This window comes from Streptomyces inhibens (assembly GCF_003389455.1).
In the GTDB taxonomy this organism is placed as follows: Bacteria; Actinomycetota; Actinomycetes; order Streptomycetales; family Streptomycetaceae; genus Streptomyces; species Streptomyces inhibens.
The window spans coordinates 1-56155 of the sequence record NZ_QUAC01000055.1; the positions used below are offsets into that span (position 1 = coordinate 1).

Here is a 56155-nt window from a genome sequence, read left to right on the forward strand (position 1 = left end):
AGCGGACCTCGGTCTGACGGGATGGTCCGGCGGTCTGGGGCCGGTCTCGGCCCCGGACCGCCGGCGGTAGTACCGGGAGTTCTTCTCACACACGCCTGTGACCGGCAATCGCACCAGCTCTACGCGGCGGGCGTGGGCGATGCGTAGGCGCAGGCGCCGGCGATGGCCTCGGTGTCCCAGTAGAAGGGACGGACCTCGGCGATCCGTCCGCCGGTGACCGTGATCGCCTGGAGGATCGGGAAGGTGAGTTCGCGACCGGTGGCCCGAGCGCGAGCACGGACCTGGGTGAGCACCACCGCGGTCTCCCCGGTGGCGAGGAACTCCTGCTCCAGCATGTCGAACGATTCCCATGCCCGGCTCATCGCGAGGAAGAACCGCTCCATGCCCTCGTGCCCACGCCAGGTTCCGCCGTAGGGCAGGGCATCGGCTTGATGCAGGACGACATCAGGCGCGAAGAAGGGCGCCAGCATGCCGAACGGAGCCGCGCCCGGGCCTCCGGCCGCCAAGTACCCCGCCTCGGCTGCGTACATGCCGGTGAGGACGGTCATCGAGTCTGTCGTGAGGGGGTTCGTCATGTCGCCAGCCTGATCAGCTGAACGGGATCACGCTGGCGGCAATCAGACATCGAGGTGGCTCTGCGCTTTCACGGCAAGCCCTGGCTCCTTACAACCGGGGCGGTCCTTGTGCGCGTTGGTGTTCACTCCTCCTCGTCCTCGTCCTCGTCGTCCGAGTCATCCGGGGCGGCCGCTACGGGCAGTCGCCCGCCCCTGCTGTCCGCGATGCGCACCACGTCGACGAGTGCCCGGGTGGTCTGCTTGAGCGTCACCCGGAGCGTGAGCGGCCCTGCCGTCGGTTCGTTCAACACGTCCTCCGCGTCCGCGATTACAGCGGCGGCGTCGCGCATCTGCTCCGCCTCCATCTCGTCGGCCTTCCGTGAGAGGTAGCCGCCGCTGTTGTCCGTGCTCAGGAAGCACGGGTGCCCAGAGGGGGTCTCCCACGGCAGCAGACGCAGCGGGGACCCGGGAAGCCGGGGGTGGTCCGGGTCGTAGGTCATCGCACGACCACCAGGGTCCGGCGGCGGGCGTGCTGCGCGCGTCGCTCTCGCGGAGCGATGGCCGCGCGGTGGCGGCCGCGGGCGGGGAGCAGCAGCCGCAGGAGCGCCTCGAAGATGGGAGCGATATGTTTGCTCACGTCGTCAACCTCCAGGGGGTTGGTGGCCATGCCCCCGGGCCGTGTCAGCGGTCGCGGGGGTCTTTGCGTACAGCCCCTAGCGTCGGGTGACAGCGAGTAGCCTCGCTAGTACACAGAGTGTGACGGTGTATTCGTCACTAGGGGGTTGGCGAAATGAGCAGTAGGTACGGTGATTGGCTCCGTGAGCAGCGAGAAGCGGCAGGGCTGACACAACAGCGGTTGGCCGACGCGGCGGTGATGACCCGTTCACACATCGCGCATATCGAGGCGGGGCGGCGGATTCCTTCCAAGGAGGATGCGCTGAGGCTGGACAGGGCGCTGAACACAGGGAATGTGTTGAGTAGCTTTCTGCCGCAGGACGACTCGGCGGTTGCCGACTACTTCGAGGCGGCGCGGCACCTTGAGCAACAGGCCACGGAGATCCGTGAGTTCGCGTTGTCGCAGGTGCCTGGCATCCTCCAGACGAGAAAGTACGCGCATGCCGTGATGCGTACCGTCTTCCCTCCGTGGAGTGAAGAGGAAGGTGACCGGTACGTCGTCACACGCCTTGAGCGTTCAAGGATCCTTGCCGACCCGGTGAAGCCTGTGGTGTGGGCGCTCCTGGACGAGTCGGTGTTGCGTCGCCCGGTCGGCGGCCCAGAGGTCATGGCGGAGCAGATCATGCACATTGCCGGCCTGGTTGAGGACGGGCGTGTGCGTGTGCATGTGATGCCGCTGGGACTGGGGGCGTACCACCTCTTGCAGGGGATGCTGTCGCTGATGTGGTTCGAGGACCAGCCCCCGGTGGCCTATTCCGAGGGGCTGGCCGTCGGCAAGGTGCATGACTCCCCGGCCATAGTCCATCGGCTCCAAGGCGCCTACGATCTCGCATTGGGGGACGCACTGCCGCTGAAGGAGTCACTCGCCCTCATGAGGGCGACAGCTAAGGGATATGGACACCATGACTGAGCACACCATTCCGGATGCCGCGACACTCAGCGGCTGGCGTAAGTCGTCGTACAGCGGGGCCGAGGGGGGCAGTTGCATCGAGGTCCTGGACCACTACCCCTTCGGCGTACCCGTCCGTGACAGCAAGAACCCGCACGGCCCCGCGCTCGTCTTCCGGGCAGCCGCGTGGTCATCGTTCGTTGCCGCAGTCAGGGACGAGGAGTTCGGAAGCCGTGATTGAGCACATCATCCTGAACGCGGCCACGCTGACCGGCTGGCGCAAGTCCTCGTACAGCGACGCCAACGGCGGCAGCTGCATAGAGGTTTTGGACAACCACCCCTCCGGCATCCCGGTCCGCGACTCCAAGAACCCGCACGGCCCGGCGCTTCTCTTCCCGGCCGAGGTCTGGGCGTCGTTCGTCGCTGCCGTCAAGGCTGTGGACTGACGGCCGTGGCCTTGAAGAACGTGTAGTGGAAGGTCCCGCCGTCGTCGGCTGCGCGCCGTAGATCGGCGATGCCGCGGTTCCAGTCGGCCGCAGTCGTCAGGCCGGCGGCCATCGCATCGTCGCGTACGGACTCGATCATGGCGATAAAGGTCTTGCGGGTGAAGCCGTCCACCAGCGCGGGGCGGGTCCGGTCGGCGTAGACCGTGCGCGGCCGGACGGCGACGTCGGTGAAGCCTGCGTCGGTGAGCAGCGGCTCCAACTCCCGTCCGAGCAGGGCGTTTCCGCCGGCCGCGGACTGTAGGTGGATCTGGTGGCCGATCACCTCATGGGCGTGGTGGCTGTCCGGGTGGAAGACCACCGACCCGTGGTCGCCCTCGATCACGGTGAGGGTGCCGCCGGGGCGCAGAACGCGGCGCAGTTCGGCCAGTGCCCGGCCGGGGTCCCGTAGGTGTTCCAGTACGAAGCAGGTGAAGATGTGGTCGAACTCTGCGTCCGTAAAGGGGAGTTGGAAGAGGTCGGCGGGGTGCCAGGTCACGTCGGCGGCCGGGGCCTGTTCCGTGACGTATGCGCGGGCCTGGGTCAGGGACTCCTCGGAGCGGTCGACGGCGACGATCCGCGCCCCCGGGCTGCTCCTGGCCAGGTGCACGGTCTGGGCGCCCACTCCGCAGCCGACCTCCAGGACCCGGCTGCCGGGCGGGTACGCCGTACCGGCGTGCAGCAAGGCGGCCAGGGTGTCCGCCTGGTCGCCGAGACGGCGGGCTTCCTGTGGTGAATAGCCGTGTACGTAGGCCGTGTGGGGCGTCGGGGTTGTCGGGGTCGTCGGCGTCGTCGTAGTCATGGGTTCCACCGTGGCGCGACAATGGTCCGGTGCACAGGTCCAAAGGGGAGCCGCCCAACCGGTCCATAAGCTCTTCCGTGTCCGCCGGGTCTTCCGACTTCTTGCAGCTGGACATCGGGGACGCGCCCGCCGGTGGACGGTCCGACTGGCTGGCGCGGGAGTTGCGGCGGGCCATCGCGGACGGCCGGCTGCCGGTCGGGAGCCGGCTGCCCGCGACCCGGGTGCTCGCCGCTGACCTGCGGGTTTCGCGTGGTGTGGTCACCGAGGCGTATCAGCGGCTGAGCGAGGACGGGCAGCTGGCCGGGCGGGGGAGGGGCGGCACGGTCGTGGTCGCCGCGCCCGTGACGACGAAGGCGGCGGCGGCGAAGACCACGGGCTCGACCCCGTACGCACACCGGACCGCCGCTCCCTTCGGCGCGCCGCCCGGCCCGGACGTCTTCGACGCGCTGCGTGCCGCGCCCGCCCGGATCGATCTCTCGCCCGGCGTGCCCGACCTGGCCGCCTTCCCGCGGGCGGCCTGGCTGCGTGCCGAACGCGCGGTGCTCGCGGACCTCCCGGCCGCCCACTTCGGATACGGGGACCCGCGCGGCGCCCCCGCCCTACGGACGGCCGTCGCCAACTGGCTGGCCCGTAACCGCGGGATCCGGGCGGACCCGGACGAGGTGCTGATCGTCGCCGGTACCGCGCAGGCGCTCGGCCTGATCGCCCAGGTGCTGCACAGGGACGGCGTGCGCGAGATCGCGGTGGAGGACCCCGGTTCGCTCGGTGCCCGGCAGCATCTGGTCCATTGGGGAGTGGGGACGCCGCCGGTAGAGGTCGATGAGGAAGGGGTACGGGTTGACGCGCTGCGGGCGAGCGGCGCCCGGGCCGTACTGCTCACCCCGGCGCATCAGTTCCCGACCGGGGTGGTGCTCGGCGGCGGCCGGCGCCGTGAGCTGATGCGCTGGGCGGCCGACGGCGGCCTGATCATCGAGGACGACTACGACGCCGAGCACCGTTACGACCGCGCGCCGGTCCCGGCCCTTCGTTCCCTCCTCCCCGAGCAGGTCTGTTACGCGGGCAGCGTCTCCAAACTGCTGGCGCCCGCGCTGCGGGTGGGCTGGCTGCTCGCGCCGCCGAAGTACCGGGAGGCGTTCGTCGAGGCCAAGCGGTTCGCCGACCTCGGCAACGCCGTACTGCCGCAGCTGGTGCTGGCCCGGCTGATGGAGTCGGGTGAACTGGAGCGCGGGCTACGGCTGGTGCGCCGGCGCCATCGCCGCCGCCGGGACGCCATGATCGCGGCGATCGGCGACGGTCTGCCGGGCGCGAGGGTGCATGGCGCCGCGGCGGGTCTGCATCTGACGATCACCTTCGACCCGGGGGCCCTCGACGCCTCCGATATGGACCTGGCCGCGGCCGCCCTCGCCCGCGGCGTCAAGGTTCACCCCCTGTCCTGGCACAGCCAACGCCCGGCCCCGCCGGGCCTGGTCCTCGGCTACGCGGCCCGCACACCGGGCGAGATCGCGGAGGGCGTGGCCGCCGTCGGCGAGGCGCTGACCGGCGGCGGGGCGGGGACCGGGGACCGGGCGGGGGCCGGGGACCGGGCGGGGATCAGGGTTCGATGACTTCTGCGTGGGCGCTGGACGGGGACAGGATGGCTGACGGGGTGATCGCGCCGGCGAAGCTGACGTCATATCCGCCGTTGAGGAGGATGAGCGTCAGGGTGAGTGTCTCGTTCACCTGGGCGACGCCTTGGGCGTTGGTGTTGGCGATGCCCAGGACGTTGGTGCCGGCTTTGAAGGTGATGGGCTGGTTGGGCACCGGAAGGCCGGTGACCTGGTCGGTCAGTGTGGCGGTCAGGAACGGGAAGTACACGTGCGGCGGGAACAGCTTCGCCAGCGCCGGGGTCGCGGTCAGCGAGGTGGCGTGGACGGGGACGAAGTAGGTGAAGCCGTTCACCAGAGTGGCGCTGCCGCCAGGGGTGGTGACGGTGACGTTCGCGGGGCCGGCCACCCCGGGCGGAGTGGTCGCGGTGAGCTGCGTACCGGTGGCGTTGACGGTCACGCCGGTGGCGGGGTTACCACCGATGTCGACACTCGCCCCGGTCAGGTTGGTGCCGGTGATCGTCACCACCGTGCCGCCCGTGATGGGCCCCTGGTTGGGGGTGATGGTGTTGATCATCGGGGGGAACTGGATGACGCTGACATTGGCCGAGGCGATGTTGCTGACATAGACCTTGTTGTTGGGGGCGACCACCAGGGCGATCGGCTGGCTGCCGACGGGAATCGGGGCGCCGATGACGGTGTTGGTGGTGGTGTCGATCACCGACACGTCGTTCGAGCCGCGGTTGGCTGTGTAGGCGTTGCCGTCGGGGCCGACCGTGATGCCCCACGGGTTGGTGCCGACGGGGATCGTGGCCACGATCATGTCCGTGTTCGTGCTGATCACGGAGACGTTGTTCGACCCGATGTTGGCGACGTAGGCATCCCCGCTGGGGCCGATCGCCACAAAGTTCGGCTGGCTGAGGCCGAGAATCGTGGTGATGACGGTGGCGGTGGCGGTGTCGATCACCGTCACGCTGTTCGCGTTCCGGTTGGCGACATAGGCCTTGCCGTTGGGGGCGACGGCGATCCCGACCGGGCCGCTGCCGGTGGGGATCGCGGGGCCGATGGTGGTGTTGGTGGCGGTGGAGATCTCCTGCACGCTGTTCGCCCCGAAGCGGCTGACGTAGACGTTGCCGCTGGGGATGACCGCCGCCGCGGCGGGGCCGCCGCTGAGGGGGATCGTGGTGAGGACGGTGCTGGTAGCGGTGTCGATCACCGTCACGTTGTTGGAGATGTTGTTGGGGACGTAGGCGTTGCCGTTGGGGGCGACGGTCAGCCAGGCCGGCGTGGTGCCGGTGGGGATCGGTGCGCCGATGACGGTGTCCGTGGCGGTGTCGATGGTCGACACATTGCTCGATCCGGAGTTGGCGACGTAGAGGTCGCCGTTGGGGATGAACGCCAGCCCGACCGGGTTGGTGCCGACGGGGATCGGCGCGATCGCCATGAGGGCGGCTGCCGGCGCAGCCACCAGGCTCACCTGCCTCGCCTCGGCAGCCGACGACACCTGACCGGGGAGGGAGGCTGTCAGCAGCAGTTCCTGCAACGGTGACTGAAGATTCGTACTCATGTGGACCCCTTCTGCGGGGGCCACCCCTCCTGACAAGCCGTCACGCGGGCTACAGCGCAGGCCCGGAGACCCGCTGCGGGGCACCACAACCAGAGGCCACACGTCGCAAAAAACGCGACAAGGCTGCGCATCCCCGAGGAGGGATGGGCAGCCCATTGGTTCGGTCGTTAACTTTCGTTCCCGCACGGCAGGGAAGCGAAACTTCCGCACGTGCCTGCTGCCCGCCCAGTGCGTTCACCACTGTCGGCGGTCAGCCGGGTCGTCCGATACGGGCAGTTCCCCGACGCCGGCCGATCAGTGAAACGGAAGCGGGCGGCCCCGCTCCTCGTCCGGCCGCGGGCCGAAGATCCGCCGCTCCGCCTCCGTGATCGCGACATCGTGGATACCGGCCTCGCGGCGGCGCATCAGCCCCTCCTCGTCGAACTCCCACAGCTCGTTGCCGTAGCTGCGCCACCACTGGCCGTCCGCGTCATGGGACTCGTACTGGAAGCGCACCGCGATCCGGTTGCCGCTGTACGACCAGAGCTCCTTGCGCAGTGAGTAGTCGAGCTCGCGGGCCCACTTCTGGCGGAGAAAGGCGACGATCTCGTCGCGGCCGGTGACGAAGGTGTCGCGGTTCCGCCAGACCGAGTCCTCGGTGTAGGCGAGGGCGACCCGCTCGGGGTCGCGGGTGTTCCAGGCGTCCTCGGCCGCCTGCACCTTGCGGAGCGCGCTCTGCTCGTCGAAGGGCGGGAAGGGTGGGCGTGGTGCCATGACGGGCTCCCTCTCTCGGCACAGGGGAGAACGATCGTTCTCCTCTCGTCGGCTAGTGTAGAGAACGACCGTTCTCCTGGAAAGCCCCGGAAGTGCCATGGACCTCGACGAAGCCCGTACGCGGATACTCGACGCCGCGGAGAAGCTGTTCTACGACCGCGGGATCCAGTCCGTCGGCATGGACGAACTCCGTACCACCGCCGGAGTGTCGCTCAAGCGCCTCTACCAGTGCTTTCCCGCCAAGCACGATCTTGTCGAGGCGTATCTGCGCCGTCGCGACACCCGCTGGCGCGCCGCGCTCGCGGAGTACGTGGCCGAGCGTGCCGACGGGCCCGAAACCCGTCCGCTCGCAGTCTTCGACTGGCTGCACACCTGGTTCTCGGAGCCCGATTTCCGCGGCTGCGCCTTCATCAACTCCTTCGGGGAGCTGGGGGCCACCTCGGACGGTGTCGGGCGCGTCGCCCGGGAGCACAAGCGCGCGCTGCTCTCGTATCTGACCGGCCTCGTCCGGGCCGTACCGATTGCCGAACCCGGGGAACTCGCCGTGCAGTTGGCGCTGCTCATCGACGGTGCGATCAGCTCCGCCGCGATCTCGGGCGACCCCGCCGCCGCCCGGCATGCCCGTACCGCCGCCGAGAGGCTCATGGCGGCGGCACGGGCGGGAACGGAGCCGGGGACGGAGCCGGGAACGGCGGGCGCGTCCCGGAAGTGACCGGCCAGGGGGGCGTGGTCGTCGCGTCCAAGGGCGCGGCGGGCGTCACGGACACAGGCTCCCGACGTCACTCAAGAACGTTGGAGCAGACAGGGGAGATCTCCTGCACGTCCTTGATCTCTTCATGTAGCGCTTTGCCTGCGATGAGGGCGGCTACGACGTCGGGGTGGATGTCGGGATCGTCGCCCTCGCGCTCTTTGGCGTCGGCCACGCTGTTCCGCTCGTTCGCCCGGGACTGGAGCGCGGACTTCACCTTGGCATCGGTCGCCTTTGCGGCCGCGGCATTCAGTCCGGATGCCACTTGCCTGGACCGCGCGACAAAGTCTTTCGTCGCGCGCATCTCTGTCGGCTGAGACTTGGCGACAATGATCTGTTTGGCCTCGTCGCAACCGGCGGGCACACCGCTCCCGCTCGCCACCACCACGACGGTCGTGGCGGCTGCGACCACCACGGCGGCGGTTCCCGCCGTGGCGGCAGTGTTGGCGGTGGCGAGTTTCGCGAGGTAACTGAACAGGCTGCCGATCTTCGCCGTCGGGACGACAGGCGCGGCGACGAGCGCCAAGGCTGCGGCCACGGCGAGCTTGTCGCCCTTCAGCAGGTTGCTGATCTGCTCCTCGGCGCTGACGTAGTACTTGAGGTCCTTGGTCATTCCGCCGTGCGTCGCGGCGACCTTGCCCAGGACGTAGAGCCGCAGCGCGATCTGCCCGCGGCCGGCTGCCAGCGCGGTCGGCGCGGCGGTCTTGACCAGGCGTGAGACCAGCACCCACTGCTGCGTCTCACTCAGGGCGCGCGCGACGATCAGCAGCAGATACGGGTCCGGTCCCGGCGGCCCGGCCTTCGCGGCGAGCGCCGCCGTCAGGCCTTCAGCGGCGGTGGCCGCTGCGGTGGGGGCCCAGTTCTGGTTGCGGACCGCGGCGGCGGCGTCCTCGGTGATCTGGTAGGTGCCGGCGCTGTAGGTGACCAGGCGCCGGTCGTAGAGTTCCGGCCCGGCGTCCGCGGCCCGTGGATCTCCGGTGACCGGTGCGAACCAGGCAGCGGGCAGCGGCACGCCGAACGTCGCCAGCGCGACCAGCACGCTTCGGGCCGGTTCGCTCAGGGCGACGGCCAGGGCCTCGGCCTGATGCCGCGGGCTCAGCCGGTCCGGGTCGACCGGCGGCGGCTGGTCGTGAGGCTCCCTGGCCGCCCTGGCACGCCATTGGTCGGAGCCCTTGATGAACTCCGCGTACTGGCGCAGGCGTTGAGGCTTGTCATCGGCCATCCGGTAGGCGTGGTCGAACTGCAGGTTCTGCAGACCGACCGGGCCCAGCGCAAGCCCGAGTTCGGAGCTGAGCAGCTCGATCGCGGCGGCCCGGGCCAGGGGTTGGACCTGGTGCGCCGCCGCCGTGTCCGGCAATGTCGGGTACGGGGACGTGAAGAGGAATGTGCAGCCGGGGAAGGTGTGCAGCACCCGGGCCACGTCCTCCCGGCCCAGTTCGCAGTCGAAGACGGTGACGTGTACGTCGGAGACGTCGGCGACGGCTTCGTGCAGCATGGTCTCGTCGACCCCGCGCAGGAAGGACTTGCCGAAGAACGCCTCGGCCAGCCGCTGGTACAGGATCTCCAGCGTGCCGGTCTCCCCGGCCCGGGGCGACAGGACGTGGCCACGCTGCCCTTGCGCCGCCAGCTTCCGGTGCACCGCCTCGGCGATCGCCTTCTTCCCGATGTCCGCGGGCCCGTACAGCTGGACACTGGTGCCCTCGGTCAGCTGCCTGAAGGCCTGCTCCACGATCTCGTCGCGGCCGAACAGGTCGGCCTGGGCAGGAGCCCGCAGCGGAGGGGTCTCGCGCAGCGGCAGTTCCAGCACGCTCTCGGTCTCGACGAACTTTCCGTCGGCGTAGATGACGTTGAGGGTGTAGTCACCCGTGCTCACATTGCCCTGGACGTCGCCGTGGACCACGATCGATCGCTCGGCGCCGGAGCGGGCCGGATCCTGGGACATCTGTGCCGCAGGCCCGTCGAGCGGCCCGGCCTCGCCGCTCACCGGCGCTGGATGTTGATCGCGGCGTCCCCGGTCGACACGATCCCGGGGACGTTCCCGGTCACGGCCACCCCCCGGGTACCGTCGGCCCGTGCCGCCGGCTGCTCGGGAAGCAGTGCCGCCAACTCCGTGACCAGCGACGGGTCGGCCGCCAGAACTCCCCTGATCTGAAGGCGCAGTGCAGCCAGCGCGTCCGGATCGCCGTCTGTTGTCGCCAGGGTGGTCACCGCCGCCTCGATCGGCGCGCGGTCCGGAGTGCGGCGCAGGATCCGGTCGAGCAGCCGCTGGCCCAGCCGTACCGTCGCATCGGCCGCCTGGTCCTCGGCCCGGCTCAGCACATTGACGCCGTAGGCGCCCACTGCCGCACCGACCGCCGGCACGATCTCGCCGACCAGAGAATTGATGTCAGACACTGTTGTCCCCCGTTGTTGTCTCAACGAACAGCAGTCAGATGCGCAATGGCGCTCCGCAATGGCGGCTCTTCCCGAACGGCCTCCAGACTGACCGCAGTACGTCTGCCCCGGGACACCGCCGGTTACTCCAGTACACCCCCGTCACTTCGCACTCGGCAACCCTGCGGCTTGTCGCGCAACGGCCGGAATCGGCCATCCCTCGGTGCCGCCACCGTCGGCGCCGAGGGACAGGCCGAAGACGTCAGGGACTAGCCCAGCGCCCGTTCCAAGCTCCCCAGCGCCGACGCCAGTTCCGCCTCGGTGATGGTCAGCGGCGGGGCGAGCCGGATCGTCGAGCCGTGGGTGTCCTTGACCAGGATTCCTTCCTTCAGAAGGCGTTCGCTGATCTCCCGGCCGGTGCCGAGGGCGGGGTCGATGTCGACGCCGGCCCACAGGCCGCGGGCGCGGAAGCCGGTCACGCCCTTGCCGGTCAGCGCGGCCAGGCCGGTGCGCAGCTGGTCGCCGAGTTCGGCGGCGCGGCGCTGGAACTCTCCGGTGGCGAGCAGCTCGATGACGGCCGAACCGACGGCCGCCGCCAGCGGGTTGCCGCCGAAGGTCGAGCCGTGCTGGCCGGGGCCCAGCACACCGAGCACCTCGCGGCGGGCGACGACCGCGGAGACCGGGACGATACCGCCGCCGAGCGCCTTGCCGAGGAGGAGTACGTCGGGGACGACGGATTCATGGTCGACGGCCAGGGTGGTTCCGGTGCGGCCCAGGCCTGACTGGATCTCGTCGGCGATGAACAGGCAGCCGGCCCGCCGGGTCAGTTCGCGTACGCCGGTGAGATAGCCCGCGTCGGGGATGACGACGCCGGCCTCGCCCTGGATGGGCTCGATCAGCACGGCGGCGGTGGTCTCGTCCACGGCGGCTTCGAGGGCGGCGAGGTCGTTGTACGGGACGACGCGGAAGCCGGGCGTGAAGGGGCCGAAGCCGGCGCGGGCGGTCTCGTCGTTGGAGAAGCCGATGATCGTGGTCGTACGGCCGTGGAAGTTGTCGGCGGCCACGACGATCGTCGCCCGGTCCGCCGGGACGCCCTTGACGTCGTACGCCCACTTACGGGCGACCTTGATGCCGCTCTCCACCGCCTCGGCGCCGGTGTTCATCGGCAGCACCATGTCCAGGCCGGTCAGCTCGGCGAGGCCCTCGGCGAAACCGGCCAGGCGGTCGTTGTGGAAGGCGCGGGAGGTGAGGGTGAGCTGATCGAGCTGGCGGTGCGCGGCCTCGATCAGGGCCGGGTGCCGATGGCCGAAGTTGAGCGCCGAGTAGCCGGCCAGCATGTCGAGATAGCGCCGCCCCTCGACGTCCTCGACCCAGACACCCTCGGCGCGCGCGACGACCACGGGCAGCGGGTGGTAGTTGTGCGCGAGGACCGGGCCCTCGGCCTGGATCAGCTCCGCGGACGAACGGGGCGCGCGGACGGCGGCGGTACGGGTGGGAGCGGTCATGAGCGGATCTCCTGGGTGCAGCACTTGATGCCGCCGCCGGCCTTGCGGAACTCCGACAGGTCGACGGGGACGGGGACATAGCCACGTGCGGTGAGCTGGTCGATGAGGCCGGTCGCCTGCGGGGCGATGAAGACCTGGCGGCCGTCGGAGACGGAGTTGAGGCCGAAGGCCATGGCGTCGTCCCGGGTGGCGATCACCGCCTGCGGGAACAGCCGCCGCAGCACCTCGCGGCTGCCGGACGAGAACGCCTCGGGGTAGTAGGCGACGTTCGCCTCGCCGGTCTCCGCGTCCTCCTCCAGGACGAAGAGCGCGGTGTCCAGGTGGTAGAAGTACGGGTCCACCAGCTGGAGCCCGATCGTCGGTACGCCGAAGAACTCCTGCACCTCGTCATGGGCGGCGCGGGCGGTACGAAAGCCGGTGCCCGCCAGGATGTAGCGGCCGGCCGGTACGAGATCGCCCTCGCCCTCGCAGAGCGACTCCGGCCGGTAGACGTCGTATCCGGCCGTCTTGAACCAGGTCTCGTACTCCGTGGACTCCGGCCGCCGCTGCGGCGCGTGGAAGGACGAGCCGAAGACCCGGCCGCCCACGACGAGCGCCGAGTTCGCCGCGAACACCATGTCCGGCAGACCGGCGACCGGCGGCACATGCTCCACCGTGTGTCCGTGCGCGCGGTAGGCGCGCATCAGCGTCTCCCACTGCTGCCCCGCCAGCGCGGCGTCGACCGGCGCCTCCGCACGCATCCAGGGGTTGATCGCGTAACGCACTTCGAAGTGTCTGGGCTCGCAGACCAGATAGCGCCGGGGGCGCGACTCACGACTCGTCGGCACAGAAATATCCCTCCGCTTCCTGCACTTCCTGTCATGACAGACCGTTATGGGTAGTCACCAGGGGTGCTTCCACGGTAGGGAGCGTGGGATTCCGGCCACAAGAAATAAATGCTGCTTATCGGCGCAGGAATGCTGCGTATGGGCGGCTGTTGCTGCAGGTTTCCTGCGTCATTCCGGGGCGGAAGACTGCCGGGCGCCCGCCTCCGGGCTCTCCGGCAGCAGATGCGACAGCACCATGTAACTGATCGTCTTGCGGATGAACGGCTCGGCCCTGATGCGTTCGAGCACCTCCTCGAAGTGCTCGACATCGGTCGCCCGTACGTGCAGCAGCGCATCGGCGCCCCCGGTGACGGTCATCGCCGCCGCGATCTCCGGATGGTTGCGCACGACCTCCGCGAGCCGCCGGGGCGGGGCGGCGCTGTCGCAGTACACCTCGACATACGCCTCGGTGAGCCAGCCCAGCGCGGCCGGACGCACGGTCGCGGTGAACCCCGTGATCACGTTGTTCTCCCGCATCCGGTCCACCCGCCGCTTGACCGCGGTGGACGACAGCCCGACGGCCGCGCCGATCTCCGCGAAGCTCGCCCGGCCGTTGTCGATCAGCGCCGCAACGATCTTGCGGTCGAGGTCGTCGAAGGGCGCGGCCTTGTTGGTCACTGAACCTCCCGATCCATCCCGGTTCCTCGCCATCGAGGTCGCCTCACGGTAGCGATACCGTGCCCGCCGGTGGCGCATCCCCCCGGCCTGGCCGGCAAACCCCCAGCTCAGGCATCTTTGCAGGTCACACGGGGTGGCGTAACCTCGCGGCAGCACCGCTCGCCTGGCGTCGGTGACCCGCTGGGTAAGCGAGGAGGGCCGGGCCGTGCACGAACCGAGGGAGCGCGGTGGTGGGTCCGGTGCGGCGCCGACCCGGGCGGACCGGGCGCGGCGGGTGGCGCATGTGCTGCGGGGACAGGTGCTGCGCGGAGCCTTTCCCGACGGGGTGCTGCCCGATGAGCGGGCGCTGGTGGCCGAGTTCGACACCTCGCGCAACACCGTGCGCGAGGCGCTGGGGCTGCTGCGTGACGAGGGGCTGGTGGCCCGGCGCCAGGGCGTGGGCACGGTGGTGGTCGGGCGCGCGTACCAGCATCCGCTGGGGGAGCTGTCCGGTCTGGCGGAGGTGCTCCAGCGGCACGGCGTGGTCGTCAACGAGGTGCGCGAGGCGCGCAGCGTACGGCCGCCGCGCACGGTCGCCCGGCGGCTGGGGCTGGCCGAGGGCGGCCCGGCCGTCTACCTGGAGCGGCTGCGCCGGGTCGACGGCACCCCGCTGTCGCTGGACTGCACCTATCTGATCCCCGAGGTGGGCGAGCCGCTGCTGGCGCGCGGCCGGGACACCCTGGAGAAGCACGATGTCTTCGATCTGATCGAGACCGCCGCGGGTACGCCGCTCGGCACGGCCGAGGTGTCCGTACAGGCCGTGGTCGCGGACCCGGCGACCTGCGCGGTGCTGGCGATGCCCGCGGGCGGCGCGGTCCTGGCCGTCGAGCGCCTCACCCGGCTCGCCGACGGTCGCCCCGCCGACCTGGAGTTCATTCATCTGCGCGGTGACCGGCTGACCTTGCACGCCACGCTCGACCGGGCGAGGGGCGGCCCGGGCGCCGCCCACCGTCAGCCGTAGGAGGCGGGGTTGGCGGCCGCCCGGGCCCAGTGCACGCCCGGTGGCCTATACCGGCTCCACCCGCTGCAACTTGGCCCGGCGTACGACCTCCGGGCCGAGCTGCGCCGCCCGTGCCACCAGCGCGTGGCCGTCCCAGTCCGGCGGCCAGCCGTGCCACAGGCGCAGCGTGCCGTCGACGACGACCGCGGCGATCTGGTCGCGGTTCGCCAGGCGAACAAGTTCCCACCGCAGGTCGTAGGAGGGCGTGAGCTCGGGGACATCGAGGTTGACGACGAGGAAGTCGGCGGCCTTGCCGGCCGCGATCTCGCCGGTCACCTTGCCCAGCCCGAGCGCATCGGCGCTGCTCGCGGTCGCATGCGTCAGCCACGTCCGCCCGGCCCCGCACACCGAGTCGCCCGAGGCCATGCCGTACGCCAGCCGCTGCGCCGTCTCCCCGGCGTCGACCAGCCGGAAGCCGTCACCGCGGGTGCCGTCGGTGCCCATGCCGAACCGCACGCCCATCGCCGCCAGCATGGTCGCGTGCGCCACGCCATTGCCCTTCCAGGCGCTGGCCACCGGGTTGTAGCTGATCGCCGCACCGGAGTCGGCGAGCAGCCGCATCTCCGAAGGGGTGAGGAGGGTGGCGTGCGCGCCCAGGGTGTGCGGTCCGAGCGCGCCGACGTGGTGCAGATGTTCGAGCGGGCGCCGGCCGACGCTCTTCAACGAGCGCTCCACGGAGGCGAGGTGCTCGTTCACATGGATCTGCAGCACCGCGCCGGCTTCGGCGCACATGTCGGCGGTCTTCTTGATGACCTCGCCGGGCGCGTCCTCGGGGACGGCGATCGCCAGCGAGGGATGGATCAGCGGATGGCCCTCCCACCGCGCCAGATGCGCCGGGCCGCCCGTACCGGTCGAGACGATCTTGGACAGTACGCACCGGATACCGGCTTCCTCCGTGCCCTTGGCCACCGCCCCGACATCGACGGGGGCCCGGGTCCCGGCATCGGCGACGGTGGTGAAGCCGCCCCGCAGCGCCTCCAGCGCGGCCAGTTTCGCCGAGAGATAGGCGCTCTCCTCGTCCAGTGCATGCTCCAGCGGCTCCCAGACCGTCTTGAAGATCTCCGAGGGCTGCCCGAAGGACTGGGCCTTGCCGAAGCTCTGGGTCAGATGATGGTGCGCGTCGACGAACCCGGGCATCAGCAAGTGGCCGTCCAGGCGCACCGGTTGAAGGTCCCGGTGTGCGGCGATGAGCTGTTCGGCCGGCCCGATGGCGCGGAACTTCCCGCCGTCGACGAGCACGGCCTGCCCGCGCACCGGCCCGTCCGGCAGGAGCAGCAGCTCGGGCACCAGCAGCTGCCGGGTGCCGTGAAAGTGCGCCGGCCGCAGGTCGTTGTCCGTGCCGTTCTTCGTCCGGGCGTCGTGCGGGGCGGCGGCGTCCGCCGTGCCCGGAGCGCCGGTTCCCGATGTGCCGATGACTCCGCCCACGCCGGCCAGAAACCCACGCCGGCCGAAGCCGCTGTGCTGCTCGTTCGCCAACCCGCTCGCCTGCTTCCGTACTTCGGTAGTTGCGTACACCTCGTCGATCCGTCCCCGGGGGGCCCGACCCTAGGAGCACCCGGGAAGCGGAACAAGGGTTCCGGCATACGGGATTTGCTAGGTGGGAGGGTGGGTGGCGCAACCTTCGCCGGGGCCCGGCAACGTCCTGGTCAGGGCGTACGGAAGTGACGCGAGGGGTGGCGTAACGTCGCCGAAATATCAGCCGGTGCCGGGCGCGCGGGCCGCAGGGCCCCGCGGATTCCCGCGTGGGATCCTGGTGCGTCATGGATCTGCCGGACGGACGGTGGACGTGCGGCGATGACGAGGGTGCCCCGATGAGACTCTGCTTCCTGGTGGAGGAGCAGTACCGCTACGACGGCATGCCGCTGGACGTGATCCGCCAACTCGGCGCCTGGGGCCACCAGGTGGACGTGCTGTGGCCCGGCCGCTCACTGATCTCCATATCCGAGGCGATCCAGGCGGGCAGCCATGACGCCTGGGTCCTCAAGACCGTCTCCGGCGGACCGGGCCTGACCCTTTTGGAAGCCGCCGCGTGCGTCGGACTGACGACGGTGAACGACGTACGGGCGATCAGGGGCGTCCGCGACAAGGCGCTCGCCGCAGTGATCGCCCGCAGTAGCGGGCTGCCCGTCCCCGTGACGTATGCGGCGGCCCGTGCCGAGGAGTTCGCGCAGATACCCGGGGCGCAGTACCCCCTCGTGGTGAAGCCCGCGGACGGCAGCTCGGGACGCGCGGTGCGGCTGGTCGAGTCGCCGGAGCAGCTGCTGGACCAGGCGCTTTCCGCGGAACCCGGGGAAGGGGGCGGGGCGGCCGGCGGGCTGCTGATCGCCCAGCCGTATGTCCCCAACTCCGGTACGGATCTGAAGGTGTACTGCGTCGCCGGTGAGCTGTACGCCACCGAGCGGTGCTCCCCGCTGCACCTGGGGCGCGCCGTGCGCGAGCGCCAGGTCCCGCTCACACCGGAAGTCGCCCGGATCGCCGCCGAGATAGGCGCGGTCTTCGGCCTCGATCTGTACGGGGTGGACGTCCTGCTCGGGCCGGACGGCCCGGTGGTCGTCGACATCAACGACTTCCCCAGCTTCCGCCAGGTGCCGGACGCGGTCGCCCGGGTGTCCGCCGCCGTGCTGCACCTCGCCCGTAAGGGACCCCGGCAGCCGGTCGTGGACCTGGCCTCCCCGGCGACGGCCCCGCTGGCCGCGATCGGCGGTGACCGATGAGGGTCGGTCTGATCACCGCGGACCCCGCTCACCCGGTGCTGGCCGCGGTCACCGGGCTGCTGACCCCACATCACCGGGTGGAGCACCTGGACCCGGGCGGTGACGCCCAGGACCTCGACCGCGGCGATCTGGCCGATGTCTACCTCCTCAAGGCCCGTACGCCCCGGGCGCTGGCCCTCGCCGCCCGGCTGGAGGGGTACGGCGCCCCGGTCATCAACTCCGCGGCGGCCACCGCGCGGTGCCAGGACCGGGTGGAGATGGCGGCGCTGGCCCGCGCGGCCGGGCTGCCGTTCGCGCAAACCGCCCTCGTGGACGGGCTGGGGGAGCTGGCCGCGGCCGGGGAACCGGCCACCCCGCTGGTGATCAAGAGCCGCTACAGCCGGCGCCATGACCTGGTGACCCGGGCCGACAGCGCCGCACGGCTGCGCGAGCTGGCCGCCGCCTGGCCCGATGAGCCGGTGGTCGTCCAGGAGTTCACCGCGAACAGCGGCTGGGACCACAAGCTGTGGGTGGTCGACGGGCAGCTCTTCGCCGGGCTGCGCCGCTCGGAACTGGCGCCGGACGGCCGGGGGCCCACCCTGCCGCTGCCGGTCGACGAGCTGCCGGCGGGCTGGACCGGCGCCGCGCTGCGGGTGGGCGAGGTCTTCGGGCTGGAGGTCTACGGCGTGGACATCCTGGACGCCGGCGGCGGCGCGCCGCTGATCGTGGACATCAATGCCTTCCCCGGCATCCGCGGCCAGGCCGGTGCCCCCGAGGCGCTGGCGGACCTCGCGCTGCGTACCGCGGCACAAGCCGAAATAACGGCGTCAGAAGCAAGCCTGAAATGATCACCTCCCGGAGCTGACCGGTCCCAAGACGCCAGGAGGCGGAACCTCCTCCTCCATAAGGCCTAGTGCGCCGAGGGGCGGGGTAGCGCTGCCCCCGTCCGGGAGGCGTGGTTCAGCGCGCCTTCCTTCCGCACGTATGGGGAAGAGGCCAGCAACGGTGACGCAGCCATTTGAATTGCCGAACTTCTATACGCCCTATCCGGCGCGGTTGAACCCGCATCTGGAGACGGCGCGGACGCACTCCAAGAAGTGGGCCCGCGACATGGAGATGCTGGAAGGCTCGGGCATCTGGGAGGAGAAGGACCTCGACGCCCACGATTACGCCCTGCTGTGCTCCTACACCCACCCCGACTGCGACGCGGACGCGCTCTCACTGGTGACCGACTGGTACGTCTGGGTCTTCTTCTTCGACGACCACTTCCTGGAGAAGTTCAAGCGGACGCTGGACCGGGAGGGCGGCAAGGAGTACCTCGACCGGCTGCCCGCCTTCATGCCGATGGATCTGACCGCACCCGTACCCGAGCCGACCAACCCCGTCGAGGCGGGACTTGCCGATCTGTGGGCGCGCACCGTGCCGCACATGTCCCTGGACTGGCGGAGAAGGTTCGCCGAGAGCACCGAGCATCTGCTCAATGAATCGCTGTGGGAACTGTCCAACATCAATATCCACCGGGTGCCCAACCCCGTCGAGTACATCGAGATGCGCCGCAAGGTGGGCGGCGCCCCCTGGTCCGCCGGCCTGGTGGAGTACGCGACCGGCGCCGAGGTCCCCGCGGCCGTCGCCGGCTCCCGGGCGCTGCGGGTGCTGCGGGACACCTTCGCCGACGGCGTACATCTGCGCAACGACCTGTTCTCCTACCAGCGGGAGACGGAGGAGGAAGGCGAGCTGAGCAATGGCGTCCTGGTGCTGGAGACCTTTTTGAACTGCACCACCCAGGAGGCCGCCGATGCCGTCAACGACCTGATCACCTCACGGTTGCAGCAGTTCGAGAACACCGTGGTCGCCGAACTCCCGCCGCTCTTCGTGGAGAAGGGCCTGGACCCGAAGTCCTGCGCGGAGGTGCTGGCGTACGCCAAGGGGCTCCAGGACTGGCAGTCCGGCGGCCATGAATGGCATATGCGCTCCAGCCGCTATATGAACGGCGGCGGGTCAGCGGCCGGTACCTCGCCGCCCTGGTCGCCCTTCTCCGTCGGCGGACCGGGCACCTCGGCGGCCGACCTCAAACAGGCCCTGGCCACGGCCGGTGCGCTCCGCTTCCGCAGCTCCACCCACGTCCCGCACCAAACGGTCGGCGCCTCCCAAATCCCCGACATCCATATGCCGTTCACCACCACGCTCAGCCCGCACCTGGAGGGCGCCCGCCGCCGGGTCATCGCCTGGGCGCACCGGATGGGCATCCTTTGCCCGCAGCCCGGCGTACCGCTGTCCGACGTCTGGGACGAGCCCGCGATGGTCCGGCACGACCTGGCGCTGTGCGCGGCCGGTATCCACCCGGACGCCACCGCGGAGCAACTGGACCTGAGTTCGGCGTGGCTGGCCTGGGGCACCTACGCGGACGACTACTACCCACAGGTCTTCGGCCGGACCCGGGACATCGCCGCCGCCAAGGTGTGCACCGAGCGGCTGTCCGCGTTCATGCCGCTCGAACCGTCGGCCGGCACACCCGAACCGGTCAACGCCCTCGAACGCGGGCTGGCCGACCTGTGGACCCGTACGGCGGGACCGATGACCCTCGAAGCGCGCCGGATGTTCCGCGAGACCATCGACAAGATGACGGCCAGCTGGCTCTGGGAGATCGACAACCAGATCCAGAACCGCGTCCCCGACCCGGTCGACTACATCGAGATGCGCCGGGCCACCTTCGGCTCCGACCTCACCATGAGCCTGTGCCGCATCGGCCACGGCCGGCAGGTCCCGCCGGAGATCTACCGCACCGGCACCCTGCGCTCACTGGAGAACGCCGCCGCCGACTTCGCCTGCCTGATGAACGATGTCTTCTCCTACCAGAAGGAGATCGAGTACGAGGGCGAGGTCCACAACGGCATCCTGGTCGTCCAGACCTTCTTCGGCTGCGACTACCCGACCGCGCTGAACATCATCAATGACCTGATGACCTCCCGCATGCACGAGTTCCAGCACGTCGCCGCCCATGAACTCCCCGTCGTCTACGACGACTTCGACCTCTCACCGGAGGCCCGCAAGGCGCTCGACGGGTACGTCCACGAGCTGGAGAACTGGATGGCCGGCATCCTCATCTGGCACCGGGGCTGCCTGCGCTACATCGAGCCCGAACTGCGCCACCCGCCGGGCTCGCCGGGGTGGCTGGGCGCGCCGACCGGGCTGGGCACCTCGGCGGCGAGGATCCTCCGGCGGGCGGTCGCGGGCGTCGGGTAGCCCGCAGCCCGTAGCGCTGGGCCGCAGCTCCCGTGTCCAGGCCCGTTTTTGTCGGCCCCCGAGGCGACAAGGACGGGCCGCGCGCTTCCCCGCAGCATGCGCCCGTGCCCCTCCCGTGCGCGCTACCACGTCATGTGCCACCGACCTATGGTTCATGACCCCGTGGACGCGGGGGCGAGCGGCAAGGGGGCGAGCGATGGCGGCAGGGAGCCCGATGGGCAGGTCGGCCGGCAGTTCGGCATCTCGGCGGGCGCAGGAAGCCCGTAGGCAGGAGCGGCTGTTACGCGAACAGTGGCAGGCGGCCAGGAGGCAGGCCGAGCGGTGGGAGGCGGCGAGCGAGGGGGAGCGGCGGGTCGCCGCCCAGCTGCTGATGCTCACCGAGCGCGGCTGGCGGCTGCTGGTGGACCGGCGCTGGCCGGGCACCCGCGCCGCCAACGTGGACATGCTGCTGATCGGCCCGGGCGGCGTCTTCGTCATCGACGTCAAGAACTGGCGGGCCGCGCCCGAGGCCTCGGCCGGCCGGCTGCGCGCCGGCGGATTCTCCCGCGACGAGCACCGGCGCAAACTGCTCGCGGTCACCAAGACCGCCGAGAGCGCGGTGGCCTCCTTGGGGATGTCCCCGGTGGCGGTGCGCCCGCTGATGGCCTTCGCGGGGCAGCGCGTCGACACCGAGCTGGGCCGGGTACGCCTGCTGGGCGAGCACGAGATCGGCCCGGCGCTGCTGTCGGAGCGCACCCGGCTGTCCGCCCAGTCGGTCCGCGCCCTCGCCGAACACCTGGAGCGGGTCTTCCCCGAGTACGAGGCCCCGCCCGCCGCCCGGCCCCCGGCCGCCGGTGCCCGCCCACCGGACGCCGCGTCCGACGGCCTCTTCGACCTCGACGGACTGCGGGAAGCCGCGCTCGACGAAGCGCGCCGGGCTCCCATCGAGCAGTGGATGACCTTCCTCGACCCCGACCAGCTCACACTCGTACGACGCAACTGGGCCGGCCCCGCCCGGATCAGCGGCCCGGCCGGCACCGGCAAGACCGTCGTCGCCCTGCACCGCGCCGCCTATCTGGCCCAGCGCACCAACGGCCGCATCCTGTACGTCACCTTCGCCAACAACCTGCCGCGGGTCCAGGCCACCTTCCTCAAGACCATGGCCCCGGCGGTGGCGGACCGGATCGACTTCCGCAGCCTGCACTCCTGGGCGCAGGAGTACGTCAGCGGCCGTGGCGTCCCCGTCCGTCTGCACCGGAAGAAGGCGGAGACCGCCTTCAGCCTCGCCTGGAAGCACGTGGGCCGGGGCAGCTGCCTCGCCGAGATCGATCCGCTGCCCCACTACTGGCAGGAGGAGATCAACTACGTCATCAAGGGCCGCGGTATCACCTCCTTCGAGGAGTACGCCGCGCTGGTCCGCCGGCGCCGCCGCGCCAGTCTGCGCCGCCCGCACCGGCAGGCCGTCTGGGCCCTCTACGAGGCGTACGAATCCGAGCGCACCGAGCGCGCGGTGCACGACTTCAACGACGTCCTCTCGCTCGCCCTGGCGGAGGCGGCCGGCCGCACCGGCCACTGTGCCTATACGGCCGTCATCGTGGACGAGGTCCAGGACCTGACCCTGGTCGGGGTGCGTCTGCTGCATGCCCTGGTCGGCGACAGCCCCAACGGACTGCTGCTGGTGGGGGACGGCCAACAGGCCGTCTACCCCGGCGGGTTCCGGCTCTCGGACGCCGGTATCGACATCCGCGGCGACCGCGGGCAGGTGCTGCGCGCCAACTACCGCAACAGCAAGGAGATCGTGGACACCGCGCTCTCCGTGGTCGCCGAGGACTCCTTCGAGGACCTCGACGGGCTGCCCACCCCGGGCCGCCGGGACGTCGACCTGACCTACCACGACGGCCGGGTGCACCGCGCCGGGCTGCCGACCTCGGCCGCGCACGACGAGGCCCTGCTGGCCGCGCTGCGCGCCCTGACACCCCAGCAGCTGGCCGACTCCGCCGTACTCTGCCCCACCCAGCGCGCCATCGAGCGCTACCAGCGCCTCCTCACCCGGGCGGGCATCCCGGTCTGCCCGCTGGACAGGTACGACGGGCACCCGGTCGCGGCCGTGAAACTCGGCAGCTACCGACGCGCCAAGGGCCTGGAGTTCAAGCGCGTATACCTCCCCCGGTACGACGCCGGCCTGCCGGCCGACGCCCAGCACGGGACCGCGTCCGAAACCGCCCGCGAACGCGGCGAACTCGCCCGCAGTCAGCTCTTCGTCGCCATGACCCGGGCCCGCGACATGCTGTGGCTGGGCAGCGTCCGGCCACAGCGGGAACGGTGACCCGGCGGAGCTGCACTCCTCGATCGTCGGGTGAATGTGTCATAAGTACGGAATATTCCGATTCGGCATCGGGAACCCCCCATGGCGAAGTCCCGCAACGATCCCGACCGAGGGCGCCGGACCGCCGCCCTGGCCGACAAGGAGTTCCGTAGATGCGACGCAAGACCGCTTTCCTCGGCGCGGCGGCCCTCACCGCGGTGTTCGCCGTGCTCTGCCCGCTCGGCGCCCATGCCGCCACCGGCGTCATCACCTTCCACACCCGGCCGGGGAACAAGCCGCACGAGATCCTTGATCCCGGCGACGACCACTGCTACGGCCTGGGGGACGCCTACGGCGAGGTGGACAACGACACCGGCGTCGACCTCGTCCTGTGGAGCTCCCGCGACTGCACCGGGCGCGCCCTGGCCACCGTGCCGGCCGGCAGGGCGGTCACGATGGGGCGGTACGGCAGCCTGCAGCTCGCCGAGGTGGAGCCGTCGGACGAGTCCGACTCCCAGGACCCTTCCGACTACCGCGATTCCTCCGATTCCCAGGATCCCTCCGATTCCCGGGATCCCTCCGATTCCCGGGATCCCTCCGACTCCGGGGATCCCTCCGACACCCGGGACCCTTCCGACTCCAGGGACCCCTCCGACTACCAGGACCCTTCCGACTCTCCGGCCGATGCCGAGTCGCCTGTCCGGTCGAACTCCTCGGCCGCCCCCGGCCATCCGGCCGTATCCAGCTCCCCGGCTGCCTCCAGCTCGCCGGCCCGCTTCCGTAAGCCGACCAGGCCGGGCGCCCGCGCCCATGTGCTCACCCCCTCCGCGAGCGACTCGCCCGCCGAGTAGAAACGCACCGTGCCGGCCCCGGCGGCACGCCACACCTGTAGCGGCCGCCCGCGCGCCGGCTCGTCGGTGACCGGCGATGGCGCCGGCGTACGGGCGGCCTCACCAGGCCTGTTGGTCCGCGAACGCCCGGAAACTGCGGGGCGGTTGGCCGGTGAGGCGCTCGACGGTGTCGGTGACGCGGTCCTCGGTGCCCTCGGCGATGGCCCGGTCCAGGCGGGCCAGCAGCGCGGCGAACTCCTCGGGTATCTCGGCGGCCAGCCGGTCGCGCTGCTGCTCGTAGGTGAGCGGTCGGTGGCGTACCGGCCGGCCCGTGACCGCGGTGAGGGTGGCGGCGATCTCGTCGTAACTCAGGGCCTGGGGGCCGGTGATCACCAGGTCGGGGCCGGGCGGCGCCGGTTCGTCGACGAGGGCGTGCACGGCGACGGCGGCGATGTCGTCCGCGTCGACGAACGCGACACGGCCCGTGCCCGTCGCGGTCAGGATGGTGCCGTCGGTGCGGATGCTCCGGGCGTGCAGATGGCTGCCGGTGAAGTTCTGCATGAACCAGGAGGGCCGCAGCACCGCCCACTCGTCGAACAGGTCCGGGAGCGCCGCATGCACCTGGCCCACTCCCGGGCCACCGGCGGGCAGGGCCGAGGAGCTGAGGAGCACCACACGGCGCACACCGGCCGTACGGGCCCGCTCCAGGAAGGGCAGCATGACGGCGGCCGGGTCGGGTGCGGCGACCGGCGGTACGAGGTAGAGCCGGGCCGCTCCGTCCAGGGCGCGGTGGTGGGTGGCGGGATCGTGCCAGTCGAATCGGATGGGCCGGGCGCCGGCCTGTTGGGTGGGACGCCGGCCGGCGGCCCTGACGGGGAATCCGCGCGCGGTGAGCCGGGGTACGAGGCGGCTGCCGGTGGTTCCGGTGGCGCCGGTGACCAGGATGGGTTCGCGGTCGGTCATGACGACGTCGCCCATGACGACTTTTCCCATGACGACTTCGCCTCGGCCATGGAGGCCGGGACGGCCAGGGGGTTCCAGTAGTCGCGGTAGTGCGTGATGCGACCGTTCTTGACCGTCACCACGGCGATGTAGGCCATCTCGTACGGCGCACCGGTGGCCACGATCCGCCCGGTGGCGCGCATTTCGACGACGATGGTGTCCGGGGCGTCGGTCCGGTGGATCTCCAGGTGGGGGATGTCCTGGAGGTCGACGTGAGCGGGATAGTCCCGCATGTACGCGGCGATCGCCGGCCTGCCGTCGAGCCGCTCGGGGAAGCCGTCCGGGGCGAAGGGGAACTCGAAGACGGCGTGGTCGTCGCACAGGGCCACCCAGCCGTCGATGTCCTTGTCGAGGAGCAGGCGTAGGCCGTGGCGGTAGAGGTCTGTCGGTGTGGGTGGTGCGGTCGGTGCGGGATTGTCGGTGCTCATGGGAGTGCCTCCTCGCCCCTACACTGGGGCGCTATGTGGACCGTTGGTCCGCTTGACTTCGACTATACGGACCGACGGTCCGCTTCGTAAAGGGGAGGGCTGATCATGGCCGAACGCAAGGCGCGTGCGGACGCGCTCCGTAACCGCGAGACCGTTCTGGCGGCGGCCGACGAGCTCTTCGCCCGCAGCGAGAGCCCCCGCAGCGTGTCGATGGACGAGATCGCGGCGGCGGCGGGCGTCGGCAAGGGCACGCTCTTCCGGCGGTTCGGCGACCGCACGGGTCTGATCCGCGCGGTGTTCGAAGCCCGGATCGAGCCGCTGCGGCATGCCGTGGAGGCGGGCCCGGCCCCGTTGGGGCCCTCGGCCCCGCCGCGTGAGCGCGTACCGGCGCTGCTCGACGCCGTCCTGTGCTTCAAGCTCGACAACCGGCATCTCTCCCTCGCCCTGGAGGAGGCCGGCAGCGGCAGCCCGTATCAGGCGGCGCATTACGCGTGGTGGCACGGCATCCTGCGGGATCTGCTGGAGCGGATGCGCGACGCGGCGGACGGCACCGCGGATGGCCCTGCGGACGGCACTGCGGCCGGTCCGGCTCCGGAGAGCGACTTCACGGCGCACGCCCTGCTGGCCGCCACCCGCGCCGATCTGGTCGAACACCTCGCTGCCCAGGAGGGGATGGACCGCGAGCGGATCAGGGCCCAACTGGCGGCCTTCGTCGGCACGGTCCTGGGGCAGGGATAGGGATCACGGATAGCGACCATGGACAGGGACCATGGACAGGGAAATGGACTGCGCGATCAGGGGCGTGTGGTGCCCCCGCTGTCTGCCCGAACAGCCGCACCAGCCCGCGTGCGTCAGGCCGCCTCTCCCGCTTCCGCCTCTCCGGCTTCTCCCGTCTCTTCCTCCCTGCACCACGCCAGGTAATCCGCAACCACCTCGGGCGGGTTGGCCGCCTCGGTGAGGGTCTCCTCGTACCCCGCGCGGTACATGTCGAAGAGCACGATCGGGACGGGGCGGCCGAGGATCTCCGTGATCCGGCCGCTGGAGTGCAGATGCCGTGCCAGGTCGATGCAGGCCTCGTCGAAGTGCAACTCCAGCAACTCGTTCCGGACGCTCACCTCGTCGTCATCGTCATCGTCATCGTCGTCCTCGTACCAGAGCCCGAGCTCCTTCACCTCGGCGGTGTGCAGGGCGGCTCCGGTCGGGTCGGCCGGATCGTGGCCGATGACCCCGGCGATCTCGTCCAGCGGCCAGCACGCGTAGTTCCAACGGGCCTCACCCGGGTCCGGGTCCCGCTGCCCCGCCAGCACCCGTCGCAGCTCGTCCTCGGTGTTGTAGCCGATCGCGAGATACGGATGGCGGTCGTCGAACGAGTCATTCCGCCAGATCCGGAACGAGACCACGTAGATCTGCGGCCTGAGCGCCTCCGGAAACGCCTCCAGCGCCCGCGCGCCCATGCGTCGCATGTGGTCCTGGAACGTCATATCCCCTCCCCCTATGACAAGCGCGGATACGTCTGGGACAAGCCGTGGCTGTAGCGGCTCAGGACATCCCGAAGCCTGTACTTCTCTCCCCGCCGCAGCAGCACGCGGAGTTCGTCGGGCGGAGAGCTGATGACGGAAACCCCGTCGTCGTCCTCGTCGTCCTCGTCGTCCTCGTAGTCCTCGTAGTCCTCGTCGTCCTCAACCGCGTCCGCGTCCGCGCCCTCGCCCTCGCCCTTGACCAGGAACGGATCGTTGGGAAGGTCCTCTTCGGCTTCCGGACGGCACTGCCATACCGCTCCGTAGAGCCTGACCTGGACCTCTCCGTAGTACCAGGCCGCGCCGACAAGGAACGGTTCGTCCTCCCGGGCGCTCATGTCCTTATAGGTGCTGAACATCTCCCGCACCAGTGCTTCGAGCCGGTCCAGCGACTCCGCGGAGAAGTCCCACATCTCTTCCCCGCCGGCCTCTTCGGCCCACGCGGGGAAGGCCGCCTCCCGCTCGGCCAGCCAGGTGTTCAGCCGCGGATTGTCCCCCCAGTCCGGCCTCTGCGGTATCTCTCCCCGTACGGGCTCCCACCCCGGATGCTCCGCCCGATACGCCTGGACCGCCTCCCGGATCCTGTCGTAGAGGGCCGTGAACTCCCGCCCGGTGCGCGCCCGGATCGCGTGATGGGCCACCAGCCGCGGGGCGATGGCATCGAGCCCCAGGGCCGGGTCGGGGATGATCACCGCGGTGCCGTCGGAACGCAGCGCGGGGTCCGCGTGCCAGCCCCACCGGCCGCCCACCAGCCGCAGCAGGACCTCGCCGAGGTAGGCCGGGTACGCGTGGAAGCTGTCGTCGTCCGAGGCCGGGGTGTCGCGGTGGTGGTCCTCCAGCAGTTCGGCTTCCACACCGGCAAGCGAGCCGGGGGTGAAGTCCCGTTCAGGATGGGGCCATTCCATCGCGTCGGAGATCGTCTCCAGCTCTTCGAGCCAGTCGTGCAAGGCGTACATGTCTGAGCCGGTCTCGTTCACGGCAGATATCTCGTAGCCGGGGGAGAGGTCACACAACGCGTCCACGCCGGGTGTGGGGCGCCGCGTCGGCCGCCAACCGGGGTGTTTCTCGGCGTGGCGCTCGGCCATGCCGAGAAGATGGCGGTGCGACTCGATCAGGTCCGTTCCCCAACTGCCCGCCCGGCAGGCGTGGTCGATCATCGCCATGGGCACTACGTGGCCTTTCACCACCACGTGGGGGTAGGTCCTCGCCAGGGCCGCTACGCGGTCCTCCGCGAAGGCGGGGTCGAGCCCGATGACCGGCTGCGGCCCGTACATTTTCGTACGGGCCCACGCCCACTCGCCGCCGATCGTGTCGAGAATGATCTCCCCGACGTAGGCGCAGGCGTCCAGGGCGATCCCCGAGGCATCCGGCACCGATTTCTCCCGGAACCTGCCGAGCAGGAAGACCTCCAGAGGTTCCAGCGAATCCGGGGCAAGGTTGAACGGAAAACCGGTGGGGAGATGGGTCTTCCCAAGGCGATCCAGCCGCTGGGGTACGGAAGCGACCCACTGTTCGGTCCGCTGCTGGGGTGTGCCGCTCGGCGGACCTGGGCGCGCGTCATTCTTCATACCGGCCGAGCCTAATGAGCCGCCTGGATCAGTGGGCCGCATCGCCCAACACGCCGGCCTGCACCCCGAGATCGGCCCCCGCAGCGGGCCCCGGACGGCCGTGACGACCCGAGCCGCACTGCCTAGGACATCGTCCGTCCTACTCGGCTCGTAGCGTCGCTCGCCTCGACGGGAGACAGGAGTGGGAACGGCATGACCGAAGAGTTCGACAAGGCGACCCGGGCGACCCAGGCGGCCCGGGTGAAGTGCGCCGCCTTCTGGGGCCACAGCGGCAAGGCGCTCGCCGACTTCTACGCGGCCGCGCTGGGGTGGCGGGTCACCCAGACCTACGGTGACACCGCGGCAATGATCAGCGATGGCACGACGAGCTATGTCTTCTACACCGCCGAGCAGTTCAAGGCTCCCAACTGGCCGGCGGATGAGCTCGTCTTCCATCTGGATCTGGCCTTCGACGATGTCGCGGCGGCCGAGCGGCGGCTGATCTCACTCGGCGCCACCAAGCCGGAACATCAGCCCGGCGGTGCGCACTGGACGGTGCTGCTGGACCCGTCCGGTCAGCCCTTCTGCATCAGCGCCGCCCGGTCGTAACGGCCCGGTGGCCCCCGCGTCCTGGTGGAGGCCGCTACACCACCAGGACGGGACCGTGCTCTCTCCCCGGCGCCCGCATTCGTTTCTAGCGTTCTCGGTGGCTTGGCGATCTGTCCGACCACTGAGAGGGCGTGCGTATGTTCGGGCGGCGGTGCGGTTCCGCGGCAGCCGGCGTGAAGCGGGGGGACCTGGACCTGGAACGCGCACCCGATGCGCTCACTTTGGCCGGGGTCGGGCGGGAGTACCGGCGAGGAGTGGTCGCGCTGCATCCCGTCGATCTCGCGGTGCCGCGCGGGCGGTTTCTCGCCGTCATGGGGCCGTCCGGGTCCGGGAAGTCGACGCTGATGCAGTGTGCCGCCGGGCTCGACCGGCCGACGGTGGGGACGGTGCGCATCGGCGGTACGGAGCTGTCCTCGCTCAAGGAGGCCGCGCTCACCCGGCTGCGGCGGGAGCGCGTCGGGTTCGTGTTCCAGGCCCACAATCTCGTGCCGTCGCTGAGCGTCGTGGAGAACGTCGCCCTGCCGTTGCTGCTCGGGGGCGATGACGCGGACGAGCGGGCCCGGCGGGGGCTGGCGGCCGTCGGGCTGGGGGAGCGGGGCGAGGCCGCGCCGTCGGAGCTGTCCGGCGGGCAGCGCCAGCGGGTGGCGATCGCCCGGGCGCTGGTCACCGGGCCCGACATCGTCTTCGCCGATGAGCCCACGGGGTCGCTCGATCCGGCCACCGCGCAGGACGTGCTCGCCCTGCTGCGACAGGCCGTCGACCGCGACGGCCACACCGTCGTCATGGTCACCCACGATCCGGTCGCCGCCGCCTGGGCGGATGCGGCGCTGTTTCTCCTACGGGGGCGGGTCGTCGACCGTCTGGAGAGACCGGAGACCGCCCAAGTGCACGAGATCATACGGGACTTGGGGCGTGAGCAGCGCTACGGGCGTGAGGGGTGCGCCGTATGAGCGTGACCAGGCTCCTCGCCTCCCGCGCCGCGCGGACACATCGCCGGGCATGGGTCGCCGTCTTCGCCGCCCTCGTCCTCACCTCCCTGCTGCTCGGCACGTTCGGGCTCACGCTCGCCTCGGCCGCGCTCGGGCATCCGCGCGTGGAGCGGTACGCGGCTGCCGATCTCGTCGTGGCCGGGGACCAGAACACCCGCTTCACCGCCAAGCCGTGGGGCAGCGAGCCGAAGACCGCAGAGGCCGGGCTCACCGAGCGGGTGCGGGTTCCGGAGGCGGCCCTCGCGGTGGCGCGGAAGGTGCCCGGGGTGCGGGCGGCCATCGCCGACGAGGTGTTCCCGGTGGGGCTCGGCGGGGGGAAGGCGGCCACCGGGCGGCCCTGGGGCGCCGCCCGGCTGGCGCACGGTGCCGTACGGGAGGGTCGCGCACCGCAGCGTGCCGGAGAGGTCGTGGTGAGCGGCGGGGCCCGGGTGGGTGAACGGATCGCGCTGCGCGCGGGCGGCGCCGGGGCGACGTACTCCGGGAACTCCGGGAACTCCGGGAACTCCGGGAACTCCGGGAACTCCGTGTACTCCGTCGTCGGGGTCGCGGGTGGCCCGCCTGACACCGTCTACTTCACGGGGAGCGAAGCCCGCCGCCTGGCCGGGCACCCGGGCTCCCTGGACGCCATCGGGATCGTCGCCGAACGCGGCATCGGGACCGACGAGCTGCACACGCGGGTACGGCATGCGCTGGACGCGGCCGGTCTGGAGAGCGTCGGGCGGCGCGCGGACGGTGACCGGGCCGCGCTGCGCGTACTGGCCGGGGACGGACGCGGTGGCCCCGAGTTCCTGGCTGCCGGGCCCGCCCGCACGGGCCTGCTGATGCTGCTCGGCTCGGTGGCCTCCACCGTCGTCCTGATCGCGCTGCTCGTGGTGTCGTCCACGGTGGTGCAGGCGCTCCAGCAACGCGCCCATGAACTGGCGCTGTTGCGGGCGGTCGGGGCGACACCTGGGCAGCTGCGCGGTGCGGTGGGCAGGGAAGTGGGGCGGGTGGCGACCTTTGCCGCGCTGGTGGGGGCGGCGGGCGCGTTCCCCGCGTACGTCGCACTGCGCGGGCTGCTGGACGCCCGTGGCGCACTGCCCGCCGGCCTTGAACTCCCCCTTCCGCCCTGGCTGTGGCCCGCGCCGCTGGTCACCGCGGGAGTCACCGTCCTGGCGGCGCGCCTCGCGGCATTGATCGCGGTGGCCAGGACGGCGAACGTGCGGCCGGCGGAGGCGCTGCGCGAGGCGGCGCCCGGCAAGGGGCGCCAGGTCACCGGGTTGGTGCTGCTGGTCATGGGGGTGAGTTCGGCGGGGACCGCCACCTTGCTGCACGGCGAGGCCGCGGCCGCCGCGACCGGGGCGGCGGCGGTGACGATGGTGATCGCCTGCGCGCTGCTCGGGCCGTGGATCGCCGAGGGTGCGATGCGGTTGCTCGGGGCGCCACTACGGCGGTTCGGCGGGCCCGGCGGATGGCTCGCCGCCGCCAACAGCACGGCGGCGGCCCGCCGTTCGGGTGCGGCCATCACCCCCATCGTGCTGGTCACCGCCTTCATCGGCGTACAGCTCTCGGCGGGTGCCACGCTGACNGCCATCACCCCCATCGTGCTGGTCACCGCCTTCATCGGCGTACAGCTCTCGGCGGGTGCCACGCTGACGCACGAGGGGGCGGCGCAGGCCGGCCGGGCGCTCCGGGCCGATCTCGCGGTGCGGGCGGACGGCGGGCTGCCGGCCGGTGCGGTCGAGCGGATCCGGAGGGTTGTGGGGGTGCGGGCGGCGACGGACGTCGTACCCGGCACGGTGGTGCTGGCGCGGCGGGCGGCCGGTTCGCCCGAGCTCGACCGGCTGCCGGTGCTCGGCGTCACGCCGGAGCGGCTGACGCAGACGCTCGATCCGGGAGTGCGCGAGGGGACCATGCGCGCGCTGCGGCCCGGCACGGTCGCGGTCGGCGAAGACCGGGCGCGGTCGCTCGACGTACGGCCCGGGTCCACGGTGACGCTGCGCTTCGGGGACGGGGTGCAGGCGCGGCTGCGGGTCGTCGCGACCTACGAGCGGTCGCTCGCGCTCGGCGACTTCCTCTTCGCGCGCGACGAGCTGCTGCGGCATGTGTCGGGTCCGGGGGAGGGGCGACGCGTGCTGGTGCGGACCGCCTCGGACGGGGACCGCGGGGTGGTGGAGCAGGCGCTGGCGGCGGCGGTGGCGGGGGCCCGTGTGGAGCGGGGGCCCGCGCCGGTACGGGTCGCGGCGGAGGACCAAGCGCTCGGCGAAGTGGTCTCGGCGGCGGCGGTCTCGGCGGTGGGGGCCTTCACGGTGATCGCCGTGCTGAGCACACTGTCGCTGATCGCGATCGGACGGCGCCCCGAACTGCGGCTGCTGCGCCTGGCGGGGGCGGGGCGCCGGCAGCTGCGCCGGATGCTGCGGCTGGAGGCGGCGGCCACGGCGGTGACGGGGCTGGCCGTGGGGGCCGGAGTGGCCTCGGTGCCGCTGCTGGCGTTCAGCCTGGCGATGGCTCGTACGCTGCCGTATCTGCCGGCGGTCCAGGGCGTGCTGATCGTCGTGGTGGTGGCCGTGACGACGGGGGCGGGGGCGCTGCTGCCGCTGCGGGAGACGTTGCGGGGGCGGTATCCGGCGCGGCAGCGGGGGTGAGGCGGGCCGGCGCCCCGGGGGGAGACAGCAGTTGCCCCATGTCCAGGACCACGTCCAAAACCACGTCCAAGACCACGTCCAAGACCACGTCCAAGACCACGTTCAAGCCCACGTCCAAGACCCCGTCCCAGCCCTCTTGATTTCTAGTGGTCGTTGCAACGCCCCAGCTCAAGGGGTGCGATGGACTTCGAGATCCGTAAGGGCCGGACAGCTCAGGGGCCGAGGAAGCTCCACGTCGAGCGGGCGGAATACTTCCGGCTCGTGAAGGCGGGCTACAGCAACAAGGAAGCGTCCGAGCTGGTCGGCGTGAACGCGCCGTGAGTGGCGTAACGGCCGGTGGGATCCGCAGCGGTTCAGACCGCCAGTAGGCGGGGCGGTGTCCTGCCCCGCCGGCACCAAGCGGGCGCCTGTTCCCAAGGAGCAGGTGCCCGCCGCCGAGCCGTCCCGGAATCTGTTCGAGCACGAGCGCATACACATCGCCGACCGGCTCCGGGAGAGGGCATCGATCCGGTCGATAGCCGCCGAGCTGGGCCGCAGTCCCTCGACGATCAGCCGGGAGATCCGCCGCAACCGCACTGACGGCACCCGAAAACAGCGGCACTACTGCCCGTTCGCCGCCCAGGCCCGCGCCGATGCCCGTCGGCCACGGCCCAAGCCCAGCAAGATCGGCCACAACCCTCAGCTGCGGGACTTCATCCAGGGCCACCTGGACAAGCGGTGGAGTCCGGAGCAGATCTGCCAGGCTCTGCGGACCCGCTTTCCCGACCGGCCGGAGATGCACGTGGTCCACGAGACGGTCTACCAGGCCCTCTACCTCCAAGGCCGCGGCGAACTACGCCGTGAGCTGTTCCGCGCTCTGCGCACCGGATGCGCCCGTCGCAAGCCCCACCGCCAGGCCCAGCAGCGGCAGAAGCGGTTCTCCCGCCCGATGGTGATGATCAGCGAGCGTCCGGCCGAGGCCGCCGACCGGGCTGTCCCCGGCCACTGGGAGGGCGACCTGATCGTCGGCAAGGACAGCGGCTCCGCCCTCGGCACACTGGTCGAACGCAGCACCCGTTACGTGATGCTCGTTCACCTGCCCAGCGGCCGCAGCGCTGAGGACGTCCGAGACGCCCTCCAGACCACTGTGCAGACCCTGCCACCGCACCTGAAACGGTCCCTGACCTGGGACCAGGGCTCCGAGATGGCCACCCACCACGACTTCGCTGTCGCCACCGACATCCCGGTCTACTTCTGCGACCCGGCGAGCCCCTGGCAGCGCGGCTCGAACGAGAACACCTATTGGTGCAGCCTTGGCAGGCCGGGCTTCTTCGACGGGAGGGGTTCGGCGGGACCGCTGGGTGACTCGGAGAACAACGGTCTGCTCCGCCACTACTTCCCCAAGGGCACCGACCTGTCCGTCCACACCCGCAAGGAACTGGACACCGTCGCCCCCGAACTCAACAGCCGTCCACGCAAGACGCTCGGCTGGGAAACCCCAGCCGAGCGCCTGTCTGAACTGCTCGCGGCCTGATCAACCGACCACGTGTTGCAACGATCACTGGAATCCGCCGAGTGATGTAGCGGGGTCTCGACGCCCGGACGCTATGCGGCGAGGAGTACCCGGGCGCGCTCGTTGAAGTCGGCGACGAGCTGGTGACTGCCGAAGGGGATCATGCGCCGCTGGACGTCTTCCACGGCTTCGACAGCTCGGGATGACTTCACCCGTTGGGCGAGTTCCAGTGTCCTGACTCCAGCGGAGTGCGCCGCTTCAAGGTCACGGCGTTGCAGGTGAGACACGGCAAGCGCCGCCTGCGACATTGCCCCACGGCGTGCGCGCTTCTGGGCGCGGGCGTGCGTAATCGACTGCCGCGCGTGCTCGGCAGCGTGATCCGCCTGGTCAATGTCCCTGAACGCGTTCGCCATCTCGCCGTGCAGATAGGCCGCGTCGATGAACTTTGCCCACACGGGTTCGGTGGCGTGATCAACCGTTGAGAAGGTCTTCTCGGATTCGAGCACCGCACGGGCGGTAGCAGTCTTGTCGCCCATCGCAGCGTGGGCGCGTGCCTCAAGTGCCCACAGATCGGCGAGGCAGGCCCGAGAGTTAACGTGCGCAAGCCCGTGACGCCCTGACTGTGCGAGCCTCCGTCCCTCAGTCGGGTTACCCGTTAGCGTTGCCTGGTCCGCCATGCCGGCGAGCACATGTGCACCTAGAGCAGCGTCGTGCGATTCCTCCGCGAGTCGGAGCGCTTGGATCAGGTACCGCTGTGCCGTGCCGTGTTCGCCATCGTCGAAGGCCATCCAGCCAAGCAGGTACGTCTGTTCGGCGACTGCCGCGCACAGCGCCCGACGCACATCCTCGGAGTACGTCCGGCGGAGCAACGGGTACACATGCTCATTCATGTACTCCGTCAGGAGCAGGCGGCCCGAGCCTCCACCCTGCATAACGTCGGTGTCCTGGAACGCGGCGAACATGTTCCTCACGCTCGTCACGTCTTCCAGCCGCACCCTAGGGCCGGTCTGTGGCGCTTGATCAAGTGTGTTGAGTAGCCAATCCCGCGAAGGTCCGATCCCCGCCGCCGCAGCGAACGGCGACGCTGCAAGGAACTTCCTGCGATCCATGTCCGCTCTCCCAAGCTCGGTCACTGACTCGACCGTCGAAGCCCAAGATGGGCTGTAAGTCAACTGGCGGTCAAGGTCGGGTTCCGCGCCTAGCCCGAGGTCATAAGTCGTGATGCGCCTGCCAAAGTGCCCCGAAAACACATCTGCGATGAGCGCCGGAAGCGGCTGTCTTGCCTCCTGGCCGCTCAGCCACCGACGTACGGCGGTCGCGTCGGGGTTGATGTGCCTGTGACCAGTGGCCAGCGCTCGGGCATGGACGCGTCGGGCTAGCTCGCCCTGACTCATCAGTGATCTCGCGAGTGCGTCAGCTAACAGGTGGTTAGGTTCTCTCACTGCTGCGTCCATCCTTCCGACGACAGTTCAAGTGCCAGGGTTTGCCACCCCGTCGAAGCTACTCCGCTTGTCCGGCCCGCAGTTGGCTTGTCTAGCAACTCAGACCCGGAAGGGGTGGCGGATGACTCTGCGTGAGACGGTCCCGAACACAGCCGACGATGAGCGGCAGCAGGCACCGACAGCAAAGACACTGCCCGATATTGGTCAGATCGTCCATGACACGGCCACCGACAAGGTAGGCGAGTTCCGTGGCGCCATCGGTGGCCGTTGGATGCTTCGGCCGGCTGGTGGCGGTGTCGAGTGGGAAGCGAAGCCGGAAGCGGTTGAGCCGGCGGGCACCTCCGAGCACGTGCGCGCCCTGGCGGCGGAACACAACGCCCGATGCCGGAACACCCGCCCATGAACATCATCAAGGGCTACCGCACCCGAAAGGCGTACCAGCGCACCGCAGCGCTACGGGCCGTGTCGTTGGCTCTCTACGACACCGAGAACGGTACGAACTTGCGCGCCGCGATCTTCGGTGACGCCAAGGGCGTACCCCCGGCGCGGACAGGCGACCGGTTCCGCGAGTTGTGCACGTTGACGCTCTGTGGCACTCGCATAGCGGTCCGGCGGGTCGGAAACCGGCTCGGCACCATCCGCAAGGAACGGGCACGGCTCGCCGCGCTGGATCGGTTCGAGGCGGACCCCCAATACGCGGCAGCCCTGGCACGGCTCCGAGCCGAACGGGGTGAGCAGTGAACGGTTCAAGGGGGCCACTGCGGGGCTACAGGTGCGAAGTCTTCAAGGAGGAACGGGTCTACGGCGAGGGTGTGACCGTCCTGGACGTTCTTGCAACCTCCCAAACGATCTCGCCGAAACTCGCACTCCGGTGGTTGCGTGGGCAGGCACAGCACATTGCGGACAAGCTCGATCCCGAGCGCCGCGCGGTGTGGCAGCAACAGGCCGGACACTACTTCCAGGTTCCCGCAGCAACCTGCTCCGCGCAGTTACGAGCCTGGTGCGAGGACGCTCGCGAGCAAAACACAGCACGCGAACAGCTCAACAACGGCTCGCCGGCCACGCTGGTGGTGTCCGACAGGACAGACCGCTACACGCTGACCGTCTGGCCTCTGCCCGCTCCCGCGGATTCGGGGACCGCCGCGACGCTGCCCGTGTATCGGCAACCCACACGATCGCGCCGTGTTAAGTGCGCCCGAACGGTACTTGTGTCCGTTGCCACGCTCGCCGCGTATGCGCTCGTCGGGTGGCTGTTGCTCGTGCCGTTCACCCGCTGACCAGTCTTCCTCCTCCCCTGCTGTCCGCCCGCTCGGGAGGGGGATGTCAGCCCTGCACACTTCTACCCCTGGAAAGGTCATGACGGAATCGACAGAGACGGAGCGCGCCCCCGGAGCGAAGCTGGACGAGCTGCGCAGTGCGTTGGACGTTCTCGCAATGGGTCCGCGCCACCAGTGGACGGACGTACGTCAGGTCGCCGGAACCTTGGCCCCCCTCGTCTGGGACGAGCTGAAGGCGCGCGGGCTCTGGGACAAGTTGCCCGAGCACGACCACGCCGCCATGTATTGGGCACTCGCGGACGGCCACAACGTCGCCACTGCCCCCGCACCGGACCCGCTGCGGCTTGCCCGGCTGATCTCCGAAGTAGCCCACTTCGCCGAGGAGTGCGAGCACCCCTGGTCTCGACGACGGTGGCCAGAGGCCAAACCCGGCCGATCCGCTGACGGGACAGAAGCGGTCGCCCTCCAGCGTCAGTTCACGGCTCTTTCCCCCGGATGGATGACCGAGATCCTGCGTCGGATGGAGCCACCGCGAGAGCCGGCCGACTGGGAACGAGACCAGCGCCGGGCAGAACGGCCCCCGCTCTCTGTAGCTCTCGCTACCGCTACCGACGCGATGAAGCGCTACGAGTCCCCACCCGCTCCTGTCTCCTACGACGACCGGAGCAGCGAGACCAGCGCGGCGGTGGTCGGTCGCTTCACCCGGTTCCCCGAGGAATGGCGGGTCGAAATTCTGCGGCGGATGGCAGCGGGAGGTAGCCCCCTCCACCTCATTGCAGAAGGGGCCATGTCGATCAACATCCTTCACAGCGAGTTCCGTGTGTCGCTTGCGTGGTGCGCGCGCCCCTTGCCCGCTCACCCCTAACAGCCATGACTTCCGCCATCAGCGGGGACTCCCCGAGGCGCCGGTACCCATTACGGCCGGTAGCTCAACCGATGGCGGGCGCCCGTTCGGCTGTGACGGACGGACGGGCAATGCCCGAGCCCAACCGGGCCGGGGTCGACGAGACACAAGGAGGCGCGGAATGCCCGTGACCACTGAGCCTGAGACCACCGAGACCGACCAGTCCGAGACGGACGCTGACACCGCCGACCAGGGCGAGGGCGACACCGCCGAGCCGGTCGATCTGGTCGGGGCACTGCTCGCCGCGTAAGGCAGCAGCCGGTCAGCTCAACACACGCCGTTCCGGCGGGGCGGGGAAGGCCAGCACCGGCCCCGCCGGACGGTCACGACAACCGAAAGACACAGGTAGCAGTGACACGTAAGAAGTCGTCCCCGACCGTGGCAGCCGTGAGGAGCGAGGCGACCCGCATGAGGGTCGATAACCAAGAGGCTGCACAGCGTAAGGCGCTGTTGCATGAGGTCCCCGCCGACATTCGTCAGCAGGGACGGCGGGACGAGACCCAAGCCAACGCACACGAGCACGACGCGTAAAGACCGTGTCTGCCCGACCCGTTGAGGCCCCGTCCGGCTGCCACGTCACCACGGTGTTGGCCGGGCGGGTCCAGGGCGGTGCGCCCACGCGGGTGCTGTCCGCTCGCAGAGGACGTGACCGGTAGCGGCTGACAGAGTTGTGTCAATCACCGTGAGCACATCGCCGAAGCGCCCGACAGCTCAGCGAAAGGCAAACCCATGAAACGACTCGTTGCCCGCCTGTGGCGTCTCATCCGTGGCCCCCTGCAATGGCGGGTGCTGTGGTTCGCGCACGCCAAATTCATGGTGGGCGTTACAGGAGTCGTCAGGAACGACGCGGGGCAAGTCCTCCTGCTCAAGCACCGAATGTGGCCCCCGGAGCGGCCTTGGGGTCTCCCCACCGGCTACGCCATCAAGGGCGAAGAGTTCCCGCTGACCATCGTCCGGGAGGTGAAGGAAGAGACCGGCTTGGACATCAAGCCCGGTCGCCTGGTGAACGTGACGAGCGGCTACAAGCTTCGAGTTGAAGTGGCCTACGAGGCACTTCACGTCGGAGGAACCCTGAAGATCGACAAGTTCGAGATCTTGGAGGCACGGTGGTTCAGCTTGGACTCACTGCCGACGGGGATGCAGGACTCCCATCGGCAGCTCATCGGGGGCAACACCCCGTCCTGACCCCGTTGGCGCCCAATGAAAGCGTAGTCGGGGCACAGGTCGCGGTGACCCTCGCTGCCTTGCGCGCCGACTCGTCCGAACTGACTGCGAGACACCCGGACCACACGTTCCGTTCGGCCCCCGACCGCCTGACGCAGTGGCAGGCTTCGGGGGTCGATACGGCCGTGTTCCATAGCGGTCTCTACGCGGCTCGGTGCCGATACGCCGAACTCGGGCTCTCTCAAATGATGCCGCTCGACAGGGTGCTGGTGGGGGCGGAGTCGGCTCGGGCGGGTGCCTTCGGCGGGTTTCACCACCCCGACCAGGGATACCGCCACCTGCAAATGCTGTCGGTCGTCACCATGTACGGCCCCATGCAGCACGCCAGCACGCCAGCACGCCAGCACGCCAGCCCGCAGCGCCCGGAGCTGGCGCTACTCGACTTGCTTCGGGCGTACGCCCATGACTGCCTGCACTACGGCTCGCGGCGGCGGTACGTGGATGTGGGGGGCAAGCCGACCCGGACTCAGTACGGGATCAACTTCCGTCGCACCACGGGTCAGTCATACTCCGCTGCCGACCCGCAAGGAACTCCGCACACGCGGAATCTCGGGGTGGTGATGGAGGGCGCGTGCGACAGGGAAGCCCGCCGCATCACCCGTGAGACGGCAGCCCGCGCCGGAATGCGCGAACCTGACCACGTGCTGGGGCGGCTAGCTTTCCGGGACACCACGGGGACGCTCTCGAAAGAGGACGTGACGGCAGACCTGGGCGAGGAGCGCACCGGTGAAGCTGCCCACTACGTGGGAGCGCTCCGCCGCTACGAAGCAGGGGTGAACCACCGGTACGCGGCGTTCCTCGCGGAGTTCGCACCGGGGGAAGAAGAGGACTTGCACGATCTCCTCTTGAACGCAGTAATCAGCGGAGACGTACGAGGGTTGAGCGCATGGCTTGACGCTCGACACGGCCCCGGAACCTTCGCCGGCGCTTTCCTGACGGGTGCCTACTTCGCGCCCGCACTTGGTCTCAGCGCCTAAGAGCCACCGACAGCGAAGCGCCTTGGCGCTGCCGTTGGTCCACCCCGAGCCCCGTCCGACCGCCCTAGAAGGGAGGCCGGGCGGGTCTCGCTCACTACTCGGTCGCCCCCACGGCTGCCAGGCAACCGCCCCATCGGGGGCCAGTCAGGAAGACGCGCCTAGGCCGTCTCTTTCGGATCATCGACCGGCATACTGGGCGCCATCCAAAATACGGCCGGAAGCAGATAGCGTGAAATCCGACATATTTCGCATCAGTGCAAGCCTTGCAGCTGCCACCGTGACGGCACTCGCCCCGTCCTCTTGCGGGGCAGGCAAGCCCGTCGTCACTCCAGAGGCCGTAACTCATTCCGAATTGGTCGGCCGATGGGACGGGGAGCAGAAATGCGGATCGCCGATGGTTCGGCTACGTGACGATTACACTTTTTCCAGCAAAGACTTTCCAGTCGAGTGGGACGGCCCCGTGCCGGACGCGCAGGTGACACGCCGTTCATCCGACGGGAAATGGCATGGGGTCAACAAAGACCCTGGCCTGTCGCCCTATCTGGTACTTAGGTTCAAGAATCACAACGACATCCAGATTCTGCAATTCTTTTTGGAGCATGGAGAGCTGCAGATGGATGGGACTGTCTACGCGGGCGGGGGGGACCCCTATCCCTACCCATGTCACTACAAACGCACTTCTGTCGACCCTGAGGCCTAGTACTCCAGTCGCAGTTTGCTATCACTGCTGGTCAGAGCCGTGTTCCTGAGTGTACTCGGCTGGCGTTCCGTCAGGTTGCGGGAGTTCGTGACCTCGCGTGCGGCGGCGGTAGTGGCAGCGTCTGGCGATGGCTTGGTGACGGCGGCGCCAGCGGGACCAGCTCAGCGCGTGGCCGGCGCGCTGAAAGTGCGTCAGCGATGGACGGCCAACTGCCATGAGGCGCCGGATTTCTGCCACGGTGAGCGGTGCAAGAGTGCCGGAACCGTTTCTGCCGCCCCCTTTTCGGCTGCCGCTGATGCCATGGCAGCGAGGAAGGCGTGGGCGAGCATGGCCAGGGTGATGTGCCGGTACCAGCCCGGATAGCGGCGGCCCCCGTCCAAGACGACGTTCAGGACCCCCCGTTCAAATACGCCAACACCGCCAGCACCCGCCGATGCCCGCTGTCGCTCGGCGGCAGCCCGAGCTTCGCGAAGACATTCCCGATGTGCTTGCTGACCGCCCGGTCCGACACCACCAGCAGCTTTGCGATCGTGGTGTTGTCCCGGCCCTCCGCCATCAGTTGCAGCACCTCGCGCTCGCGCGGCGTCAGGGCGTCGAGCGGATTGTCGCGGCGCCGGGTCATCAGCTCCGTGACCACCTCCGGGTCCAGCGCCGTACCGCCCGCCGCGACCCGTTCCAGCGCGTCCAGGAACTCGTCGACCCGCCCCACCCGGTCCTTCAGCAGATAGCCGACCCCGCTCGCGCCGCCGCCCAGCAGCTCGGCGGCGTAGGTCTCCTCCACGTACTGCGACAGCACCAGAACCGGCAGGCCGGGGATCTCCCGCCGGGCCGCGAGCGCCGCCCGCAGCCCTTCGTCGCGGAACCCGGGCGGCATCCGCACATCCAGTACGGCCACGTCCGGCCGGTGGGCGAGGAGCGCGGGCAGCACCTCGGGCCCACTGGCCGCGACCGCCACCACCTCGTGTCCGGCGGAGGTCAGCAGCAGGACGATCCCCTCCCTCAGCAAGGCGTTGTCCTCAGCGATCACCACGCGCACGGCAGCTCCACTCCGATCACGGTCGGCCCCCCGACGGGGCTGGTCACTTGTACGGTCCCGTCGAGCGCCGCGACCCGGCGCCGGATGCCGAGCAGCCCGCTGCCGCCCGACGCTCCGCCAAAGGCGCCCGCCGGGGAGGCGGTCTCGGCGCCGCCCCGTCCCTCGTCGCGTACCGAGACCGTCAACAGGCCTGCCCTACGGACGAGTTCGACGGCGGCCCGGTCGGCTCCGCTGTGCTTCGCGGCGTTGGTCAGCGCCTCCGCGACGACGAAGTACGCGGCCGCCTCGACCGCCGCCGGCGCCCGCGGGCCCTCCTCCACCCCGTCCGCGCGCACCGCCACATCGAGCCCGCTGCTCGCCGCGAGCGCCCGCACCGCCCCCACCAGACCCCGGTCGGTGAGGATCGGCGGATGGATGCCGCGGACGACATGCCGCAGCTCGGTGAGGGCCTCCTCGACCTGGTCCTGCGCGTCGTCGAGGAGCTTGCGCGCCGCCTCGGGATCCTTGTCGTACGCGCGCCTGGCCAGCCCCACCCGCATCGACAGCGCCACCAGGCGGGCCTGGGTACCGTCGTGCAGATCCCGTTCGATACGGCGCAGTTCGGCACCGTGCGCGGCGACCGCGCCGGCCCGGGTGACGGTGAGCTCCTCGACGCGCTCGGCGAGCTGCGCGGTGTGCCGGTGCTCCGGCGACGGCAGCAGCAGCGCGCGCGACCAGGTGGCGTCGAGGTCGGCGAGGCGGGTGATCAGCGGCAGCACCACGGCCCGCCGCCCCAGCAGCCCGCACCACACGCCGTCGACGAGCAGGCCGATGACCCAGAGGGGAAGCGAGCTGTACGCCAGGAGCACGCCGTAGCCGAAGTGGACGGCGAGCCAGCGCAGATCCCGGTACGTACCCGGGTCCCCGGTCGCCGTACGCACCCGCTCGGACAACGCGCCGGTGAGCGGCAGATACGCCTCGGGGACCGCCTCACCCGTCCAGGCCGCCACCCGGCGCCGCTTGAACCCGGCCATCCGACGCAGCATCAGGACCGTCTCGGGCAGCACGCCGGCGCCGACCCAGATGACCGTCGCGACGGCGGTGAACAGCAGTACGCCGAGGAAGAGATACGACACCAGGGCCAGCCCGGCCGCCGTCAGCAACTGGACCGTGGCCCGCCCCGCCCGCCGTACTGTCTCCCCCATGGTCATCAGGCTAAGCGACCGGGTCGCAGGGCGCGGGCGGGCGTGCTCCCCGGGCGTTGGTGTAGCGCGCTACACCAACGGTTCGGGAGAGCGCTCCCTCGATTCGCCGGCCCGGTGACGGCATTGTCGGTGGCAGAGATTCACCGCTCCCCGATTCACCGCTCCCCGTTTCAAGGAACTCCCGTGGAAGGAACCCCCATGAAGGCCCTGCTCTGGTTCGTGCTCACCGTGGCCCTCGTCGTCAATGTCTCCACCAGCTTCGCCTTCGACGGCGTGCAGCAGGTCCTGATCAGCGTGTCCAGCGGCGTCGTGCTCATAGCGTCGGCGGTGGGGCTGTTCCTGATGCGCGGCAAGCGGTCCTGAGGCCGTACGACCGCGGCCCGCCCCGGGCCCCGGCAACGGTCACCCGGACCGCGGGGGCAGCCGCCGGACCTCCCCGGCCGGCGCGATCGGGCCCGCGCCCTTGACGGTGCGCAGCACGGGTGCGGTTTCGAGGGTGTGGATCGCGCCGAGGGCGCCGAGGCGGTGGGTGAGGTAGTCGTGCAGGGCCGCCGGGTCGGGGCACAGGGCGTGGGCGACCAGATTCGTACGGCCGGTGGTGGCGGCGACGAAGGCGAGCTCGTGGTGCCCGGCCAGGGTGGTGGCGACCTGCTCCAGGTGTGCGGGAGTGACGGTCATCCACAGCAGCGCCTGGGTGGTGGCACCGAACCACGCGTCGTCGACCTCGACGTCGAAGAAGATCACGCCGCCGGCCTGCAGGGCGGTGAGGCGGCGGGCGACGGTGGCCGGCGACCAGCCGGTGGCCGCGGCCAATTCGGCGTGGCCGGCCCGGCCGTCCCGCTGGAGCGCGGTCAGCAGGGCGTGGTCGGCGTCGGTCAGTGACGGCCCGGCGGTCGGCACGCTACCGCTGTCCTCCGGCGCCAGTTGGCGCTGCTGCCGTTCGGTCAGGGTGCCGGCGCGGCCGCGCCAGGCGGTGGGGCCGCCGAGATAGCTGTGGAGCAGGTAGTGCGCGGAGACCGTGGTGATGCCGGCGGTACGGGGGATGTCGTGCAGCAGCAGTGAGTGGCCGCCGCCGGCCGGGGTGTGGACGACCGCGATGATCTCGGTGCCGCCGGAGGCGAGCTTCACCCACGAGGTGTCCGCCCGCCGGGCCAGTGCATGGGCAAGATCCTGGGCGCTGTGCGGGGCAGCGGTCAGCCGTACGAGCCACTGGGCCCGGCCCGCGCGGTGCGGGTCGGCGAGTCCGACGACGCGGAGCGCGGCATCGGCGCGCAGCCGCCGGTAGCGGCGGGCGACGGTCTGGGTCGATACGCCGAGCACGGCGCCGATCCGGCTGAAGGGCGCCCGCCCGTCGATGTGCAGCGCATGGATCAGACCGCGGTCGATCTCGTCCAGCATGGCTGCGTTCCGCCTGACTGTGTCATGCATGGATAAATCCTTCACTCTTCCCGGCTGCATGGAACAGATCGGCGATCTCTGCGCCACAGGTGGAACGCAGACAGTACGTGGCAGCACGCTCGGCCGCGAAGACACCACTCGCTGCCGAAGGGAAGAACGCATGCCGAAGGACCTGTCGGCGTCGCCGGGCGCGCCGTACCACCGGCGCTGGGCCGCGCTGGCGGCCTTGCTGGCCGCCGAGGCGATGAACCTGCTGGACTCCACGATCATGACGGTCGCCGCACCGGTGATCCATACCGACCTCGGCGGGCCCGCCTCCGACATCCAGTGGTTCAGCGCCGCCTACACCCTGCCGTTCGCCGTCCTCCTGATCACCGGCGGCCGGCTCGGCGACATCGCCGGGCGAAAGCGGGTCTTCCGGATCGGCGTCGCCGGTTTCGTGCTCGCCTCGCTGCTCTGCGCGCTGGCCGTCTCACCCGCGATGCTGATCACCGCGCGGGCCGTCCAGGGCGCCGCGGCCGCCCTGGTCATTCCCCAGACCATCGGTCTGATCCGCAGCATGTTCAGCGGCGACGAACTGGCCAGAGCCATGGGCAGCATCGGCCCGGTCATGGGCCTGGCCGCGGTGTGCGGGCCCGTACTCGGCGGGGTGCTGACCCACGCCGATGTGCTCGGCTCCTCCTGGCGGGCGGTTTTCCTCGTCAATCTCCCTCTGGGGCTCGGTGTGCTCGCCGCGGCACCGCTCCTGCGCGAGGACCGCTCCGCCCGGCGGCCGCGGCTCGACCTCACCGGTACGGCGCTGGCGGTCCTCGGTACGGGTCTGCTTGTCCACCCCCTCATCGAGAGCGACAGGGCCGGCGGGTCGCCCCGGGCCTGGGGAACCCTCGCCGCCGGCCTCCTGGTCATGGTGGTGTTCGGGCTTCACCAGCGTCGCCGTACGCGGCGGGGCGGCAGTGCGCTCGTCGAGGCCGGTCTGTTCCGGGACCGCGGCTTTCCCGCCGCGCTGGCCGCTTCCGTGCTGTTCTTCGCGGTGGTCAACGGCCTGATGGTGGTCGTCGTGCTCCAGCTCCGGCTCGGGCCGCACACCGATGTCCGCTCGGCCGGCCTCACCCTGCTGCCGTGGTCGTGCGCGATGGCGATCGCCTCGTGGATCGCGGGCGCCCGCCTGGTGCCCCGCAGCGGCTCCCGCGTGATGTTCGCCGGGCTCGCCACCCTGCTCGGCGGCGCACTGGCCGCCATAGCCGTCTACGCCACGAGCCCGGCCACGTCGTACCCCTGGCCGCTGCCGGCGGCCCTGGCGGCGTGCGGGCTGGGACAGGGGCTTTTCGCCGTCCCGTTCTTCACCACCGCCCTCGGCCGGGTCCGCCCGCACGAAACCGGCTCGGCGGCCGGTCTGCTCAACGCTGCCCAGCAGCTCGGCGGCACGCTCGGTGTCGCCCTGCTCGGCACCATTTTCCTCCACGCCGCGGCTGTCGGCCCGCCGACCGGGGTCACCGCGCTGAGCGGCGCCCGTAGCGCCTTCTGGGCCGCCGCCGGCCTCATCGCCGCCACCGGCGTGGCCGCGGTGTTCATGCGGCGCCCCGCTGCCGTGGCCGAGCCGGGGCTAGCCCGGTCGGTGTCGGCGCGGCCGGCGTCCGCGAAGGGCGGGCGGCTCGACTGACGGCCTCAACTCCCCTCCCCACGTGGGGAGGTGGCGGAGAGTCGAAAGGTGGTCGACAGGCAGTTGACGCGTAGTCGGCAGGTAGTTGGTGTGCGCAAGTAGGCGGATTTTCCAGGGCCGGACGCTCCCGCCGTGCGGTATCCGGAGAGTTACTCAGCGGCACTCTTCGCAGGTAGATAAGGGGCACATCCGCCCATATCTGAATTTTCACGCATATCGCCTTGTTGAAGGTAGGTATGCGTCGTAGCTTGGGAGTTGAGGCGCTGGAAACGGCGCACCACAAAGCAATCCAACGCAGGGAGGCGAGCATGAGCTTCCGGAATCTTTTCCCCAGGCGCAGGCGCCACGACGATGACTGGTACGGCGGGCGCGGAGGGGGTCGCTTCGGCGGGCGCGGTCGCGGTGGTGGTCGCGGACGCGGGCGCGGGCGCTTCGGCGGACGCGGACGCGGTCGTGGTCGTGGTCGTGGATTCGGCTACTACTGACCAACGGCCCTGAGTGCGGGGCGGGCTCGCGTACACCGCGAGCCCGCCTCGTCGGTCAGGAGCCCGTACCGTCTGCACTGCGTCTGATGGCGGTCAACAGCCCAACTCCGGTCAACAGTGCGCACTGCCCGACCTGACGTGGCGACCCTATGCACCTGCACAGCTCACGCCGGCGCTCAGCACGTACTGAGGCGCCGCCCCAACAAGGCAGGGATCTCCTGTCCGTTGGGCAAGGTTCTTCCTCCGGACATACCTCTGACACGACCGGCGATATGCCCGACAAGGGCGAGGGCCGCGTACACCGGGTCCCGACGGCGGACGCCCCGATCCGCACCAGGCGGGTCAGCGTCAAGGAAGCCTGGCGGCGCTTCTGGCCGCTGACAAAAGGTGACCGACGCTGGCTGATCCTCATCTTCGTCTGCGCCATCGTGGCCGCACTCGCGGAGACCGTCGCCATCCTTCTCTTCGCCGAACTCACCGACAACGCCCTGCAGAAGGGGTCGGTCAGCGCTTTTTGGACCCCGGCCGGCCAGTGGCTCGCCGTAGCCGTCGCCGGCGCTGTGGTCGGATACCTGGGCAGCTCGCTCGCGGCCTGGACCGCCGAACGCTTCGTCATGCGGCTACGGGCCCGCGTCTTCGCCCATCTCCAGACGCTGCCGCCACACTTCTTCCAGCGCAATCGCCGCGGTGACCTGGTCGAGCGGATGACGGGCGATGTGGACGCCATCGAACAGCTCGTGGTCTCCGGCCTGGTCCAGGCGGCCACGGCCCTGTTCGGCGTCCTCTTCTACGCCGCTGCCGCCCTCTGGCTGCGCTGGGACATGGCGCTCGCCACCTTCGTCCTGGCCCCGCTGTTCTTGATCACCACCCGCCGCTTCACGGGCCGTCTCAAAGAGGTGTCCCGCCGGGAACGCGCGGCGGACGGCGCCATCACCTCGGTTGTCGAGGAGGGACTGGTCAACGTCGTCCTGACCCAGGCCTACAACCGGCAGCACGACGAGGAGGAGCGGCTCCGCCGCGAGGCGAGCAGCCAGCTGAGGGCATCGGTGTCCAGCGCCCGTATCAACGAGTTCTACGAGCAGATCGTAGAGGTCCTCGAAACGCTCTGCGTCCTGACGATCATCGGCCTGGGCGTATGGGAGATCGCCGCGGGCCGGATGTCCCTCGGAGAGCTCCTCGCCTTCGCCGCCTTCATCGGCTACCTCTACCCGCCGATCCGTTCCCTGGGCCAGCTGGGCCTGATGGCCACCGAGGCGACCGCCGGAGCCGCGCGACTGCTGGAGATCCTCGACGTCCGGCCCGCCGTCACCGACCCGGACCCCTCCGCCGTCGCCACGGCACCGCACCGCGCGGCCGGCGAGGTCGAAGCACGCCGGGTCACCTTCCGCTACCCCGGCAGCCCCGACGCGGCCCTCCGGGACTTCTCCTTCACCGCGGGCCCCGGGGAGATCCTGGTCGTCACCGGCCCCAGCGGCGCCGGCAAGTCGACCCTGGCCGCGCTGCTGCTGAGGTTCTACGACCCCGATGCCGGCAGCATCCATCTGGACGGCATCCCCGTGAACCGGCTGCCGCTCGTCCACCTCCGCCGGAACATCACCCTCCTGCCCCAGGAAACCCTCGTCCTGCACGACACCGTCGAGGAGAACATCGCCTGCGGACGCGACCACGCCACCCACAGCGACGTCGTACAGGCCGCACAGGCAGCCGACGCCGACGAGTTCATCGCCGCCCTCCCGGACGGCTACCAGACCGTCATCGCCCCCGGCACCGCCCGGCTCTCCGGCGGCCAGCTCCAGCGCATCGCGATCGCCCGCGCCATGCTCCGCGACGCCCCCGTACTCATCCTCGACGAGCCCACCACCGGCCTGGACGCCCTGGCCACCCAGCGCATCATCGCGCCCCTACGCCGCCTCGCCGAAGGCCGCACCACCATCGTGATCACCCACGACCTGGACTTCGCCGCCGACGCCGACCACATCCTGGTCCTGGACCAAGGCCGCCTGGTGGAATCAGGCACCCACCCCCAACTCCTCGACCAACACGGCCTGTACGCGACGCTGTTCCACGCCCATCCCCCGTCCCGCAACGGCACGTCGCATGCCGCGGTGCGGCCGTCGGGGGGTCGCTGACGACAGAGGAGCCCCGGAGCCCTCGGGGGCATACGGGGCCCGGGCGCACCCGGGGAGCCACGGTCCGGAGCGCACCCATGCAGCCACTGCATGGGTGCGCTCCGTGACGCCACGAGTACTCACCACACAAGGCGCCAAAACGAGCGAGGCTCGCTCCCCGGCCCCACCATGGTGATGTGATGAACCAGGAGCGCGCGTGACAAAGCCCCACACAGCCGGAGGTGACAGCACCGCCGGAGCCCGCCACCTCCGCAGAGCGGTCGGGTTCTGGGGCCTGATGTTCATCTCGCTCGGGTCGATCATCGGCTCGGGCTGGCTGCTGGGGGCGCTCACCACCGCCGTCATCGCCGGTCCCGCGTCACTGGTCTCCTGGGTGCTCGCCTCGGCGATGCTGGCGGTGCTCGCGCTGGCCCATGCCGAGCTGGGTGCCACATATCCGGTCGCGGGCGGCACCGCACGGTTCCCGTTCTTCGCCTTCGGTCCGCTGGTCGGCTTCACCGCGGGCTGGATGTCCTGGCTGCGGTCGGTCCTGATCTCGCCGATCGAGGTGGAGGCCACCCTCTCCTACCTGGACCGCATCGGCTGGATCCACGACCGGGTCCACATGCTGCACGCCAACGGCACCCTCACCGCCGCGGGCCTGGTGATCGGGACCGGCTTCATGCTGCTCTTCACCCTCATCAACGTCCTCGGAGTGCAGCTGCTGTCCTCCACCAACTCGGTCACCGCCGTCATCAAGACAGCCGTACCCCTGCTGACCGTGGTGGTCCTGATGACGCTGGCGTTCCACGGTGGGAACTTCACCGCCGGCGGCGGCTTCGCCCCGAACGGGGCGCACGGCGTCTTCGCGGCGCTGCCCGCCGGTGTGGTGTTCGCGCTGCTCGGCTTCGAGCAGGCGATCCAGCTGGCCGGTGAGGCCCGCGATCCGCAGCGTGACGTCTCGCGGGCGGTGATCGTGGCCATGGCGATCGGCACCGTGCTCTACCTCCTGCTCCAGGCCGCCTTCATCGCCGCCCTGGACCCCGCGGCCCTGGCCCACGGCTGGGCCCATCCCGTAGGAGAGGGCAATTTCGGTCCGTACGCCACTCTCGCCACCGTCGTCGGGGCCAGTTGGCTGGCCACCATCCTCTACGTCGACGCGGTGATCTCCCCTGCCGGCACCGGCCTGGTCTACATGGCCGGCGCCGCCCGCCTGTCGTACGCCATGGGGCGCGAGCGCGTCCTGCCCAGACCCCTCGCCCGGATCGGCCGCCGCCGCGTACCGGTCGTCTCGATCCTCCTGGCCTTCGTGGTCGGCGAGCTCGCCTTCCTGCCGTTCCCCAGCTGGCAGGCGCTGGTGGGCCTGGTCACCTCGGCGGCCGCGGTCATGTACGCCTTCGCACCGGTGGCACTGCACGCCCTCCGGGTCCGCGACGGCGGCCGGCCGCGCCCCTACCGGCTGCCCGCCTGGTCGGTACTGGCCCCCGCGGGATTCGTCTTCGCCAATTTGATCTTCTACTGGTCCGGCTACGAGGCCGACTGGAAGCTCGGCATCGCCGCCCTGCTCGGCTTCGCCGTCCTGGCGCTGACCCGACGCGGAATCCCCGCCGCCGAACGCAGCGGGCTGCGCTGGAGATCGTCCGCCTGGGTGCTGCCCTGGCTGGGCGGCATGGTCCTCATCGCCCACTTCGGCCGGTACGGCGGCACCGGCGCCCTCCCCAACTGGTGGGACCTGGCGATCGTCATCGCCCTCAGCCTCGCCGTGCACTACACCGCCGTACGGCTCGCGATCCCCCCGGACGCGGTGAACGCAGCCGTACAACACGAGGAAGCCGGCGAATCCGTCCCCCAACAGCCACCACCCACCTGACACCGCCGCCGCCCAGACCCTCGGCCGGACAGGCCCTCAGCGGCCGCAGCCCGGCATGGGAGCGTCGAGGAATTCCCGGGTCTGCGGCCCCACTTGACCGTCGTGCGTGAGGCCGCTGCATTTTTGGACGGCGCGTACGGCGGTCTCCGTGCCGGTGCCGAATTTCCCGTCGATGGCCGGCGCGTTGTCGTAGGTGTGGTTGAGCAGGCCGGGTCGCACCGGCCGGCAAGTGATCACCGCGATGAGAGCCCCGACCGGCGAATCGGTCGCGGACCACATCTGCCGTCCTGGGCAGAGAATGCGACGAGGGCCCGAACCGTGGGTCGGGTGACTCGCTCACGCCTTCCGGAGCCCGGGGGGGATCAGAGGCGCGGCCTGCATGGTGGCGACGCCGCATCTACGCCGACCTACGGGCTAGCAGTCTTTGCACTCTTTGAGGCCCGCGATCGCCAGCGCGCGCTCCTCAGGATGCTCATCGGCTCCGGGCAGGGCGAGCGCGGTCCGGAACTGCTCTCGTGCCTCGGCGACGCGGCCTGCCGCGGAGTAGGTGCGGCCCAGCCGGTAACGGATGTCCATCTCCAGCCGGTCGCAGTTGGGTTCAGTGAGTGGGGACAGCGTCCGGTGCTGGGAGAGAGCCTGGTGGTGGAGGGCCGCCGCGGCGCTCAGGTTTCCCTCTCCATGCTCTGCCGCGCCCAGCCGGGTCAGGACGATCGCGTGCATGAGGACGTCCCCGACCCGCTGAGCCAGGTCCGCCGCGTGGCGGTAAAGGATCTTGGCCTCACCGTACTGGCCGAGGTCGAGGTGGACGCCGGCGGCGTTGCCCAAGGCCATGCTGATCATGCGAGGTCTGCCGTTCGTCTCGGCGTGGGCGCGGGCGGCGGCGAAGCAGGCCAGCGCCTCCTCGCATCGCCTCTGGCTGTGGTGGACGGCGCCGAGTACGCACAGCCCCATCGCGGCGAGCCAGTGGTCGTCGAGCCGCTGAGCCAGCTCAACTGCCTCGGTGAGACAGGGAATTGCCCGCTCGGCCCGGCCCGAATTCAGGTCGGCGGCCCCCAGCCCGGCCAGGGCCCGCGCCTCTTCGCGCCGGTCCGCGCGGTGGCGGCTGAGGTGAAGCGCCTCGGTGAACCAGGCGTGCCCTTGGAGGATGCGGCCCTGATAGATGTCGGTGATGCCCATGCAGTTCCGCAGTGCGGGGGCCATCCGCCGGTCGGTGGCCTCGTCCGCGTGCGCGAGCGCGATCTCCAGGGCTGTTCGGCACTCGTGGTAACGGCCCCGGCGTACGAAGTAGTCGCTCAGGGCCTCGGCGATCCAGCACGCGTAGTCGGCCTCGCCGAGCGCTACGGCGTGCCCGACGACGTCGACGAGCTCTCCGCTCGCCGCGTCCAGCCAGCCGCCGGCGTCCTTCCAGTCCGCGAACGGCGCTCCGGCGGGTTGCGGCCCGGTGGGGAAACCGCCCTCGCCCCAGTCGCTGGTGATCCGGCCCGCGTCCAGATAGAGGCGGAGTACGGCTGTACGGGCCGCGCCGGCTTCGGCGGGTGCGGCTTCCGCGAGCCGCCGCGCGTGCACCCGAACCAGGTCGTGCAAGCGGTAGCGGCCCGGACGAGTCTGCTGCAGCAGACTCGCGTCGACCAGGCTTTCCAGGGTCTGCTCGGCGTCGCGGGACGAGCAACCCAGCATGGCCGCTGATGTCAGCGGGTCGAACTCGACCGTCGGCGACAGGCCCAGGGTACGGAATCCGCGCTGCTGCGCCGGCGCGAGCTGGTCGTACGACAGCCGGAAGGTCGCCTCCACGCTGCGATCCCCGGCACTCAGCTCGCCGAGGCGGCGCTCGTCGCCCGCCATCCGGTCCACCAGGTACGCCAGCGTCCAGGCAGGGCGGGTCTGCAGCCGTGCCCCGGCGATGCGCAGCGCCAGCGGCAGCCCGTCGCACAGCCGGACCAGCTCACGCGTCGCCTCCGGCTCCCGGTCCGCGCGCTCCTCCCCGACGATGTGCCTGAGCAGGGACAGCCCATCGCCCGTCTCCAGGGGCTCCAGGGTGACTCGTCGATCGGTGTCCAGTCCGGCCAGCCGCCGCCGGCCGGCCACCATCACCATGCTGCCCGGCCCGGCGGGCACCAGCGGCCGTATCTGTTGCGCGCTCAGCACATCGTCGAGCACGAGGAGCAGCCGCAGCGAGCTGGTCGCGGCCCGCCAGGCCGCGGTGAGTTCGTCGAGGTCGTCAGGCACCTCGCTGTCGGCTGCGCCGACCGACCGCAGCAACCGCCGCAGCACTCGCTGCGGCGGTTGCCTCTGCCCGCCCGTGCTGTGCGCGCGCAGGTCCACGAACAGGCAGCCGTCCGGGTAGTGGACGCGCAGCGCACCGGCCGCGTGGACGACGAGCGCGGTCTTGCCGACGCCGGCAGTGCCGTCCACCGCCACGATGGACACGGATTCGGGCGGCGAGGACGCGGTCAGCAGCGCCAGTTCGCGCTCCCGCCCGATGAGGCGGCCGGTGTCGCCCGGCAGTTCGTTGACCGCGCGGCGGGGCCGGGGCCGGTCCGGCGGAGCGGCAGAGCGCGCCACCGCCGGACCGAGGAGCTGCTCGTCATCCCGGCGCAGCACCGCCTGGTGCACCCGGCGGAGTTGCTCGCCGGGATCGACCCCGAGCTGGTCGCGCAGCCGCTCGCGCATGTCCTCATAGGCGCTCAGCGCGGCCACCTGGCGTCCGCTGCCGTACAGGGCGCGCATCCGCAGCGCTGTCAGCGACTCGTCGTACGGATCGGACTCGGGCAGAGCGGACACAGCGGCGAGGTCGTCCAGGGCGTCGGCGGACCGGCCGAGAAGAACCAGGCACTCAAGCCTCTCCTGCTGAAGCGTGCGCTGCCGCTGCGACAGCCGCTGCCGCTCGCCCTGCGCGAACGGCCCCGGCAGCCCGGCCAGGGGCTCGCCCCGAAACAGGGTGAGCGCCTCGGTGAACCGGTCCATTGCGGTGGCCAGGTCACCGGATGCCCTCGCGCGCTGCGCCTCACCGACCCGCTCGGCCAGCTCCGTCACATCGAGCCGCACTCCGTCGCTGACGAAGCTGTATCCGCCCCGGCCACTGCGGATCACCGACCCTGTCCGTCCGGCGCCCTCCGCGTCGAGCGCCTTCCGCAGCGGGTAGACGTAGCTCGGCAGTACCCGGCGACCGGACCTCGGCGGCTGTGCACCCCACACGCCGACGAGCAGCTGCTCCTGGCTGACCAGCGGGCCCGGACGCAGCATCAGCGAGGCCAGCACCGCCTGCCGCCGAACCGGCCCCAGGTCCAGCGGCGTCCCGTCACGCCAGGCCCGCACCGGCCCGAGCACCGCGATCCGAAGCCGCTGATGAGATCCCCCGTCCATCCCGAAGCCTCCGCTCCCCCGCATCATCGAGATTTCATCGGCATTTCAGCGCCTCCCGCAAGGGTTGGCAAGTCACCACCGAGAACCGCTGGGAAGCAAGGGAACGGCGAGAGAGGGAAGGCACCGGGCGCGGGCTCGGCCGGCTCCACGGCACCCGCCACGGGGGAACTCACCATGACGTACCCGAGTGTTCCGCAGCAAGCGAACCGTTCGTGCAACTTCCCGACCAGGAGGTCATATTGAGCGAGCACCTCTCCACCCGCAGGAGTGTCCTGAAGGCCGTCGGCGGAATCTCCGCGGCGATGGCTCTTGGCGGCGCGGGCGTCCTTGCGACGGCGTCGCCGGCCAGTGCAGCCAGTGCGGCCGACGACGGCTTCGGGCTGACCATCAAGGACCGCAACGAGGCCGACCCCCGCATGTGGTACTACCGGTTCGCGACCGACGCGATCGAATGGGACCCCGCCGTCAACGTCCTGCTCCCTGACGACTACCACACCAGCGGACGCACCTACCCTGTCCTCTACCTGTTCCACGGCGGCGGTACCGACCAGGACTTCATGACCTGGGACCGGCTGCCGGAGGGCGGCATCCGCGCCTGGACCGCCGGCAAGCCGATCATCGTCGTGATGCCCGACGGCGGACACGCGGGCTGGTACTCCAACCCGGTCAACTCCAATACCGGCCCCCGGGACTGGGAGACCTTCCATATCGACCAGTTGCTCCGGTGGATCGACGCGAACTTCCGGACGTACGCCGAGTACGACGGCCGCGCCGTCGGCGGGTTCTCGATGGGCGGCTTCGGCGCGCTGAAGTACGCAGCCAAGTACTACGGCCACTTCGCCTCGGTGAGCGCCCACTCCGGCCCGCCCAGCCTGCGCCGCGACCTCAGCGCGGTCGCCCATTGGGCCAACGTGTCCTCCGCGGCCCTGGACCTGGGCGGCGGCACGATCTACGGCGAGCCGTTCGACGAGGCCAGGGTCAGCGCCGACAACCCCATGGAGCACATCGAGAGCTACCGCAACAAGCGGGTCTTCATGGTCGCCGGCACCAGTCCCACCCCGGTCGACCCGTTCGACCTGCTCAACGAGACCGAGGTGCTCGCCGGCCAGCGGGAGTTCCGAGCCGGCCTCGACCAAGCCGGCATCCCGCACGAGTGGCACGAGGAGCCCGGCGGACACTTCATCCGCCCCGAGATGGCCATCCGCGACCTCGACGGCATCATCGCCCGACTCCGTCAGGCGTAGAGCCGGCCACGCACAGACGCATGGCCACGCCCTCCGGGGCGGGCAGACGGACGAGAGCGGGGGTGCCCCCGACAGCGCCGGCAGCAGCCCACTCGGCATCGACCGAGACGGAACACGACGAAGGCCCCGGCCGGTTTCCCGGTCGGGGCCTTCGTTCAGCCCGGTGAGGCTGGGCGGAGGATACGAGATTCGAACTCGTGAGGGGTTGCCCCCCAACACGCTTTCCAAATGTTCGTCCGGGGGTTCAGGGACGGGCGGGGGCGTCCTGACCTTCGGCGGAGCGGGCGCTGGGAGGGCTCGTGAACGGTGCTGGACGCCCGTGAATGCAACCAAAACTGCAACCACGAACCACGGTGTTCTGCCTGTTCAGGGCGGGTTTCGGGCCTCAGCCCCAGGCGCTGTTTCAGCCTGTCACGGGCATCGGTGGCGTGGCGGTCAGCCCCCCGGTGACATGCGGACGCGATCGGCGTCCTTCCGCTGACCAGGGTCTTAACGCCGGAGCGGGTGACGGGAATCGAACCCGCGCTCTGAGCTTGGGAATCAGGGGGCTTTCCGGTGCTCAATGTTGTTCTGACCAGCGGATACGCTGCAACGGGGGCGGGATTTCCGGCTGCATCTCTGCCCCTTGTTGACCGTTGTTTACCGGTCTACCTGGCACGGTGGTCTGCGCAGCCCTGGCAGGGCGCGTCGTGCGAGCAGTGGGGCATTGGTTGGTGTCGAGGGCGCTGCCGTCGGCAGGTGCGGATTGCCTGCGTGAACGGATGCTTCTGTGGTGTGGAGTCCGTGTCCGCGTTCTGGAGCGCGGGATGACGATGTGCGGGGCGGTCTGCAGGGTCAGGGGCCCTACGTGGCAGACCGCAGCGCTCAATCCGTCGACCGCTGTGTCTGCGGAGCCGGGCTGAGCAGGGTGCTGTGGTGGAAGCCGAGTCGTGGGTCCTCCCACCAGGGAAGCCCATCGACGTACTCCTGGAGTTCCGGCATCGCCACGCGAAGGCGGACGGTGTTCGACGGGTAGTCGTAGACGGTGATGGTGTTGAGTCCGCGATTGGCGGTGAACAGAAGCGACTGGTCGGCGGAGAGCTGGCATGCGTACACCGAATCGAGCAGGGTTCCGCGCGATACGCGCAGCGCGGCGAGGAAGTGGCGGCTGCTCGCCGTCGGCGATCCCCGTGTCAGAGCGTCGGTGATCTGCCGTAGGGACTGGCGTCCGGCGCGGAGTTGATCGGCCATTCCGGGCCGTTCGTCGATGATGCGGAACGAGGAGAAGTTCTCCAGGTCGATCATCACGATGGTGCCGCTGCCGCCGTTGCAGTAGATCAGCTCGCCGTCGGACATGCAGACATCGGAGTTGATGTGGGCCGGGGTCTCCTGGCCGGAGGCCCAATGTCGCAGCACCTCTCCGGTCCTTGCATCGATTTCGAAGACGTATTCCTTGAAATACGCCATTGCCCATTCGTGCCAGTCCCGTCCGTCCTGGGGAAGGACCCGGAACGACAGGGCATAGAAGCGGTCGTCGCGAGGGTGGCAGGCCACGTGCCAGCAGGTGGCGGGCAGTTGCACGCGACGGCGGG

General features: G+C 70.4%; 53 protein-coding genes and 2 pseudogenes (1 of these 55 cut by a window edge). 31 read left to right on the top strand and 24 right to left on the bottom strand.

The annotated features are described in order from the left end of the window. Positions 1 to 119: 119 nt before the first annotated feature. From DY245_RS07945 to DY245_RS44170, 3 genes are all read right to left on the bottom strand, one after another. Positions 120 to 575 (bottom strand): nuclear transport factor 2 family protein, encoded by a 456-nt coding sequence (locus tag DY245_RS07945; protein ID WP_128504977.1) that lies wholly within the window; start codon positions 573 to 575, stop codon positions 120 to 122. A gap of 122 nt (positions 576 to 697) precedes the next feature. After that, on the bottom strand, positions 698 to 1054 hold the full coding sequence (locus DY245_RS07950) for a hypothetical protein (RefSeq protein WP_128504979.1): 357 nt from the start codon (positions 1052 to 1054) through the stop codon (positions 698 to 700). Continuing rightward, the gene (locus tag DY245_RS44170) at positions 1051 to 1191 is read right to left on the bottom strand and encodes a hypothetical protein (RefSeq protein WP_181923580.1); all 141 of its coding nucleotides are present in this window, start codon (positions 1189 to 1191) and stop codon (positions 1051 to 1053) included. The genes DY245_RS07950 and DY245_RS44170 overlap by 4 nt, the downstream gene beginning before the upstream one ends. 153 nt (positions 1192 to 1344) lie before the next feature. Here DY245_RS44170 and DY245_RS07955 point away from each other — a divergent pair, with 153 nt between their 5' ends. The 3 genes from DY245_RS07955 to DY245_RS07965 are packed head-to-tail and all read left to right on the top strand — an operon-like array spanning position 1345 to position 2564. Beyond that, positions 1345 to 2139 carry a helix-turn-helix domain-containing protein gene (locus DY245_RS07955; protein WP_128504981.1) on the top strand — a complete coding sequence of 265 codons (795 nt, stop codon included), beginning with the start codon at positions 1345 to 1347 and terminating at the stop codon, positions 2137 to 2139. Further along, a complete protein-coding gene (locus tag DY245_RS07960) occupies positions 2132 to 2359 on the top strand; it encodes a DUF397 domain-containing protein (RefSeq protein ID WP_128504983.1) in 228 nt (75 codons plus the stop codon). The genes DY245_RS07955 and DY245_RS07960 overlap by 8 nt, the downstream gene beginning before the upstream one ends. Next, positions 2352 to 2564, top strand: a complete 213-nt coding sequence (locus DY245_RS07965; RefSeq protein WP_128504985.1) for a DUF397 domain-containing protein — start codon at positions 2352 to 2354, stop codon at positions 2562 to 2564. Before DY245_RS07960 ends, DY245_RS07965 begins: the two co-directional genes overlap by 8 nt. Here DY245_RS07965 and DY245_RS07970 read toward each other — a convergent pair. Then, positions 2548 to 3402 (bottom strand): methyltransferase domain-containing protein, encoded by an 855-nt coding sequence (locus DY245_RS07970; protein ID WP_128504988.1) that lies wholly within the window; start codon positions 3400 to 3402, stop codon positions 2548 to 2550. The genes DY245_RS07965 and DY245_RS07970 overlap by 17 nt on opposite strands. A gap of 77 nt (positions 3403 to 3479) precedes the next feature. Between DY245_RS07970 and pdxR the strand changes: the two genes are divergently transcribed. Further along, positions 3480 to 5006 (top strand): MocR-like pyridoxine biosynthesis transcription factor PdxR, encoded by a 1527-nt coding sequence (gene pdxR, locus DY245_RS07975; RefSeq protein ID WP_128504990.1) that lies wholly within the window; start codon positions 3480 to 3482, stop codon positions 5004 to 5006. On the opposite strand, the gene DY245_RS07980 is transcribed toward pdxR, so the two are convergent. Then, positions 4993 to 6552, bottom strand: coding sequence for an IPT/TIG domain-containing protein (locus DY245_RS07980; RefSeq protein WP_128504993.1), 1560 nt, complete (start codon positions 6550 to 6552; stop codon positions 4993 to 4995). The two genes, pdxR and DY245_RS07980, sit on opposite strands and share 14 nt — an antisense overlap. A 294-nt stretch (positions 6553 to 6846) precedes the next feature. Further along, positions 6847 to 7305 carry a nuclear transport factor 2 family protein gene (locus DY245_RS07985; RefSeq protein ID WP_128504995.1) on the bottom strand — a complete coding sequence of 153 codons (459 nt, stop codon included), beginning with the start codon at positions 7303 to 7305 and terminating at the stop codon, positions 6847 to 6849. Positions 7306 to 7402: 97 nt separating this feature from the next. Between DY245_RS07985 and DY245_RS07990 the strand changes: the two genes are divergently transcribed. Next, complete coding sequence (locus tag DY245_RS07990) at positions 7403 to 8017, top strand: TetR/AcrR family transcriptional regulator (RefSeq protein ID WP_128504997.1); 615 nt, start codon at positions 7403 to 7405, stop codon at positions 8015 to 8017. A 67-nt stretch (positions 8018 to 8084) separates the two neighbouring features. On the opposite strand, the gene DY245_RS07995 is transcribed toward DY245_RS07990, so the two are convergent. From DY245_RS07995 to DY245_RS08015, 5 genes are all read right to left on the bottom strand, one after another. Next, the gene (locus DY245_RS07995; protein ID WP_128504999.1) at positions 8085 to 10037 is read right to left on the bottom strand and encodes a hypothetical protein; all 1953 of its coding nucleotides are present in this window, start codon (positions 10035 to 10037) and stop codon (positions 8085 to 8087) included. Further along, positions 10034 to 10447: a hypothetical protein gene (locus tag DY245_RS08000; RefSeq protein ID WP_244942901.1), complete on the bottom strand. Its 414-nt coding sequence runs from the start codon at positions 10445 to 10447 to the stop codon at positions 10034 to 10036. Before DY245_RS08000 ends, DY245_RS07995 begins: the two co-directional genes overlap by 4 nt. A 248-nt stretch (positions 10448 to 10695) precedes the next feature. Next, entirely contained in the window at positions 10696 to 11931 is a 1236-nt protein-coding gene (rocD, locus tag DY245_RS08005; RefSeq protein WP_128505001.1) for an ornithine--oxo-acid transaminase, read from the bottom strand. Then, positions 11928 to 12758, bottom strand: a complete 831-nt coding sequence (gene ddaH / locus DY245_RS08010; protein ID WP_128505003.1) for a dimethylargininase — start codon at positions 12756 to 12758, stop codon at positions 11928 to 11930. Before ddaH ends, rocD begins: the two co-directional genes overlap by 4 nt. 168 nt (positions 12759 to 12926) lie before the next feature. After that, positions 12927 to 13415: an Lrp/AsnC family transcriptional regulator gene (locus DY245_RS08015; RefSeq protein WP_128505005.1), complete on the bottom strand. Its 489-nt coding sequence runs from the start codon at positions 13413 to 13415 to the stop codon at positions 12927 to 12929. 172 nt (positions 13416 to 13587) lie between these two features. On the opposite strand from DY245_RS08015, the gene DY245_RS08020 reads away from it, so the two are divergent. After that, the gene (locus DY245_RS08020; protein WP_244942902.1) at positions 13588 to 14415 is read left to right on the top strand and encodes a GntR family transcriptional regulator; all 828 of its coding nucleotides are present in this window, start codon (positions 13588 to 13590) and stop codon (positions 14413 to 14415) included. Between the two features lie 45 nt (positions 14416 to 14460). Here DY245_RS08020 and DY245_RS08025 read toward each other — a convergent pair whose 3' ends face one another. Next, positions 14461 to 15780 (bottom strand): amidohydrolase family protein, encoded by a 1320-nt coding sequence (locus DY245_RS08025; protein WP_244942912.1) that lies wholly within the window; start codon positions 15778 to 15780, stop codon positions 14461 to 14463. Between the two features lie 485 nt (positions 15781 to 16265). On the opposite strand from DY245_RS08025, the gene DY245_RS08030 reads away from it, so the two are divergent. The 5 genes from DY245_RS08030 (at position 16266) to DY245_RS08050 (ending at position 23525) form a co-directional block, all read left to right on the top strand. Continuing rightward, a complete protein-coding gene (locus tag DY245_RS08030) occupies positions 16266 to 17168 on the top strand; it encodes an ATP-grasp domain-containing protein (protein WP_128505010.1) in 903 nt (300 codons plus the stop codon). Then, entirely contained in the window at positions 17165 to 17995 is an 831-nt protein-coding gene (locus DY245_RS08035; RefSeq protein ID WP_128505012.1) for an ATP-grasp domain-containing protein, read from the top strand. Before DY245_RS08030 ends, DY245_RS08035 begins: the two co-directional genes overlap by 4 nt. Before the next feature lie 157 nt (positions 17996 to 18152). Then, positions 18153 to 20390 (top strand): family 2 encapsulin nanocompartment cargo protein terpene cyclase, encoded by a 2238-nt coding sequence (locus tag DY245_RS08040; RefSeq protein WP_181923571.1) that lies wholly within the window; start codon positions 18153 to 18155, stop codon positions 20388 to 20390. Between the two features lie 196 nt (positions 20391 to 20586). Further along, the gene (locus tag DY245_RS08045; RefSeq protein WP_244942903.1) at positions 20587 to 22695 is read left to right on the top strand and encodes a nuclease-related domain-containing DEAD/DEAH box helicase; all 2109 of its coding nucleotides are present in this window, start codon (positions 20587 to 20589) and stop codon (positions 22693 to 22695) included. A gap of 152 nt (positions 22696 to 22847) precedes the next feature. After that, the gene (locus tag DY245_RS08050) at positions 22848 to 23525 is read left to right on the top strand and encodes a chitin-binding protein (RefSeq protein WP_128505017.1); all 678 of its coding nucleotides are present in this window, start codon (positions 22848 to 22850) and stop codon (positions 23523 to 23525) included. Positions 23526 to 23624: 99 nt separating this feature from the next. Here DY245_RS08050 and DY245_RS08055 read toward each other — a convergent pair whose 3' ends face one another. Then, a complete protein-coding gene (locus DY245_RS08055; RefSeq protein WP_128505075.1) occupies positions 23625 to 24467 on the bottom strand; it encodes an NAD-dependent epimerase/dehydratase family protein in 843 nt (280 codons plus the stop codon). Beyond that, entirely contained in the window at positions 24464 to 24934 is a 471-nt protein-coding gene (locus DY245_RS08060) for a nuclear transport factor 2 family protein (RefSeq protein WP_128505019.1), read from the bottom strand. Before DY245_RS08060 ends, DY245_RS08055 begins: the two co-directional genes overlap by 4 nt. 105 nt (positions 24935 to 25039) lie before the next feature. On the opposite strand from DY245_RS08060, the gene DY245_RS08065 reads away from it, so the two are divergent. Next, complete coding sequence (locus DY245_RS08065; RefSeq protein ID WP_128505021.1) at positions 25040 to 25672, top strand: TetR/AcrR family transcriptional regulator; 633 nt, start codon at positions 25040 to 25042, stop codon at positions 25670 to 25672. A 113-nt stretch (positions 25673 to 25785) separates the two neighbouring features. Here DY245_RS08065 and DY245_RS08070 read toward each other — a convergent pair whose 3' ends face one another. Beyond that, entirely contained in the window at positions 25786 to 26415 is a 630-nt protein-coding gene (locus DY245_RS08070) for a hypothetical protein (RefSeq protein ID WP_244942904.1), read from the bottom strand. An 11-nt stretch (positions 26416 to 26426) separates the two neighbouring features. Continuing rightward, positions 26427 to 28019, bottom strand: coding sequence for a hypothetical protein (locus tag DY245_RS08075; protein WP_128505024.1), 1593 nt, complete (start codon positions 28017 to 28019; stop codon positions 26427 to 26429). A 192-nt stretch (positions 28020 to 28211) separates the two neighbouring features. Here DY245_RS08075 and DY245_RS08080 point away from each other — a divergent pair, with 192 nt between their 5' ends. The 5 genes and pseudogenes from DY245_RS08080 to DY245_RS08095 all read left to right on the top strand — a co-directional run bounded on the left by DY245_RS08080 (position 28212) and on the right by DY245_RS08095 (position 33733). Beyond that, positions 28212 to 28607 carry a VOC family protein gene (locus tag DY245_RS08080; protein WP_181923572.1) on the top strand — a complete coding sequence of 132 codons (396 nt, stop codon included), beginning with the start codon at positions 28212 to 28214 and terminating at the stop codon, positions 28605 to 28607. A gap of 173 nt (positions 28608 to 28780) precedes the next feature. After that, entirely contained in the window at positions 28781 to 29557 is a 777-nt protein-coding gene (locus tag DY245_RS08085) for an ABC transporter ATP-binding protein (RefSeq protein WP_244942905.1), read from the top strand. Positions 29558 to 30417: 860 nt separating this feature from the next. Next, positions 30418 to 31163, top strand: a 746-nt coding sequence (locus DY245_RS47810; RefSeq protein WP_342354173.1) for an FtsX-like permease family protein, incomplete at its 3' end; no start/stop codon positions are given. A gap of 325 nt (positions 31164 to 31488) precedes the next feature. Further along, positions 31489 to 32220 (top strand): FtsX-like permease family protein, encoded by a 732-nt coding sequence (locus DY245_RS47815; RefSeq protein WP_342354174.1) that lies wholly within the window; start codon positions 31489 to 31491, stop codon positions 32218 to 32220. Positions 32221 to 32400: 180 nt separating this feature from the next. After that, a pseudogene (locus DY245_RS08095) lies at positions 32401 to 33733 on the top strand (IS30 family transposase). A gap of 71 nt (positions 33734 to 33804) precedes the next feature. Here DY245_RS08095 and DY245_RS08100 read toward each other — a convergent pair. Beyond that, positions 33805 to 35166, bottom strand: a complete 1362-nt coding sequence (locus DY245_RS08100; protein WP_181923573.1) for an NsdA family TPR-like regulatory protein — start codon at positions 35164 to 35166, stop codon at positions 33805 to 33807. Positions 35167 to 35275: 109 nt separating this feature from the next. On the opposite strand from DY245_RS08100, the gene DY245_RS08105 reads away from it, so the two are divergent. The 8 genes from DY245_RS08105 to DY245_RS08135 all read left to right on the top strand — a co-directional run bounded on the left by DY245_RS08105 (position 35276) and on the right by DY245_RS08135 (position 40236). Then, complete coding sequence (locus DY245_RS08105) at positions 35276 to 35557, top strand: hypothetical protein (protein WP_244942907.1); 282 nt, start codon at positions 35276 to 35278, stop codon at positions 35555 to 35557. Beyond that, a complete protein-coding gene (locus DY245_RS08110; RefSeq protein ID WP_128505030.1) occupies positions 35554 to 35895 on the top strand; it encodes a hypothetical protein in 342 nt (113 codons plus the stop codon). The genes DY245_RS08105 and DY245_RS08110 overlap by 4 nt, the downstream gene beginning before the upstream one ends. Before the next feature lie 71 nt (positions 35896 to 35966). Next, on the top strand, positions 35967 to 36431 hold the full coding sequence (locus tag DY245_RS08115) for a hypothetical protein (RefSeq protein WP_128505032.1): 465 nt from the start codon (positions 35967 to 35969) through the stop codon (positions 36429 to 36431). A gap of 79 nt (positions 36432 to 36510) precedes the next feature. Then, positions 36511 to 37296 carry a hypothetical protein gene (locus tag DY245_RS08120; protein WP_128505034.1) on the top strand — a complete coding sequence of 262 codons (786 nt, stop codon included), beginning with the start codon at positions 36511 to 36513 and terminating at the stop codon, positions 37294 to 37296. 166 nt (positions 37297 to 37462) lie between these two features. Beyond that, a complete protein-coding gene (locus tag DY245_RS47475) occupies positions 37463 to 37585 on the top strand; it encodes a hypothetical protein (protein ID WP_280524954.1) in 123 nt (40 codons plus the stop codon). A 479-nt stretch (positions 37586 to 38064) separates the two neighbouring features. Next, positions 38065 to 38520 (top strand): NUDIX domain-containing protein, encoded by a 456-nt coding sequence (locus tag DY245_RS08125; protein WP_128505036.1) that lies wholly within the window; start codon positions 38065 to 38067, stop codon positions 38518 to 38520. Positions 38521 to 38579: 59 nt separating this feature from the next. Further along, positions 38580 to 39536: a hypothetical protein gene (locus DY245_RS08130; RefSeq protein ID WP_181923574.1), complete on the top strand. Its 957-nt coding sequence runs from the start codon at positions 38580 to 38582 to the stop codon at positions 39534 to 39536. Positions 39537 to 39765: 229 nt separating this feature from the next. Further along, positions 39766 to 40236, top strand: a complete 471-nt coding sequence (locus tag DY245_RS08135; protein WP_128505040.1) for a hypothetical protein — start codon at positions 39766 to 39768, stop codon at positions 40234 to 40236. A gap of 191 nt (positions 40237 to 40427) precedes the next feature. Here the strand turns inward: DY245_RS08135 and DY245_RS48185 are convergent. The 3 genes and pseudogenes from DY245_RS48185 to DY245_RS08150 all read right to left on the bottom strand — a co-directional run. Next, positions 40428 to 40604 (bottom strand): annotated as a pseudogene (locus DY245_RS48185) (IS701 family transposase); the annotation flags it as partial. A 20-nt stretch (positions 40605 to 40624) separates the two neighbouring features. Next, a complete protein-coding gene (locus tag DY245_RS08145) occupies positions 40625 to 41272 on the bottom strand; it encodes a response regulator transcription factor (RefSeq protein WP_128505042.1) in 648 nt (215 codons plus the stop codon). Continuing rightward, entirely contained in the window at positions 41260 to 42456 is a 1197-nt protein-coding gene (locus tag DY245_RS08150) for a sensor histidine kinase (RefSeq protein WP_128505044.1), read from the bottom strand. Before DY245_RS08150 ends, DY245_RS08145 begins: the two co-directional genes overlap by 13 nt. A gap of 183 nt (positions 42457 to 42639) precedes the next feature. On the opposite strand from DY245_RS08150, the gene DY245_RS08155 reads away from it, so the two are divergent. Next, positions 42640 to 42819, top strand: a complete 180-nt coding sequence (locus tag DY245_RS08155; RefSeq protein ID WP_128505046.1) for a hypothetical protein — start codon at positions 42640 to 42642, stop codon at positions 42817 to 42819. A gap of 39 nt (positions 42820 to 42858) precedes the next feature. Here DY245_RS08155 and DY245_RS08160 read toward each other — a convergent pair whose 3' ends face one another. Continuing rightward, entirely contained in the window at positions 42859 to 43884 is a 1026-nt protein-coding gene (locus DY245_RS08160; protein ID WP_244942908.1) for an Lrp/AsnC family transcriptional regulator, read from the bottom strand. Positions 43885 to 44014: 130 nt separating this feature from the next. Between DY245_RS08160 and DY245_RS08165 the strand changes: the two genes are divergently transcribed. The 4 genes from DY245_RS08165 to DY245_RS08175 all read left to right on the top strand — a co-directional run bounded on the left by DY245_RS08165 (position 44015) and on the right by DY245_RS08175 (position 49977). Further along, positions 44015 to 45514 (top strand): MFS transporter, encoded by a 1500-nt coding sequence (locus tag DY245_RS08165; RefSeq protein ID WP_128505048.1) that lies wholly within the window; start codon positions 44015 to 44017, stop codon positions 45512 to 45514. 351 nt (positions 45515 to 45865) lie between these two features. Next, positions 45866 to 46012: a hypothetical protein gene (locus tag DY245_RS44175; protein ID WP_181923575.1), complete on the top strand. Its 147-nt coding sequence runs from the start codon at positions 45866 to 45868 to the stop codon at positions 46010 to 46012. Between the two features lie 259 nt (positions 46013 to 46271). Next, entirely contained in the window at positions 46272 to 48128 is a 1857-nt protein-coding gene (locus DY245_RS08170) for an ABC transporter ATP-binding protein (RefSeq protein ID WP_128505050.1), read from the top strand. A gap of 196 nt (positions 48129 to 48324) precedes the next feature. Next, entirely contained in the window at positions 48325 to 49977 is a 1653-nt protein-coding gene (locus DY245_RS08175; protein ID WP_128505053.1) for an APC family permease, read from the top strand. Positions 49978 to 50013: 36 nt separating this feature from the next. Here the strand turns inward: DY245_RS08175 and DY245_RS08180 are convergent, their stop codons facing one another. Continuing rightward, positions 50014 to 50256, bottom strand: coding sequence for a peptidoglycan-binding domain-containing protein (locus tag DY245_RS08180; protein WP_128505055.1), 243 nt, complete (start codon positions 50254 to 50256; stop codon positions 50014 to 50016). A 135-nt stretch (positions 50257 to 50391) separates the two neighbouring features. Next, positions 50392 to 53340, bottom strand: a complete 2949-nt coding sequence (locus DY245_RS08185; RefSeq protein ID WP_244942909.1) for an AfsR/SARP family transcriptional regulator — start codon at positions 53338 to 53340, stop codon at positions 50392 to 50394. Between the two features lie 239 nt (positions 53341 to 53579). On the opposite strand from DY245_RS08185, the gene DY245_RS08190 reads away from it, so the two are divergent. Beyond that, positions 53580 to 54584 (top strand): alpha/beta hydrolase, encoded by a 1005-nt coding sequence (locus DY245_RS08190; protein ID WP_425329357.1) that lies wholly within the window; start codon positions 53580 to 53582, stop codon positions 54582 to 54584. An 864-nt stretch (positions 54585 to 55448) separates the two neighbouring features. On the opposite strand, the gene DY245_RS08195 is transcribed toward DY245_RS08190, so the two are convergent. Next, positions 55449 to 56155, bottom strand: the 3' portion of a protein-coding gene (locus DY245_RS08195; protein WP_128505057.1) for a YncE family protein. 547 nt of this gene lie beyond the right edge of the window; 707 of the gene's 1254 nt are visible here — the last part of the coding sequence; its start codon lies beyond the right edge, outside the window; it ends in the stop codon at positions 55449 to 55451.

Excerpts from the sequence above, each read along its gene's own strand:
- DY245_RS07945 (WP_128504977.1), bottom strand. The coding sequence starts at position 575 with ATGACGAACCCCCTCACGACAGACTCGATGACCGTCCTCACCGGCATG.
- DY245_RS07950 (WP_128504979.1), bottom strand. The coding sequence starts at position 1,054 with ATGACCTACGACCCGGACCACCCCCGGCTTCCCGGGTCCCCGCTGCGT.
- DY245_RS07955 (WP_128504981.1), top strand. The coding sequence starts at position 1,345 with ATGAGCAGTAGGTACGGTGATTGGCTCCGTGAGCAGCGAGAAGCGGCA.
- DY245_RS07960 (WP_128504983.1), top strand. The coding sequence starts at position 2,132 with ATGACTGAGCACACCATTCCGGATGCCGCGACACTCAGCGGCTGGCGT.
- DY245_RS07970 (WP_128504988.1), bottom strand. The coding sequence starts at position 3,402 with ATGACTACGACGACGCCGACGACCCCGACAACCCCGACGCCCCACACG.
- DY245_RS07980 (WP_128504993.1), bottom strand. The coding sequence starts at position 6,552 with ATGAGTACGAATCTTCAGTCACCGTTGCAGGAACTGCTGCTGACAGCC.
- DY245_RS07985 (WP_128504995.1), bottom strand. The coding sequence starts at position 7,305 with ATGGCACCACGCCCACCCTTCCCGCCCTTCGACGAGCAGAGCGCGCTC.
- DY245_RS07990 (WP_128504997.1), top strand. The coding sequence starts at position 7,403 with ATGGACCTCGACGAAGCCCGTACGCGGATACTCGACGCCGCGGAGAAG.
- rocD (WP_128505001.1), bottom strand. The coding sequence starts at position 11,931 with ATGACCGCTCCCACCCGTACCGCCGCCGTCCGCGCGCCCCGTTCGTCC.
- DY245_RS08030 (WP_128505010.1), top strand. The coding sequence starts at position 16,266 with ATGAGACTCTGCTTCCTGGTGGAGGAGCAGTACCGCTACGACGGCATG.
- DY245_RS08035 (WP_128505012.1), top strand. The coding sequence starts at position 17,165 with ATGAGGGTCGGTCTGATCACCGCGGACCCCGCTCACCCGGTGCTGGCC.
- DY245_RS08045 (WP_244942903.1), top strand. The coding sequence starts at position 20,587 with ATGGCGGCAGGGAGCCCGATGGGCAGGTCGGCCGGCAGTTCGGCATCT.
- DY245_RS08050 (WP_128505017.1), top strand. The coding sequence starts at position 22,848 with ATGCGACGCAAGACCGCTTTCCTCGGCGCGGCGGCCCTCACCGCGGTG.
- DY245_RS08055 (WP_128505075.1), bottom strand. The coding sequence starts at position 24,467 with ATGACCGACCGCGAACCCATCCTGGTCACCGGCGCCACCGGAACCACC.
- DY245_RS08060 (WP_128505019.1), bottom strand. The coding sequence starts at position 24,934 with ATGAGCACCGACAATCCCGCACCGACCGCACCACCCACACCGACAGAC.
- DY245_RS08065 (WP_128505021.1), top strand. The coding sequence starts at position 25,040 with ATGGCCGAACGCAAGGCGCGTGCGGACGCGCTCCGTAACCGCGAGACC.
- DY245_RS08070 (WP_244942904.1), bottom strand. The coding sequence starts at position 26,415 with ATGACGTTCCAGGACCACATGCGACGCATGGGCGCGCGGGCGCTGGAG.
- DY245_RS08075 (WP_128505024.1), bottom strand. The coding sequence starts at position 28,019 with ATGAAGAATGACGCGCGCCCAGGTCCGCCGAGCGGCACACCCCAGCAG.
- DY245_RS08080 (WP_181923572.1), top strand. The coding sequence starts at position 28,212 with ATGACCGAAGAGTTCGACAAGGCGACCCGGGCGACCCAGGCGGCCCGG.
- DY245_RS47815 (WP_342354174.1), top strand. The coding sequence starts at position 31,489 with ATGCGCGCGCTGCGGCCCGGCACGGTCGCGGTCGGCGAAGACCGGGCG.
- DY245_RS08100 (WP_181923573.1), bottom strand. The coding sequence starts at position 35,166 with ATGGACGCAGCAGTGAGAGAACCTAACCACCTGTTAGCTGACGCACTC.
- DY245_RS08105 (WP_244942907.1), top strand. The coding sequence starts at position 35,276 with ATGACTCTGCGTGAGACGGTCCCGAACACAGCCGACGATGAGCGGCAG.
- DY245_RS08110 (WP_128505030.1), top strand. The coding sequence starts at position 35,554 with ATGAACATCATCAAGGGCTACCGCACCCGAAAGGCGTACCAGCGCACC.
- DY245_RS08120 (WP_128505034.1), top strand. The coding sequence starts at position 36,511 with ATGACGGAATCGACAGAGACGGAGCGCGCCCCCGGAGCGAAGCTGGAC.
- DY245_RS08125 (WP_128505036.1), top strand. The coding sequence starts at position 38,065 with ATGAAACGACTCGTTGCCCGCCTGTGGCGTCTCATCCGTGGCCCCCTG.
- DY245_RS08150 (WP_128505044.1), bottom strand. The coding sequence starts at position 42,456 with ATGGGGGAGACAGTACGGCGGGCGGGGCGGGCCACGGTCCAGTTGCTG.
- DY245_RS08160 (WP_244942908.1), bottom strand. The coding sequence starts at position 43,884 with ATGCATGACACAGTCAGGCGGAACGCAGCCATGCTGGACGAGATCGAC.
- DY245_RS08165 (WP_128505048.1), top strand. The coding sequence starts at position 44,015 with ATGCCGAAGGACCTGTCGGCGTCGCCGGGCGCGCCGTACCACCGGCGC.
- DY245_RS44175 (WP_181923575.1), top strand. The coding sequence starts at position 45,866 with ATGACTGGTACGGCGGGCGCGGAGGGGGTCGCTTCGGCGGGCGCGGTC.
- DY245_RS08170 (WP_128505050.1), top strand. The coding sequence starts at position 46,272 with ATGCCCGACAAGGGCGAGGGCCGCGTACACCGGGTCCCGACGGCGGAC.
- DY245_RS08180 (WP_128505055.1), bottom strand. The coding sequence starts at position 50,256 with ATGTGGTCCGCGACCGATTCGCCGGTCGGGGCTCTCATCGCGGTGATC.
- DY245_RS08185 (WP_244942909.1), bottom strand. The coding sequence starts at position 53,340 with ATGGACGGGGGATCTCATCAGCGGCTTCGGATCGCGGTGCTCGGGCCG.